Source organism: Coriobacteriia bacterium (assembly GCA_003149935.1).
Lineage (GTDB): Bacteria > Actinomycetota > Coriobacteriia > Coriobacteriales > QAMH01 > QAMH01.
The window spans coordinates 173,015-230,167 of sequence record QAMH01000007.1 but is presented as its reverse complement, the minus strand read 5'-3'; the positions used below and the strand labels follow the sequence as shown (position 1 = coordinate 230,167).

Below are 57,153 nucleotides of genomic sequence, written 5' to 3'. Positions count from 1 at the left end.
TGACCAGGGCCGGGGCCAGACTTGCTACCCGACATGGGATTCTTGTGCTGAGGAGGCATCTATCGATTCGCCTCCTCGTCCGTGATCTGGGAAGCGACGATTTCGTTGTAGACCTCGCTCGCCCCGAGCAGCTCCTCGTGGGTGCCAATCGAGTCGATGCGCCCCTCGTCGAGCACGATGACCATGTCGGCGTCCATGGCAACGGAGACGCGCTGCGCCACGATGAGCACCGTAGCCCCTTCTGTCGCCCGTTTGAGGTTTGCGCGAACCTGGGCGTCCGTCTTGAGGTCCAACGCGGAGAAGGAATCGTCAAAGACGTAGAGTCCCGCCTTCTTGGCAAGGGCACGCGCAATCGCAATGCGCTGCTTTTGCCCACCGGAAAGGCCGCCACCGGCCTGGGTGATTTGCGTTTCGAAGCCATCGGGCTTTTCCATGATGAAGTCATACGCCGCTGCCTCGCGCGCAGCTTCGGCGACCTCCTCATCACTGGCATTCGTGTTGCCATAGCGAATGTTGTCGGCGATCGTTCCCGTGAACAGCGTGGTCTTCTGCGGGGCATAGGATATGAGCGTGCGCAACTGTGTCTGTGGGATGCGCATAATGTCGATGCCGTCGAGCAGGATGCGGCCGTTCGTGGGATCGTAGAAACGCTCGATGAGATCGACGAGTACGCTCTTTCCCGATCCCGTCGCCCCAATGAGCGCATAGGTCTTGCCCGCCTCGAGCTCAAAGCTGATGCCATCGAGCGTGGGCTCTTCGGCCCCCTCGAAACTGAAGCTGACATCCTCGAAGCGCACGGAGTGCGCATGAGCGGATGTGGGAGCCTCCATGAGCTCGGCGGCATCGGGGTCGTGTACGGTCGGCTCGCATTGCAGCACGGCCGTGACGCGTTCGGCGGCAGCCTGAGCGCGCGGCCATATCATAAAGATCATCGAGAGCATCATGACCGACATGAGCAGCATCATGGCGTATTGGATGATCGCCATCAGATCACCCGCCTGGAAACTGCCCAGATCGACGAGGTGGCCACCAACCCAGACGATGACGATGATCACAAGGTCCAGCACGAAGCCGATGAGTGGCATGAGAACGGACATACGACGCGCAACGGAAACGTTGGTATCGGCGAGCACCTTGTTGGCAATCGAGAAGCGCCTCTCCTCGAAATCCTCCTTGTTGTACGCCCTGATGACGCGAATGCCCGTGAGCCCCTCACGAGTGACGCGATTGAGGTCGTCGATACGAGCCTGGAGAGAGCGCAGGAGCGGAACGGTGAACTTCATCACAATCGCCACGATGATGGCCATGACGGGAATGGCCGCAAACACGGCTATCGAGAGCTCGACGCTCTTCTGAAACGCCATAAGAGCCGCGCCGACGAACATGATGGGTGCCATCATGGCTATGGTCATGGTCATCAACGCGAAGCGCTCAAGCTGCTGGATATCGTTGGTCGTGCGCGTGATGAGCGAGGAAGTGCCGAACTCGCCGATCTCGCGCAGGCTAAACGCGGTGACGCGCTTGTAGACGGCGCTGCGCAAGTTGCGCCCGAACCCCATGGATGCGCGCGCGGCGCACAAACCCGCCGCGATATCGGCGACGACGCAGCCGAGGGCCCAGAGCAGCATGACGCCACCCGTCTGGAAGATGTAGGGCACGTCGTTGTTCGCGACGCCCGCGTCGATGACCTCGCTCATGAGATTGGGAATCATGAGGTCACAGCCAACGCGGATGGCCGTAAGAACGAACGCCCCTATAAACAGGGGCGTGAAGCGCATGAAGTATGTCCTGACGAGCCCGAGCATGATGCTTGGATTAGCTCCTGTACCCGTTGGGGTTGGCCTGCTGCCAGCGCCACGAATCCGCGCACATATCCGCAATGTCGTATTGAGCTCGCCAGCCGAGCTCATTAGCCGCCTTGCTGCAATCGGCATAGCAAGCTGCTATATCTCCCGCTCGGCGCGGCTTGATAGCATAGGGAACCTCGACACCGGTCGCATCTTGGAAGGCGTGCACGAGCTCGAGAACGCTCGTGCCGTTGCCCGTCCCCAGATTGTAGATATACAGGCCGCCCTCGGGTTTGATCGCCTTGAGTGCTGCGACGTGCCCGCTTGCAAGGTCCATGACGTGGATGTAATCGCGCACGCCAGTGCCATCGGGCGTGTCGTAGTCATCGCCGAAGACGCCGAGCTTTTCGAGCTTGCCCACGGCAACCTGCGTAATGTAGGGCATGAGGTTGTTGGGGATGCCAGAAGGATCCTCGCCCATGGTGCCCGACGGATGCGCGCCGATGGGGTTGAAGTAGCGCAGCAAGACGACATTCATGTCCGGAATGGCATGCTGCACATCGGCGAGGATGTCCTCGATCATGGACTTGGTGCGCCCGTAAGGATTGGTCGCCTCGCCCTTGGGCATATCCTCGGTCAGGGGCAGCGCCTGCGGCGTGCCATAAACCGTAGCCGAGCTCGAGAAAATGATGTTCTTGCAGCCCGCATCGCGCATGGCTTCGAGCAGCTTGACCGTGCCGCCAACATTGTTGTCGTAGTACTCGATGGGCTTTTCGACCGATTCGCCCACGGCCTTGAGGCCGGCAAAGTGAATCACGCAGTCGATGTCATGCCCGGCGAAGACCTCGCGCAGCTTTGCCTCATCGCGGATATCACCCTCGATAAAGGGGACGTCGACTCCCGTGATGGCCTTGATACGGTCGAAGACAACCGGAGATGCGTTGCACAGGTTGTCGTAGGCAATGGGCTCATGACCAGCTTCGATGAGCTCGATGATTGTATGACTCCCGATGAAGCCCGCTCCACCCGTTACAAGAATCTTCATTGCTCTTCCCATCATTCCACTCTCCAAAAACAGGATTCACGATAGCACAGCGGAAGGGTCGCAAAGGTACATTTGGGTAACGACTTGTGGTTACTTGCGCAGACCCCACGCATAAAGCGCAAGCATGATGATGGAGCAGGCGCCCATGACGATGGCCAGGCCGCCCACATAGCTCGTCCATGGCAAGGTCATGACGACGGTGCCCGCAGCACCAAGCATCGTGTACACGAAATTGGCAAAAGCGCTGGCCGATCCGACTTGGTCAGGAGGTTGGTCGAGCAACACCACGAAGGCATGTGGACGAATGATGCCCTCCATGAGAGCGTAGGGCACGAAACAGCAGAAGAATGCAAAAGGGCCCCAGATGCCAAATACGGCCATGAACGCAGCTGCCACCAAACCGAGCACGGCGCACAGGACCGTGAGCGCGCGGGGGCTCATCATCTTCGAAATGCGCAGGTACACAAAAGGCGCAAGCACGCTCACGCCACAGATTCCCGCATAGACGAGGTTGTATATCACATATCCCGAGTCAAAGTCATCGAGCAGGATATACGAGGCCACGGCTATGTAGCCCATATACGCCAGGCCCGCGACACCCACAATCAGCGCCATGGCGGTAAACGAACGCTTGGAGAGCAGCGAGCGCACGCGCATCATCATGTCGCGCAAGGCTGGAACAACACCGGCGGCAAGGCGATGATCCGCGTGCATGGTCTCGCTAATGACGAGCGCGATAACCAGCCCGATAATGCCCATAACGGCAAGAGCGACGAAAATCTCGCGCCAACCACCTATGGCGAGCAGTAGCGTGCCCAGAAACGGAGCGAGCACCGGTCCGACAATCACGAGCGATTGCAGAAGCGACATCGCGAACTTGAGGTCCTTGTCGGTGTAGGCGTCCTTGATCATCGCGGTCACGTCCGTCTCGACCAAGCCAAAGCCGATAGCCTGACCGACGCGGAAGACCGTGAGCATGAGCACCGAAGTCGAAAGCGCGCAGCCGATGGAGGAAGCGTCAAAGACGGCACAGCTCACAATAAGGATGGGCTTGCGGCCAAACTTGTCCGTAAGCGGCCCCGCGACGAGAATGGCAAATGCCGAGACAAGCATGAACATGAACATCGTAAGGTTAAGAAATGATGCACTGGTATCGAATTCCTCGAGCAAGAGAGGCAATGCCGGCACATACATGTCGATGGCGAGGATGAACGACGCATTGATGACGAGCACGCACGCCAAGAAGGCGCGCGGCCCGAGGTGTTTCTGTGGTGTCGCAAATTGCATGGGCCATAGGATAGCACAATATCCCTCCACCTAGCACTTGCGCACGGTCGGGCAATAGCTCCCGCATGACGGGCAAATCGGGCGTACAATATCTCCTCTCGGACTACTGCACCATGAGGAGGTTCGGCAATGCCCACGAGCCACATCATGACAACCATGCGGAGGATCATCGCAGCCTTCGCTTCCATTGCCCTCATCACCGCATTTATGCCGGTGACAGCCATTGCTGCGCCCACCCAGGACGCTCCGCTCACCGCACAGGCCGCCGACATCGCCCGGGGTACGAGCGGGACATGCTCGTGGGTCATCGACGGCTCGGGCAAGCTCACCATCCGCCCCACGAGCGGTGATAGCGGCACGCTGGGGGAGATGGATGGAACTGCGCCTTGGACTGAGATCTCACCTTGGAGGGCACACGCCGCCAAGATCACCTCTGCCGTCATCGAACCCGGCGTCAAAACCGAGGGTAGGGTTCGGGGGCTATTTGCTGGCTGCTCGGCCATGACGTCCATTGACCTATCGGGACTCGATACGTCTAGTGCGTGGGCGACGGACGGCATGTTTTCAGGCTGCTCATCACTCGAGTCAATCGATCTCTCCACCCATGACCTGCAGAACATCAGCGCCACGAGTGACATGTTCAAAGACTGCACCTCACTTGCGTCACTCGATCTTGGCGGATTCCATGCTCAAAACACAAAGTACATGAACTCGATGTTCGAGGGCTGCGCCGCCCTCGAGTCCCTCGATCTGTCGGGCCTGGCGGGTGCCAACCCCACCAGCATGCGCTCCACCTTCGCTGGCTGTTCCTCGCTCACGACGCTAGACCTTTCCAACCTCGACACGTCCTTCGTCACGTGCATGGCAAATCTCTTTGACGGGTGCGCCTCCCTGGCCACACTCGATATCTCGAACTTCGATACCGCAAAAGTCCTTGAAATGGGTTCGATGTTCAGGGGTTGCGCGAAGCTCACGCAGCTCGACCTCTCGCACTTCGACACGACGCGCGTCTCGGACATGGAAGCCATGTTCGATGGCTGCGCCTCGCTTACCTCGCTCAATATCTCGAATCTCAACACCTCGGGCATATCAAACATGGCGCGCATGTTCGCGGGCTGCGCTTCGCTTCCAAGGCTCGACGTCCGCGGCCTCTCGACCTCGGCTGCCGTATACATGAGCTCGATGTTCGAGGGATGCGCCAAGCTCACGCAGCTCGACCTCTCCGGTTTCGGCGCCTCCCAGCTCACCCTCGTGAACTCCATGTTCAAGGGCTGCTCATCGCTCAGCTCGCTCATGTTGCCCAACTTGAGCACCGCGAACATCATCGACACGAGCTCGATGTTCGAGGGATGCACGGCACTCACTTCGGTCGAGCTGGCAAGTTTCAACATGGCGAGCGTGGGAAACATGGCTCGCATGTTCAAGGATTGCTCCTCGATTGCCACCCTTAGTCTTTCCGGCTTGAACATCCCGGAGGCAACGAGCCTCGAAAGCCTGTGCGAAGGCTGTACCTCGCTCATGTCGCTGAATATTTCGAACCTCAACGTGCCAGCTGCAAAGAGCACAAGCGGCATGCTCAAAGGCTGCACCTCGCTCAGGACCCTGAGTTTTGCAGGAGTCGCCACTTCGGGTGTAACGGACATGAGCTCGATGTTCGAGGGATGCACCTCGCTCTCCGCCGTCGACATCGCGGGCCTTGACACGAGCAGTGCGTCGAACATGAATGCCATGTTCAAGGGATGCACTTCACTCAGCGGGCTTGACCTCTCGCACAACAACCTTGCGCGAGCCATGGACGTAAGCTCGATGTTCGAGGGGTGCAGCGCCTTCGCATCACTCATCTTCGCCAGCGATGCCGACACGACGTATCTCAGGAACATGAACGCCATGTTCAAAGGATGCACGCGTCTGCCCTCGGTTGACGCATCAGGAGTCACGCATATCAATCTTGACGGCGTTTCGGATACGAGCTCAATGTTCGAGGGCTGTGTGAGCCTCCGTGCGTCGTCGCTTTCCGGACTGGACACTTCGAGCTTGTCGAACATGAACTCGATGTTCAAAGGATGCGCAGCGCTGGAATCGGTCGAGTCCCTCGGCTTGGCCGACATCAACACCGTCTACGTCCGTGACATGAGTAGCCTGTTCGAGGAATGTTCGGGGCTGCGTTCTGCCGACCTCACAGGCTTCAAGACTGCCAACGTGACGAACATGGACTCGATGTTCAAAGGATGCAGCTCGCTTCCCTCCATCGACCTTTCCACCATCGACACAGCAAACGTCGAGAGCATGGGCTCCATGTTCGCAGGCTGCTCCGCCCTTGAGTCGGCTACGCTTACTGGCATCGACACGACAAAGCTCACCTCCTTGCATGGCATGTTCTCGGACTGCCTGCAGTTGACCTCAATCGATCTTACCGACGTGGCCACCCCCGGCGTTACGGACATGGGCGCGCTATTCTCCGGCTGCTCCAAGCTCGCGGAACTTGACCTTTCGAGCATCGATAGCTCCAAGGTCACCGTCATGGACAGCATTTTCGAAGGGTGCGAGGCGCTCGACAAGCTGACCCTGGGCGAGAAGTTCGTCTTTGTGGGAACAGCAAGCGAGCTTCCCAAGGCGTTCTGGCAGGCGGCAACCACGCAGAAGATCTATAGCTCGCATCAAATCGCCACCGAATGCAAGGGCATCGCGGACACCTACGCCAAGCGCCACGACATCAAGGACGAAGTCCCCACAATCACAGCTGGCGCGAACGCAAGCTGGCATCGGGGCATGACAAGCGGGGCGGAGTTCCGCTCGAGCGCACCTCTTATCATTTTCACGCATGTAAAAGTCGATGGTAAAGTGATCGAATCGAGCAAGTATGATTTGCGCGAGGGGTCGACCATCGTCACCCTCAAGCGCGACTACCTTGCCTCGCTTCCCAATGGCAAGCACGCGCTCGAGATCGTCTCGGCCACGGGCACTGCAAGCACGACCTTCACGGTTGGTGACGACCCAAGCGTCAACCCGGGACCCGACGACCCGACCCCACCGGGCCCCGATAATCCCGATGATCCCGGTCCAACTCCGCCGGGACCGGATAACCCATCTGGCCCTGATGATCCTTGGCAGCCGCCAAGCAACGTGGGCTATCCGATGTATCGCCTCTATAACCCCAATTCCGGCGAGCATTTCTACACGTCGAGCATCGAGGAACGAGACCACCTCATCTGGTGCGGATGGCGCGGCGAGGACGTGGGCTGGACCGCTCCGGCATGGGGTGATCCCGTCTATCGTCTCTACAACCCGTACGCTGGCGAGCACCACTACACGCTTTCGGTCGAAGAGCGCGACTCCCTCATCTGGGCAGGCTGGAATGACGAGGGCATCGGCTGGTACTCCGATACCGCATATCGCACGCCACTGTATCGCCTATACAATCCCAATGCCTTTTCGAATAACCACCACTACACGACGGATATCGGCGAGCGTGACATCCTGCTATCCATCGGTTGGCAGGACGAGGGCATTGGCTGGCATGGCATCAGTCGATGATGGAGGGTCTCCTTGTCATTTCGAGCGAAGCGAGCAAAGTAAGTAGAGTCGGGAAATCTCGATCTTCGGGTTTCATCGGCAAAAGGAGCAGATGATACGTATGGGCATGTTAAAAAGAATTGGAGCATATGTTCTTGCATTGGCGCTAGCAACGGCCTTCGTGCCGGCGGCGGCATTGGCAACGCCCGGGCAGGCCGTCAGCCAGGACACGCCGCTCATTGCCCAGGAGGCAACCGACGCCCAGGCCTACGGCGACCTTCTCTGGCAAATCGATGACACAGGCAAACTGAAGATTTGGCCTGTCAACGGGGAGAGCGGCACGCTGAGCATCTCCGGCAATGCACCATGGCAAGCGCAGGCTGCTAGCATCACGAGCGTCGAGCTTGCCGATGGCATCTACGCCGGTAGCCTAGGTGGCATGTTCCGCGGATGCTCGTCACTCGTCACCGTCGACCTATCTAATCTCGACACTTCAGAGACATCCAACATGAGCAGCATGTTCTCCGCTTGCAGCTCTCTGCTCATGGTTGACCTCTCATCGTTTGACACCTCAAATCTTATGCGCATGGGCGGCATGTTCGCTGGCTGTACCTCCCTTGTCGCCGTTGACCTGTCAAGTTTTGATACGAGCGCATGTTCGGATATGAGAGGCGTCTTCTCCAACTGCAATTCCCTCGTCCGTGTAAAGCTTGGCGACAAGTTCCGCTTCACGAGCGAGGAGGGCAAGCTCCCGGAAAGCGAATGGCAATCTGCAACAACAGGCGAAACCTACTCCTCGGAGCAGATTTACACCGACCGCCAAGGTATTGCAGACACATATACCAACCTCAAGCCCGCGGTCGAGGCTCCCGTCATCACCGACGAGGTGGCGGTCACCTGGACGAAAGGCTCCAAGGACGGCTTCTCGCTTCGCTCGGATGCAAATATCCTGCTCTTCGAGGGCGTGAGGATTGACGACACCTCCGTTGATGCCGCAAATTACGAGGTTACCGAAGGCTCGACAATCGTCGCACTCAAGCCCTCGTACCTCCAGACGCTGACCGAGGGCGAGCACGCCATTGACATTGTCTCCATCACCGGCTCGGCAAGCGCGAAGTTCACGGTTGCTCCTGACCCCACTGCCGTCAAGCCCGACCCGGAGCCGGAACCCAAGCCCGACCCCAAACCCGATCCCGAGCCGGAACCCAAGCCTGACCCTACGCCAGATCCCGAACCGACTCCCGATCCCGAACCGCAGCCAGGCCCCAATCCAACGGATCAGGGTCAAACCATGTACCGCATGTACAACCCCAATAGTGGCGAGCACTTCTATACGGCGAGCGTCGAAGAGCGCAACGACCTCATGTGGCGCGGCTGGAAGCCCGAAGGCATTGCATGGATCGCTCCCTCATGGGGCACCCCTGTATTCCGCCTCTACAATCCCAATGCGGGCGAGCATCACTACACGACAAGCGAAATCGAACGCGCCGTCCTCATATATGCGGGATGGAACGACGAAGGCGTTGGCTGGTACGCCGACACCGAGCAACGCGTGCCGGTTTATCGCGTATACAATCCCAACGCCTTCTCGAACAATCATCACTACACGACGGATTGGGGCGAGCGCGACGTTCTCATCGACATGGGTTGGCGCGACGAGGGCATCGGCTGGCACGGCATCGATTTCTAGCGCGTCGGCGCTACATCTTGTGGAAGGCAAGGTTTCCGCTCGCCATATCCACGTCAAAGCGCCCCGTGACCTCGGCATTCGCATCACCGTAGACAGTGCTTCCGTTTGAGTCGGGCGGCCCGGCATAGGGCGTGCCCGACCGCACGGAAAAATCACTGTCAACACGACCCGATAGGGCGTCGTAGGAGAGCTCGAAAGCGCTCTGACTTGGGAGCGCAACATTTACCGACCCGCTCGCGATATCCAGCTTTCCGCTCTTGGGACACTGCCCAGTCAAAATGCTGGCATCGCCGCTGGCCATCTTCAAATCAAGCATATCGGTAAGATCACCGGTCAGGGCAACGCGTCCGCTCGCAATGTCGGCCTTGAGATTCTGAACGACCACATCGGTCGCCTCAACGGTGCCGGAAGCGACGCCGAGTTTCACGGTCTGACACGTCAGCCCCTCGACCGTGTAATCACCCGAGGCAACATCGAGCTCGAAACGACCGAGCGTCTGCGCGACGCTACGCGGAATCTTAACCTCAAGCTGCTTGGAGCCAAAGCTCGAACAACCGAAGATGCCGTTTTTCAGGCTGTCGTAACTGATATAGAGCGTACCGTTCTCGCAGGTCCAACGCAGAGGGTGGCTACGTACGGCCGAACCCGTCTCGGTAAAGACCACCTCGCCATTCGTCTCGGCATCGTCGCAAACGGTGACGATCGCAGAGCCAGCTGCCCAGGCGATGGCGACGTTTTGGACATTCGCGCCAGCGACGGAGCCCGCGCCAGTCTCGCGCATGGTGACATCGTCGTAGGAATAGTCGAAGTCGTAGCTTGGCGTGCAACGCGCGGAGCAACTAACGATACCACCGCACAGCACGATGGCCAGGAGCACAAGAAGGCCTATCTTCACATATGAGGCATTGGTCAATCGTGTCATGATCATCAACCCCTCGAAGACGTGTCATCATGGGACGCACGCCAATTGGGGTCATACTCGACAACACGCACTATCCAGTAGTAGATGGGAATGGTGAGAAAGACTACCCAGCCAGGATGCCACCAGCCAAAAACGAAGCCCATGATCAAGTAGATGATTACGCAGGCGATAGGGTACGGAAAGGTCGCCCAGGGGCTGCGTGCAGGGTGTCCGGATGTTTGCGGACCTTCTGGAGCCTGCGGTGCATAGCGCGTCTTTGGGTCGGGCGGTGGCGGCTGTGGCGTATCGGGCGCTTTGGGTTGCGCATCGGCCGCTGCCTGCGCCACAGCGTCTTTCAGTTCATCCTTCAGCTCGTGCACACGTGCAGCTGCCTCGGCACGGGCAGCTGTTGCTGCCGCGCTTTCGGCTGCCGCCGTAATCGTCTCGGCGGTCACTTCGACCGTCGTTTCCTTATCCGCCTCCTCGAAGCGGACATCGTCGGCGATGTCGACATCTACGCGTACGAGCTCATCGAGCGTCACGCCGTAGAGATCGGCCAACGCGATAAGGTTCCCCGTGTCGGGCGATGATTCGGCTCGCTCCCATTTCGAAACGGCCTGGCGCGAGAGCCCGAGTCTGTTGGCAAGCTCCTCTTGGCTATAGCCCTTCTCGCGACGCATGGCTGCAAGACGCTGCGCGATTTCGACGTTCATGCGTGGTTCCCTTCGTTTTGGTGTCATGCGTTTTCCTCTCGCCAAACATACGGTTTACGCCTTGGTTGCACTAGCATCTCTCGTAGTCAATTTGCATTTTATCGGCCGCAACCGCCGGTTGCACCTGTCAATAAGCGGGAATAATCGGCCCCTCCGGTCGAAATGACAAGGAGAATGGAGTATATTTTTTAGAGGCTAATTCACCTCAGAGAGGGGTGCATCATGAATCAGACCGACCTCATGGGCAAGCGCGTCGTCATCGCCTTGGGCGGAAACGCTCTGGGAGACGACCCCAAAGAGCAGCGCAGCCACATCGCCGATAGCGCCAAATTCATCGCCAAGATGATCAAGGAGGGCATCAACGTCGTCATCACCCACGGCAACGGCCCCCAGGTCGGCATCATCAACCAGGCCTTCGAGGTCGCCCATGACGACGATCCAACCCACGTGCCCTTCATGCCCCTGCAGGATTGCAACGCCATGAGCCAGGGATATATCGGCGCCCAGCTCACCTGCGCTCTCATGAACCAGCTGCACGAGTTCGACATCATGCGCTCGGTGGTCGACGTCGTGACTCATGTGGTGGTGGACGATGACGACCCCGCGTTCAAGGACCTGGAAAAGCCCATCGGCGCCTTCATGACCAAGGACGAGGCGGAGAAGCTCTCCAAAGCCGAAGGCGTGCCGGTCAAGGAGGATTCTGGTCGCGGCTGGCGTCGCGTCGTGGCAAGTCCCCGTCCACAGCGCATCGTCGAGATCGACCAGATTCGCGACCTCATGGATGAGGGATACATCGTCGTCGCCTGCGGCGGTGCCGGCATTCCCGTCGTCGAAAACGACGACCTCTACACCGAGGTCGAAGCCGTCATAGACAAGGACCTCACGAGCTCGATCCTGGCCTGGAAGCTCCGGGCGGACTTCCTCGTCATCCTCACGGCGGTGAACAAGGTCTGCCTGAACTTCAATACGCCCGAACAAAAGGAAATCGACACCATGACCGTGCACGAGGCGCACGAGTACATCGAGCAGGGGCAATTCGCGCCCGGCAGCATGCTGCCCAAGGTGCAGGCCTGCGTGGAGTTCGTCGAGGCGCATCCCGGCGGACGTGCCCTCATCGCCTCGCTCGAGCACGCGGCCGAGGCCCTGCGCGGCGAGGACGGCACGCTCATCACGGCATAGGGACCAGCCGCTAATACCCCATCTCGTGGAGGCGCGCGTCATCTAGACCGAAGTAGTGCCCGATTTCGTGGATGACAGTCTTGCGCACTTCCTTGGCAATCGTGTCACGCGAGCCGAAGCAACGCTCGTGCGGTCCCTTGAAGATAGTGATGACATCGGGATACCCGCCCTCAAAATCATCGTAGTAACGCTCGGTGAGGGGCACACCACTGTAGAGGCCCAGTATCTCGCCACCATAGCGAACGCCCGCCGGATGGCCTTCGTCATCGAGACGACTCAGCTCCTCATCTGTCGGTTCGTCGGCGATGACCACGGCAACGTTCTCCAAGTCGTCCATGAACTGCTCGGGCATATCATCGAGCGCTTCTTGGACGAGCTCCTCGAATTCATCGTCCGTCATGTGCACCATACGGGCTTCCTCTCTATTTCGTGCCGAAGATGCGGTCGCCCGCGTCGCCCAAGCCGGGCACGATGTAGGCGTTCTCGTTGAGTCCCTCATCCACAGCGGCAACGTATATGTCGACATCGGGATGCGCTGTGCGCACCGCCTCGATTCCCTGCGGAGCAGCTACCAGATTTACGAGGCGGATGTTATTGCAACCGCGTTTCTTCAGACTGGAAATGGCATCGACCGCGCTTCCGCCGGTAGCAAGCATGGGATCGACCACCATGATGACGGAGTCCTCGTAGCCTTCGGGCATCTTGTAGTAGTACTCCTCCGGCAGATGCGTCTGCTCGTTTCGCACGAGGCCGATATGGCCCACGTGCGCAAAGGGCATGAGCTCAAGCAAGCCATCGACCATGCCCAGACCGGCACGCAAGATGGGCACGATGGTGAAGAAGTCGTCCTTGAGAGCGGGAAAGGAACCGCGGCAAATCGGCGTATCAACCTCACGCAGCTTGGTGGGAAAATCGCGCGTAATCTCATAGCCCATGAGGATTGAGATCTCCTTGAGAAGGATCCTGAACTCGGGCGAAGTCGTATCGCGATCGCGCATGTGCGTGAGCTTTGCCTCGATGAGCGGATGGTCGATGACGTGCACGCTTGCCATAGGGGCGCCTTTCGCGAGAGACGGTGTCGTGAGGGATATTGTAGCCGTTGGCGAGGGCGCTGCGATGTGGATTCCCGAGAGCAGGGGGGCATTCATGATGACCGCCTTTGGCCCACACGAAATACCGACGGCATGTTTAGCGACTATGAGCCATCGTCCGTGCATCAAGCCTTTCGGCAATCCACGTCTTGATCACTGCCTGCCGATTAATCCCAAGACGCATGGCCTCTGCATCGAGACCCGCAACCATCCATTGAGGAAAATCGACATTGACGCGCTTGATCTCACGGTTTGGGTATGCGGGATCATCGAAGTCAAAGAACTCCCCCATATCCTCGCCAGCATCGAATGCCGTCTCGAGCCTATCGTTCGTTTTTGCCCTGCTCATATCGCCTCACCTCTTTTTCTGTTGCCCTACGCGCTGATATCAGACGAATCGCCTCTCCCCGCATTGTGTGCACCACGCTAAATATAGCTGCATATGTCGCGCCAATGGCGAGCTTGCGCTTCTCCCCGCGCTTTCTCGCCGGAAGCACGATCAGATCAGGATCATCCCAGATTTCCTGCGCTTCCTCGAAACTGACTTTGTGCTTCTCTATGTTTGACTCGTTTTTATGCTCATCATATTCGAATAGCATATATACCTCCTGGGTATATATATTATATATCACGTGGTGTATTTGATAAAGGTCTGCGCAAATGTATTAGAAAACCCGCCCAACAAAAAAGCCGCTGATGAGCGGCTTCTCGAAATTGATGCGGGCGCGATTGGCGGGACTCGAGCCCGCGGCCTCTGGCGTTCTGATAGTGACTAATTGCAATAAATACACTGACTATCTTTTTGGCTCCCCTTTTTTCGGACCTAGAGAATATGAGCGTAGAAATGATTCTGGCTTTACCTTGGCTCTCTTTTTTACACGCCAGATTTTGGTCGGTTTAAACAAAGTTTTGAAGTTCGTCCCTTACCGTGTTCCGATTCGTAAGCTTATTCAACATTCACAAATCACCAGCAGGGACAATGCTGAATAAGAATAACGTCATTGTGAGTTCTTATTCGACTCAATTATTTCTCTTGCCTGAGGAATTAGTTCAACCGAAGAAAGCCCACCATCTTTCATCAGGTCATTCACTGCCTTAATATAGATTTCTCCAATCTGATTAGAGGGGTCTTCAATAATCCCTCTCACGATGGCCTTTGTCGCATTGTTAACCGCAACTTCCATCTTCTCAGATTCACTTGCTGAGGCGCTATACGCCTCTTCTTCGTTTATGTTTTGGACAAGATCAAATAATGAGAGAGAGCCATCGTACATATACTTATAAAACAAATACGCGTATGCCTTTACTCCGGACTCTGGCCTCAGAGAAACCTGGAGAATGAAGTTTATATTCCCGTCATAATATGCATCTATAAGCTCAAGGGATTGGGATCTTTTGAGCGATCCTGAGGCATTTGCTGCGCAGCAAGCTATGGCATTTCCAATGGCAACCTCCTCTTTTTCGTCACCGTTCGCAACTTCGTAGGCTTCCTCATACTTTCCTTGCTCAACAAGAGACGCAATAGACGGAAATAAATAAGGCGCAAGGAAGACGCACGCAATAATAACGACAATTATTCCAACGGAAACGCCAGCGACAGCCTTCTTTGAGAGCTTTTTCTTCTGAGAATAGTCATCAATATCTTCTTCAGTCTGAGCTTCTGAAGAAAGGTCATCTTCTTTCACTTCATCATTAAGCATTTTCTTTCCCCATATGAACTAAGCTTAAATATGAACACTGCGGCTATTCAACATCGAGTTGTAACGCAAATTATTTCTTCTCTGGAATTTCCTTTGTAAGCTTCTTCAATGCTTTCGCGCATGCATCGTCCGCATTACTAAAGTTAGTGCTGAAGGTATTCAGCGAGCCAGATGGATCGGCTGCTAAATCAACTAGCTCCTCTACTGAATCCGCAAACTCCTTTGCCGCATCATAAGCATCTTGCAAATCTGGGTCAGGTGGATTCTTAAGCTTGCCTATAAGAGACTCGACCTCACTGGCATTTGCTTTCATATTGGATATTTTCGTCTTCACGGAAGAGTCCGCATACATTTTTGCCAAAGCATCGTTGAAATCAGACGCATGGTACTTTTCTATGTCTGCATCCCACGTTTTATCATCATCCCAAATTGCCGAATACCAAACGCTTTTCGTTGTATTGCATATACTTTCAGCTGTCGAGGCGGCTTGAAGTCCATATGTCGCCAGGCTATCGAGATTATCAACATACTCATTGTATTTAGCAGTTGCTTGTGCCTGCATACTAAGAACAACGGCCACAACGATAATAATTACAAGAACAACAGAGCCCGATATTATTCCAGCCAGTGCACCTTTGCTCAGCTTCTTTTTCTTCTTTTCGTTGCCCGCGTCACTCTCTGAAGGAGGAGTCGGTTTCTCATCAACAGAAACTCTGGGCTTTTCACCTGCTTTAGATTCCTCTCGTTTACTTGGCGAGGGTGCGTTGTCTTCGACAAGCATTTCTCCAGATTCGTCTAGAGGGGGCTCTCCAAGATTCCCATTTGATTTATCCGACACCAGCATTGTATTGGGGACCTCAGTCTCTTGCTTCCCAGGCTCCTCATTCATTCTTTCCTCTCTTTCTCTAATGCCTCAAGCGGCTGAAATCTGCTCAGGCTGTCTAAAGAATCCTTATCGATGTTTCAACCGTATTCGTATATGACTTTTGGATGTTCTCAAAAATGATGGTTATTGCGACATCGCCATCAGTGGAGAAGCAAACCCTTTTCTCAACACTATCCTCCGCGCCCTCCTCGTAAACTTCTGCAGAGGACATATAGTGACCGCCTGGCAAATCTTTCACCTTGATATTCTTGAACTTATATGTTGCTGAAGAAGGTGGCTTATCAAAATAGGTCGAAACGAACTTATCTGCACCAAGAGCAGGGCTTATTGCCTGAGAAATAATAAAGATGCTTGATGAGGCACCACCTTTATCAGGATAAAAAGCTTCGCTATCGCCATTGGATTCAGATGACCGTGATCCATCACTAGACATTCCAACAGGAATATCCATTTCAAATAATCCACCAAGACATTCTGTTTCGACCGCATTAGATACTTTAAATGGCTCTGAAGCTTTCGGCGATGATGTGGAGCAGCCAGACAAAATGATTGCTGAAGCAAATAATGAACAAAACACTTTTAGGAGTACGCGCCTTGGCGACCGTACACTTTTCCCTGCAGGCATTTTGTCCCCACCCCACACTCTGCTGAATACCAAAGCCTCTCTTATGCATTAATAATTAGCCGTAAAAATACTGTACCCCCCCCCCCTGCGCATTTTCTCAAGGTTCAAGTTGTCCGATGATGCAAGTCATCCAACCAGGCGGCAGAACACTCACCCGCGCGAATTTATTTCAGCATCTAAGCAAGCTCTGATTTCAATGCCTCCTCCGTTTAATAAGGAGAAGGTACCTCCCAGACCTATATGTCTGACTGAAAATAAAGTTGCCGCGTCCTCCAAGATGTGCTGCCGAAAATAGCAACAGCGGCTCCGAAATCCATAAATCCCGAGGCCGCGCACGGGAGCATACGTGCGACTAAACATAGGATTTTGCTAGTTAAAGCCGAATGCATGAAAAGTCACGAATATGCTGGTTCTGCTCTATGATTATCCAATGGATCTATAAACAAAAAAGCCACTCGAAAGCGGCTTCTCGAAATTGATGTTGGCGGGATTGACGGGGCTCGAACCCGCGACCTCTGGCGTCTATGCATCAAGCAGATTGAGCACCCATCCTTTGACCCGCGGGTAATCCTCCGTTGCCGTCTTATATACCGTCTCGAATGAGAGCGTGAAATATCCATGCGCATACACATCTCGCGTTCTTGCTGCGAAACGTAATTCGCTCTCCGAATATTCCTCGTTAAATGAATCAGACAAATGTTTCGCAAGCTCTCCGATATTGATTGACGTCATTGCGCATGCACGCTCGAGAGTTTCATCCCTGAGAAACTCCTCTCGAGGCATGTCCGCGAGAATGGCTTCCATGTACTCTATCTCGCTTACGATTTTCTGGAGAATTCGACGGTCAGCATCCTCCATACAGGGGCACCACCTTGCGAATGTCCAGGAGCGAGCCTTCCGGGAGAGGGTTCTGGACCAAGTCAATACTCTTGTCTAGATGCCTTTCCATAACCATGAGCGCCTTGGCGAGCGTGAACAAGCTCACAACTGACGAACGAAACGTCACAAGCAAATCGACATCGGATTTCTCCGTCGCGTTTCCATCGGCATAGCTGCCAAAAAGCACCACTTCATCGATCTGATCAGGTCTACTTGCCATGCCGTTGTATTCGTTAACCGCATCAGCGACGCGCTCTGATAAGGACTGTAACGAAGCCACGCTCATGAGGGCCTCCCTTCACGACGAGATTATACCTACAAAAAGGCCAACTTGCAGCGACCGTCACACCGTCCTTGCTTGCCCAAGAACACAAGAGAAAAGTAGAGCGCAACATTTATGGGAAGCTTGAGGCTATCAGACCCCACCCCATCTCTCACGATACGCGTTAATCGCCTTGTGAGCCGCATCGCCAAAGGCCCGAATCTCATCGGCTTGTATCCACCGACCGTCCTCGCGGTAGCGCAGGGAGCAGTTACGCTTGCGCGGACGCTGCAAGCCACCGATGGTAAGCTGAGCGGTTCCCGGAACCTCCCGCTTGTCGGTCTCGACCCGCACGCTCGAACCGCCAAGCGCCCAGCGCGCCAAAGCGGCATCGGTGAGGCTGCCCGTCTCCTGGAGTACGGCGAGCGCGGCAAGGTCGCCAAAGCCGTCGTCCTCCTCCTCGATGAGGTTCGTGCTACGCTCGGTACGGCCCGGCGTAACCGCGCAGACCACGAAAGAGCGGTCGGTGAAGCGGTATAGTTCGCCGTCCACGCGTATGCCGGCACTCGTCACCTCCCACAGGCCGGTGCCGTCTGTCGCGGTAAAGCTCGCTAGAGTGGGGCTTGTCATGATTCTCCTTGGCAAAAGCCGTTTGTCGCTTGGAAAAACTCCCGGATGAACTCTTTCGGATCATCCAGGCTCAGCCCGATTGCAAGGGGTCTCTTCATCCCCAGAAGAGTCCGCACCTCGACGGGCTCACGCATCACAATCCACACGTTTGCTTGGTAGAAGGTGCCGTAGTTCAGCTTATCGGCCTTGTCGATATCCGCAGGCTCATGGCAGCTCACGCTTGCAATGTTGCTGAGGGATATCGTTCCCTTCATCTGGATGCCGCATTCTATTCGCAGCTCATCTTTCCCCAGAACCACCGGGCGCAGGGCACGCGCCCGTGCATCACCCACAAGCCAGACAGCGGCATAGAGGGAGAGCAGCGTCGCGACTATTGCGACTGTCGCATTCCATTGTGAGAGGAGCATGTGCACGGCAACGATCTCGACCGGAAAGGCCAGCCCAAACCCCAGCATCACGCTCATGTAGCCGCTTGCGTTGTGATAACTGTAGGCCTTGTCATCCGCTTCAACACTCGGCTTCTTGCGCCAGGAAATCAGCGCGTAATACCAAACGCCCAGCTCTGCTGCCATCATGCGCGCAGGAAGCTCCTTGCGCACCAGATAGTGCGTGACCGCGTAGAACCACTCCAGCGGGTCTGCGCTTTGCCTCTTCGCGCCCTTGAACAGGCGCGCAAGACGAATGATCTCCCTGACGGCAATCGCAGCTTCCACCGGGAAGAGAGCCGCGAGCAATACGGGCAGAATGCCGGCAGTTGGCGAGCCGAGCGCAAGCGCACTCAGGCCATACCCCAGCCAAATGACCGGGAGTACTGCCAGTGGTGTCATCTTCTTCGGACGCAAGAAGATGAGATAAAACGCCAGGGGTATCCCGACCATGAAATCGGGCGGAAGCGCCACGGCAACAACCTCCGCGGGAATCTGACCCGCTGAGATAACGCCATAGATATAGAGCGCCAGCACTGCGGCAAGGAAAGCAAGCGAGAGCCACGATCGGCGCGAAAGAGTCACGGAAAGACCTTCCTCTTGGCGACGTTTTGATTATGCCATACCAAGCGTTGGGTTATGAGCCTAAAAGGAGAGGACGGCCCCAGTCTCTCAGGGAGACTGGGGCCGCATAAGACACGAATCACGTATCAGGATTGGCAGAGTTAACTCCTAAGCCTGTGCGCGTCTGAGCTGAAGCGCGCGCCTTCCGCCATACACGAAGAAGAACACGAAGGGCAGCAGGAGCGCGACGGGCAGCTTGCTCCAATCGCTGATGGCGAGCGGACAAACGATGCAAAGAACGAAGAGAAGCACCGCGATAATGCACATGATGATAAAGGGCACCTTTCCGTTCAGGTCGCTGCCGGTCTTCTCCGACTCAAGCTCATCCATGGTCTTGCCGCTCGTGTCGCGTACGAAGCAAAGCGCGCAGATGAATCCAAGCGTAAATGGGATGATGAGCACAAGCACGACCATGGACCAGTTCGTCACTCCGTCGCTGAGCTGGAACAAGGCCATGCTCGCGATGCCGCCAAGAACAATCGAGGAGGCCGAGCCGCCAAAGCGAGCGAACGCCTGGCACCATGAAACGCCCGTATTACGAATCGCCGTCGGGTATTGCTCGGGCATGAGGAGGTTGCACGTTGTAATCGCATAATTGAGCGCAAAACCGAAAAGCAGCATGAGACCGATGCAAAACAGGAACTGATTGGGCGCCACGAAAACCGAGCACAGTATCACGACAAGTATCGCGAAAAGCCACGCGCCCAAGCAATTGCGCTTGCGCCCGACCCTGTCGCCGATGATTCCGCAAAGCGAGTTCGACAAAATGGCGGCAAAGTTATTCCAGGTCTGCAGTGCGACAGCTTGCGAAGGCGTGTATCCGATGTCCTTGAACCATGCAGGCAGCCACGCGTTCATTCCGTATACGCAGAACTGACCGATGAAGTAGATTGACCAGATAGCGCAGGTGCCCAAGATGTATTTATCCGAGAACAAAACCGAAACAGAGGCACTTTGCGGCTTGGGCGGCACGATGAGAAGATTCGGGTCGTATTCGGTTACGGTTCCGACAGACCGTCGCTCGATGATCTCGAGCACCTTGACCGCATCTTTCTTTCGGCCAACATTGCTCAGCCAATGAGGAGATTCCAGCATCGCGAAATGCAGGACAATGCCGTAGATAACCGGAATGCCTCCGATAAGGTAGCACAGACGCCAGTTGGCGAACATCGTCTGCTCGATTACGGCACCTGTGGAACTCGTCGTCATGTAAGCCACTTCGTTGGTGAACTCACCCAGAAGCGGGGTCGTGGCATTGCAAATTGGGTTGGCAATGAGTCCCGCGACGACCCAGCCACCAACCATGCACGCCTGCCCGATACCAATGAAGAGGCCGCGCCTGTTCGAAGGAACCGACTCGGAGAGCATCGTGGTCACGATGGGAATGCACGATCCAACACCGAGACCCGCGATGAGACGAAAGACGGCGAAAAAGACGAGATCGTTGGCAAATGCCTGCGGAAGCGTAAAGGCTCCGTAGAACACAACAGCCAAGATGAGCATCTTCTTGCGTCCAATTCTGTCAGATACGATGCCGCCAATTGCGCCACCAATAACCATGCCGAGCAAGCCCCATGTCGTAAGAGAGCCCATGAGAACGCCCGGATTGGGGTTGTCGGGCCAAAAGGTATGCGCGACGAAAAGGTTCGTCGAATTGACGATCATGAAATCGTATCCGTCCAGAATCATCGCGAAAGCGAGAAGGATGAATACGGTCCACGTGTTCTTTGTGAGGCCAAATGAATCGATGACCTCGGAAATACTGTATTCCTTATTCCCCATAGTTTCCCCCACAATCTGCCAGCGCAGCTTTCGAGCACGCATTGCGCAGCCTGGCATGCCCATCCTGGAAAAATCGCGACGAGTATAGGGAAACCAATCTGAATGAGTCTAATGCGGTAACTTCTCTTTTGAATTCCTCGCCAAACAAAAGCTATTCCATATTGGAATAATTCAAGTAGAAGTACTATAATTAAACATTAGCTACATCGAGGAGGCGTCTATGAACACAGACTATCTTGTCGAATTCGTCGAACTCGCGAAGCGCCTGAGTTTCACTGAAACGTCACGCTATCTAGGCATGAATCAGCCGACATTGAGCAAGCATATTGCTGCGCTGGAACAGGCAGTCAGAATGCCGCTCTTTGATAGAACGGGAACTCATCTTAAGCTCACGAAGAACGGGGCCGCGCTCTTGCCTGGCGCATACAAGGTAATTGATGCCTATAGCGATTTCCAAGATCTCGCTACGGGGCTTCGGAAGAATCCTCCTCCGCGACTCGTATTGTATGGGCTCTCTGATGAATCACCCTCGACAGAGATACTTGGCATCATCGTTTCCGCGCTCAAAGAGAACTATGGCACCCAGTTTCTGGAAGTCAGAAGCGATAGAAAACGCACTCCAGAAGAGATCCTCGAGAGCAAGGATGCCGACATGGTTCTCGACTCAGCCGATATGGAAAACGAGACGGAGGATTGCCACGAAAAAGCGGCTCTCATGAAGACACTGCCTCTTGTGGCATTTGTGGACAAGCAACACCCTCTGAGTATGTACGACGAACTCCCACTTGCGGCCTTCAAGGATGTCGAACTCATCAAATGCGAAGGTGTCTACATTGAGCGGTCATGGTGTCATATCGCACGCGCTTGCCAAAAGCTAGGATTCCAGCCTAGAACGCATACCGTGCGCTGTTCAAACACAGCAGAAATGCTCACCCTATGCGCTGATCTTGGATTGTCCGCGTTGCTTCTTGCCGACAGCTTCGTCGAAAGGATTCCAAGCGGCATCTCGGATTTCTGCAAACCCATCAAGATACCCATCGAGGATGTGAGCATCCCCTTGTTCTTCCGATACAGAGACGATAACGACAATCCGCTTCTTGCTGAGCTTGTCGCATATTTGGCAGAAAAGTAGTTCCTGACCGGCGTCTTTACTGATGCTTCAAAACAAAAGCCGCTTATGAGCGGCTTTTCGAAATCCTGATGTTGGCGGGATTGACGGGGCTCGAACCCGCGACCTCCGGCGTGACAGGCCGGTTTTTTGTCAGATCGGGCGTCATTTTTCCATCGCTTTAACCTGCGGCCATAGCAACCTTATTTTCGATAATTTTAAATAACTCACGGTCAGAGCATTTTCGTCATTTTTCCTGGGCGTTGCTAAAACTACGTGCTAGAACGTATGAGCACGTATAAGGTACAGATAGACTGACCCTATTTTGACCCTATTATTTGAAGCCGCCGACCCTTTTTCGGGACGGCAACGTGAGAACTTTTTGGCGTCTAGGTTAGAGCTATGGAAGAATCGCAAAATGAAACGACCCAACCCTTGGCAACCCTATCTTCTACGATTGATGTTTGCCTCTTTTGACGCTTTCGGACATTTCGGCGGTTGGCTATCGGCGTGGCTCTCCTTTGACTTCGATCCAACTTCATGATCGCGTATTAATAAGAAGACGGCGCAGGCTCATCCCGCGCCGTCTTCCGCAGTCTTCCGTTATCTGCCGATAGCTAATCAGCAACCTCATAGTGACTTATTTCCACTTTGATTTTGGAAGTATCCACATCGCCGTAGCCTTCAAACTTAACCTTTTCGCCTGATTCCCAAGCGTTCACACTAGCATATGCTTCATTAGCCCTGACCCCATCGTTATCATAAAGGGCAAGTATGATGCTAACATCCTTGAAATCATAGTCCGAAGTATTTTCAACTATGGCCGTGTAAGTGTAATGCCCGTACCCCTGAGACTTCTTCTCAAAAGTCGCATTAGCAAATAACGCATTGAGGGCTTCATCGGCAGCGGCGTTCTTTTGTGCAACGCCACCATTTTTTACTAGATCATCAAGCGTGTCTTTGTACTTTGAGCTAACAGTCAAGCCGTATTCATCGACAAACGTTTTAATCAATGCGGTTCGCTTGTTATAGACCTCAGTCCATTTCACAGAATACTCGTAACTTAAATAAGAATAAGAATCGACAACACCCATCGAATCGTTAAGCAAATTCACGTATGAAAGAACAAGTTCTTGGAGCTTAGAGTCTTCGAATTTTGCATCTTTTAGGCTTGCATCTGTGTCGATCTCAGCCTGAATTGCTTTTTTTAAAGAAGAACTATCGTCATCTTTATAGGCTTGCGAATCGGTAATGTCCCAACGCTTTTCAAGCCCCAAGGCTATGGTTTTCATTGCCTGCTCGCTCGTTAAGCCTTTATCTTCATTTGAACTACCACATCCCGCCAGCAAACAAACGCTCAATAAAGCGACGACTACCCCAATTAATATTGCTCTGCCTTTTCCCATCATTCCCTCCATTCGATTGCATGCGCTTTATGAGAGTTCGCCTTCTCCCCTCAAAATCCTAAACCGGCTTGCTCTCCGATAAGTCGAATCACAAAGCAGTGACTTGCCCGGCGACCACGTCTCCTTATCTCTCTCAATCTATAATCCAAGAGCTACCTTTTTCGCCGCATCGAAATCTTCCTGAGTTATAACTCCAGCATCTAGTAGCTCTTTCATCTTCTTCAGACGCTCAAGCGGATCTTCAGCAGAGCTCTGGCTTTGAGCGGGTTGCTGAACCGCGCCCATGGAGCCAGCAACACCCTGCATCCCCATGCCCATAAAGCCCATGCCAAGAGCTCCGCCATCGGGATTCTCGCCAGCCGCTTGTATACCCGCAGCGAACGAGGCTTGCAGATTTGAGTTGCCACGCGAACCCATAAGGGCATCGGCTTGTTGAACCTTGCGAATAAGTTCTTTGGTCTCTTCAACGTAGTCAATCGCGACAAGGGCGGCGGTTACAAGAGATACGCCTCGATGCTCCAGCCACTGATAGTTCTGCTGTATCGCATCTGACAAAGAAAGCGCAAAGCCGACGCTATCGCGCTGGATGTTCGTTATGCGATTCTGCTTGTTCGGGTCATTGGCATATGAGCTGAATGCCGCAGCAAGAGAGCCGACCACTTCCATAAATAACTGGTGCGCGGCGGCGTTATCGAAGTCTGCGAAATCAAAAACCGCACTAGATTCTGTATAGTATTCTGCGGGAACGAAGCGCTTCAAAAACACCAAGGGGTCTTCAATCCGTATGGTGTATGTTCCACGAGCTATAGCACCTGCCTGAGTGTTCAGGTAAGCATCATCCCAATATATTTCAGCCTGAGTACCGAACTTGAGATTTGGAATCTCCTTCAGATTCACGAATATCGCCTTTTGAAAAGCTCCGGGCATCCCGCCAAATTTGAAGCGTTCCCATGATTGTTTAATCAAAGACGTGACAATACCAGAACGAGCAAAGAATGACTGCGAATTCAGTTCGTCAGAGGTCCACTCATACCCACCGCATTCATCAACATAACCCGTAATCGCACCATTCTCCATAGTAATGAGTGCATAGCCCTCGGGAACCACGATAAGCGACCCGTTGGTGATGATGTTGTCAGAGGCTTTGGTGTCAGATCCACGCCCGAAGTTTTGCCCAACTCGAATAGCAGGGCAAAGTCCAACCGTATCGCTCAATCCTGATGGAACAGTGAAATAGTCTTTCCATTGATCGGCGAAAGAGCCCCCTATCGCACCAGCGAAAGCCTTTATAAATGCCATATAAGCTCTCCGCCCTATTCGTCTTTTTCAATCACTACTGCGTTTCCGTTCGCTGTAACGCAAAAGACATACGGGAGATAGACTGTGCGCTCATTTTGCACAGACAGGGCACCATTCGAGGTCTGCGGGTCTAAGGTTATATAATCAAAATCAACGCCGACAACTGCATTGCATCCAAGCGCAAAAGCAGCCTCTTTCAATTCACGAAGAGCATTCCGGCGGATTTGGACGAGTGCGTTGCTTAATGCATCCCCTACTTTGGTAGCGGTGTTAAAAATCGCACCTTTTGTTCCTCGAGGAATCTCCACAACGTCGTCTCCAGAAATATAACCAGAGTATTTGGTTATTGTGTATCCATCAAAATTGAATCCTGAGGTTATCAGCATAGACGCCATTGCCTTTTGCTTCTCGGCCTCAAATTGAGCACGCGCTTCCTGCTCTGCCTTCGCTGCGGCAATTTTCTGATCTTTGTGCTGCTTAAAGCTGGCAACAACCTCATCAACGTTATACGAATCATCTAAATCAAATCCCATTAACCCTGCGCTATGCTTAAGCCCGTTCTCCACGATATAAGATTCAAGCTCTTTCTTGTCTACGTAGTACTGCTGAGCAATCCTGGATGTTTTCATGATGCTTCCTTTCAGTTATAGATACCTAACGGCTTCTTGGTTATGGGGGTCTATTTCAAGCACGAGGGCTGCATAACGCCTTGCATTAGATGGGTCAAATTTGCATTTCATAAGAAGTGCTTGAACATCATCTTGTAGCGAGATGTTGCTCTCTTTGTCCTTCTTGGGAATTTCATACGAGGTTCGGCAGTATATACAGATGCGAACCTTGCCATTCTCTACAAACTCGTTGCTTCCACACTTCTTGCAAACTGCGGCGTCCATTTTCTCTCCCTCAGAGCAAGCCCACTTTTCAACACCGACATCTATAAAAAGCCTACCCCCCCCCCCGCGAGTTTTCACAAGGTTCAAGCCGCTCGGTGATGCGAGACAATCTGTTCAACGGCGGAGATGCTATCAAGTGTTCACGTATAATTCCTCGCATGAAAGAGCGTTGCGGGCAAATCATCATCGAGCCTGGACTTAACGTCTTGGACCATGAGATACACACTGCGAAAGCCCTGCCCAATGCAGGGCTAACCGTTAGATTCATAAAGAAAAACGACGTTCGGTACGAACGATTGGCAGATGTCCTTATCGACGGCCTTCTCTGGGAAATGAAAGCCCCAAAGTCATTCACGTGTCCCCGGACGTCCTGTAATTTATGTTGCGGATAACGCCCGAACGGTATGCATTGTACCCTCCTCGGGCGTTTCTAAATCAGTGGCAGGATTCCCTCTTCGAAACGGTAGCGGAGCAGGCGCTTATGCGACTCGCGTACGGTATCGGTCATGAGCACAATACCGTAGGCTTCTTCCGGAACGGAATCGATGAGCCCGTCAACTGCATCCATATCGATAGCCTGGGCGAAACGGGCTATGGCGGCGCGCAAATCTGGGTTATCCGTCTTTCTCATGTACTCGAAAGGATGAATTGCCTCGCTTGCGCCATCGGGCATTGCAAGTTTGTAGCACGAGACGTTTGTGCCAAAGGCATCCTGCTCGATATCGATTGGGTCATCCAGACGCGCTGCCGTGACGGAGTCGCTACGTTTGCTGAAAAGCGAGCTACCCAAGTCGTATACAGGCGCGAGGCTATATGTCATATCACCATCCATGAGCAAGCCCCAGTTGCCGTTATTTCGGTCGGGATTCTTGAGAAAGGCGTCGATGACGAACATGTCCCAGAAGCGCTCCCTGACACCGACAACATCCCTCAAGACGGGAACCGTCTCGATTGCTGCGAGCACATCGCCCAAATAGACGCTCTCGCCATCCGAAGGCGCCGAAGAGAACCCCTCATCGTCATCCGACAATGAGTTCTTCAGCTCTTTGAACTCGAAGAGGCGCAAGTCGGGATACGTAAAATCCTTGCACAAGCATACGACCTTGCCGTTGCGATATCCGAGTTCCGTCTGCTGCACGGGAATGCCAGCAAGCTCGAAGATATGCGAGCCCAAATACTCGGATATGGGACTGGACGTATACGAGGGGAGATTCTTGCCCACCAAGTCGCGCGTCGTGCGGGGGTACTTTGCAATCCAGGGCTCATCGTCAACGAGAAGGCCTTCCTTACGTCCTGCCCGGCCACCATAGAACAAGCCACTTGTTGGGCAGTCGCGAACGTCTCTTATTGTCACGATTCGCCTCCAGATAGCAAAAACGCCGCTCAGACGAACGGCGATTAGGACTGATGTTGGCGGGATTGACGGGGCTCGAACCCGCGACCTCCGGCGTGACAGGCCGGCGCTCTAACCAGCTGAGCTACAACCCCGCGTCAACAGCGAAAGCAATACTACAGAAACTTGCCCCGTTCGTAAAGAAGGAAGTCGAAAAAACTTCAGCTATGCGTCGGTGGTTGGCGTACTCGCATCACCGGTAGCCTGTGCGTTCGGTTCGCCCGGTGTCGCAGATTGCGGCTTGAGCTCATCAAGTGCCGTATATTCGGGATGATTGGCGTTGTTGACCTGGATGTGCGTGTGATTGCCGTTATCGCCTTCAGCCGTATAGTTTTTGAGCTGCATCGAATCGCCAAGATACTGGAAAACATCGCGGATCTTCGCCATGGGCGTTACGCCCGCCGTCACCTTATCGCCGGCCTTCACCGTCACGTCAGTCAGGTGAATGAGCACGACGTCCAGATCGGGGCGCCCCTCGGGACGGATATGGATGCGATAATCATCGATCTCGTTATAGAGCTTGTACTGCTTGACGAGGATAACCTCTCCCGTGACCGGCGCATACACCGTCGCCCCCACGGGGCCACCGCAGTCAATCGCGCTCATGATGGGACCAGCGTTGCCTTCTCTGAAGCATCGAATGAACTCACCCGTCATCCACTTATCGCCCGTGGGCTGCTCGGAGGCCACGCGTCCCGTTCCGTGCGCCGCGATGATGTCCGTGTTCTTGGCCTCTTTGAGCTGTGTCGTGATTTCGTTTGCATAAGCATAGGAGGCATTGTGAATCAGGACCTCGGTCAGGTCCTCCATCGCAACGGCAGAGTGCATGGTAATGCCCGAGCTCTCGGACATGATGGGCGTAGGCAGAGATGCCTGCTTTGCGACGGAGGATGTAGCACCCTGCGTTTGACCCGCATCTGCATCGCCCTGCTGACCGCAAGAGTTAAAGAGGCTCACGAGTATCACAATGACAAATATCGCAGCGATGACGGCGATGATCTTAGGCGATATGTTTGGCAGCTTCGAGCTGGAGCTCCTGTGGCTGCTCGGCGTGCGGTCGACGTTGGGACGCCGATCGAACATCGACTTCCCCGACTGCCCCGCAGGATTTACCGTGAAGGAGCCTTTCTTGCGGCTCGACCCGTAGCTCTCGCGCGCATAGCGGCTCGTCGCCTCGGGGTCGCCGAAACTCGGTCTATACGCCGACTGCCGTCCTTGCTGCTGTGCCCAGGGCTGAGCCTGCGACTCTGCCTCTTGCAAAACCTGTGGCTCGAATGGGTCGAGTTGATCCTTGGAATGCTGTCCGAGGCCTTGGTCGACTCCCCATTGCGCCTCGTGCGCCTGCTGTGCCTGTCGTGCTTGCGCGTATGCGGATGCGTGCTGCGCCTCCTCCGTCTGGTGCACGCGCGGCATGTGTCGCCCACCGTGCGCAGCGGGCACGACCTGCGCGTCGGGGGCTTCCTGCGGCTCCTGCACACGACCTGCCTGGGGCTGCGTGCGTGGCTGCCACTCGTCATGCTCCTGCACCGCCTGTTCGCGCTGCACCGAGCGCTGCTGGCGCACGTGTTGCTGTGGTTGTTCCTGCGCAGCCTGACGCTGAGCCCGCTGCTGCGCCTGACGCTGCGCGTCAGCCTGCGTCGGCGTCTGACGCAGAGGACGCTGCGCCCGCTCATGCTCGTATGACGATACCTGCGCCCGCGTGCTATGCGTCGAGCGCTGGTAGTCGTATTGCTGGCGTGCCTGCTGGGTGGCTCGTGCACGTTCCAGACGCTCGGGGTTCGGGCGTGGGCTTTGGCGGCCAAAACGTCCCTGCACGTTCGTCTCGGGCTCAAGCGATCTATTGCGACGACGCTCTTCCTCCTGCTGACGGCGCATCCGCTCTTCGGCGGCCTGTTGCTGCGCCATCTGACGACGACGGCGCTGCTCGGCAGCTCGGCGCTCGGCGGCCTCGCGACGTTCGCGCTCCATCTCGGCGGCCTCGAGCTCGACCTGCTCACGCAGCGTCAGCTTGCGAGCAGCCTGCTTGCGCTCCGCCTCGCGCCAATCCTCCTGGCGGCCGAAACGGCCCTGCACGCTCTCGCTATCGTAATCGGGACGTCGGCCCGAACGGGAGTCTCCATATGAACGCGCACTACGCTGATCCATGGCGCTACCCTCAGTTAAACCTGTTCATAGCCGTTGTCGCACCCTCGTCAATCGCGCAAAGCGCGGCATCGGCGGCAAGCGCAACCGCATGCTCGAAGCTCTCCGCCTCGGCCCCCCTGGGCACCTGAAGCACGAAATCCGTCACGGACTTACGTCCTGGCGGATGCCCCGTGCCCACGCGCACGCGCGTGTATGCATCGCTCCCGAGCTTGGCATGAATCGACTTGAGGCCGTTGTGGCCACCGTGGCCACCGCCTACCTTCACGCGTATCGTCCCCGGGTCGAGATCCATCTCGTCGTGGATGACAAGCAACTCGGCGGGAGCGATCTTGTACGCGGCAGCAAGCTTGCTGATGGGGCCACCGCTCGTGTTCATGTACGCCTGCGGCTTGACGAGCAACAGCTCCTCGTCGCCATGCTGCACATGCGCGACGAGTGCACCGCTCTCGTTCTTCCAATATCGCGCCCCCAGCTCATCGGCAAGCAGGTCAAGTGCGAGAAAGCCAGCATTATGCCGCGTGGCCTCGTACTCGGGGCCAGGATTGCCCAAACCTGCTATGAGCCTGTAGTCCATCGTTACAGCGCGAAGTCCGGGTCGAACAGGGTCGAGACCGAGCCGTTATTGAAGACGTTGTTAATCGCCTGCGCGAAGAGCGGAGCGATGCTAATCTGCTTGATTTTGCCGGTAAGGCGCTCCTCGGGGATGGGAATCGTGTTGCACACGACGATCTCGTCGGCGACCGAGTTCTCGAGACGCTCGTAGGCGGGACCGGAGAAAATCGGATGCGTGGCACTGACGCGCACAGACTTGGCACCGCGATCTTTGAGCACTTTCATGCCCGCACAAATGGTACCCGCAGTGTCGATCATGTCATCGTTGAGGATGCAGTTCTTACCCTCGACATCACCGATGATGCTCGTAATCTCGGCCACGTTATGCGAAGGACGGCCCTTGTGCATGATGGCGAGATCGGCGTTGAGCAGATCGCTCATCTTCTTGGCAACCTTGGCGCGACCCACGTCCGGGCTCACGACGCAGAGGTTGTCGAGCCCGAGACCCTCGAAGTAATCGGCGAAGAGGTTGAGCGCCGTCAGGTGATTGACCGGCTTCTCGAAGAAGCCCTGGATCTGGCCCTGGTGCAAGTCGATGGTCGTGATCGAGTCGATACCCGCCGTCTCGAGCATGCGCGCGACGAGCTTGGCGGTAATCGGCTCGCGTGCGGCGGCTTTGCGGTCCTGACGTGCATAACCGTAGTGCGTGACTACGGCATGGATCCTTCCCGCGCTGGCACGCCGGGCAGCATCGGTCATGATGAGCAGTTCCATGAGCGCATCATTGACGTCGCCCGAAATCGACTGGACGAGAAAGACGTCCTCGCCGCGTACGGACTCCATGAAGCGCGCGTAGGTCTCGCCATTGGCGAACTTCTCGAGCGTGATATCACCCAACTCGACATCAAGGTGACCTGCGATCTCATCGGCGAGCTCCGGATACACCGAACCCGAGAAGATATGCAGCTTGCGCTCTGCGGCCCTGCTCCGCCTTTTTCCCATCGTTACAATCCCTTCGTTAGCTCGTGCGCTTGCTTTTGAAATGCCGCGCGGTCCACTCCTCGACGATCTTCTGCTCGTTGCGCTCGACGGCGAGTGCACCATCGGGCACGTCCTTGGTGATGCAACTCGCGGCACCCGTCACGACATTGGAGCCGAGCTTGACGGGAGCGACGAGCATCGTGTTCGATCCGACGAACGTGAAGTCGCCAATAACTGTTTGATGCTTGTTCACGCCATCGTAATTGCAGGTAATCGAGCCAGCGCCGATATTGACGTCGGTTCCGATCGTCGCATCGCCGATGTAGGAAAGGTGCGGCACCTTGCTGTCCGGGCCCACCGTGGACTTCTTGATCTCGACATGCGTACCCACATGCGCGCCCTCGCACAGGTAGGTGCCGGGGCGTAGGTAGGCGCGGGGACCGACCGTAACGCCGGTCTCGGTGGTCGTCTCGATGCCCACGACCTCCTCGAGCACGTTATCGACACCGATAGCGCAGTCGGTGAGACGCGTGTTGGGACCGATGACACAACCGCTCGAGACGCGCGTGCTGCCCCAGAGCATGGTCATCGGCAGCAGCTCCACATCGTTCTCGACAATGCAGTCGGGACCAACCCACACAAGATCGGGATCGAGCATCGTGATGCCACCTGCCATGAGCTGCTCGTTGATGCGGCGCTGCGCAATCTTACTCGCGGCGGCAAGCTGCGAGCGCGAGTTGACGCCAAGGCACTCGTCGTCATCCTCGACGACCATGCTCGACACGGTCAGGCCATCGGCTGCCAGCAGCGCAAGCATGTCCGTGAGGTAATACTCGCCCTGGGCGTTATTGCGATCGAGCTTGTCAAGATGGCTCAGAAGCGTGGGAGCGGAGAAGCAGAAGACGCCGGAGTTACACTCGCGGATGGCGCGCTGCTCGTCCGTGCAGTCCTTCTCCTCGACGATGCCGCACACGTTGCCGCTCTCGTCGCGCACGATGCGCCCGTATCCGAAGGGATTGGCGGGCTCCATCGTAAGCACCGTGGCGGCAGAGCCGGTGGCCTCGTGCGCTGCGATGAGCGCCTCGATGGTGGCCGGCCTGATAAGCGGCGAGTCACCACAGAGCACGACGACGTTGCCCTCGAAGCCCTCGAGCTTGTCCGCCGCGCACATGACCGTATGACCCGTGCCGAGCATTTCGAGCTGGTACGAGATGACGCAATCGCCGAGCAAGGGCTCGACTTGCTCACGACCATGGCCAATGACCACGTGAACGTCTTCGCAACCAGCCTGGCGTGCCGCATCCACAACCCAACGCACAAGCGGCTTGCCCAACATATCGTGGGCGACCTTCGGTTTGTTGGATTTCATGCGGGTTCCAGCGCCTGCTGCAAGAATCAAAGCTTTAGCTTCCACATGCGCTCCCATTGAAGTAATTGAATGGCTGGGGCAGAAGGAATCGAACCCTCATTCGCGGTACCAAAAACCGCTGTCCTACCGTTGAACGATGCCCCAGTAGCCTGCCTGCATGATTCTAGTGAACCGCGGCACGATTCTCAAGCGGCGATGCGGGGAACGCGACATATGCGAACCCAGTCGCACACGGGAGCGATGTCATGCGCGAAACGTTGCGCACCCGCCTCGTCGGCGCAGATGGCAAAACTCGTCGATCCACTTCCCGAGACGAGCGCGTTGAGCACATCGGGATGCCCATGTGCCATATGAAGGCGCTGCTGAATACGCGGGTCGGCCGCACAAGCCGCGGGCCCAAGGTTGTTTGCGCAGAGTGCGGCAATGGCGGCGGTGTCGTCTGTGGCCATACGCAACGCTTGGGCGAGCGCATCGGCATCGGGCGCAGGCACGGGGTCATCGTCGAAGGCGCGGTACACCGCTGCCGTGGAAAGGCCATCGTTGCTTCCCATGAGGACGATGGGAGCTGCAAGCGGTGGCAGCGCACACTCGAACAGGTCACCGCGTCCGCCCATGAGGGCGCATCCGCCGTAGAGGAAGAAGGCGACGTCGGCACCGAGAACACGGGCAACCGCAACAAGGCGCTCATCGTGCACGGGAATGTCCGCGAGTTGCGCGTACGCCTTGAGCGTCGCAGCCGCATCGCTCGAGCCACCGCCGAGCCCGCCACCTGCTGGGATATGCTTCTCGACCTCGATGACGAGCGTGGCATCGGAAGCGACTGCCACAGGCCCGCAAGCTTGCTCGGCTGCGTCGATGGCGCGAAAGACGAGGTTATCAGGCGGATCGAGGCCGTCGACGTCGCATGTCAACAGCACATGCGTTCCCGCCTGCGTTTGCAGCGCCTGCGAAGCAATACCAGGCTCGATATGAACGCGCACGACATCGTGCAAATCGAGCTCCTGGAAGACGGAGCGCAGCGAATGGTAGCCATCGACTGGCGGATAGGATATCGCGAGACACAGATTGACCTTGGCGCGAGCCTCAAGCACCAACGCCTCTGATTGCGGATTGCCCATGTGCGAATAGGCTAGATGGCCTCTTGCTGAAGCGCCGGGAAAAGCGGTTGCTCGTCCTCGGGGTTGGTAAGCTCGACCGTGCCCGTCAGGACATCCACGTACTGATAGGACTGACGCGCCTTGCGACCGCGCTTCTCGTCCGTCTCGACGATGAAGAGCGACTTGTGAGCTTGGGTAAGCACGCCTTCGCGCTCGATGATCTTGGAGCGCCCCATATTGGCGCGAATGCGCAGACGCCTACCCGTAAAACCGACGAGCGTCTCGTGGATGCTGTTAACGTAAGCGACCTGTCTATTGATTATTTCTTCCATGAAGAGTCCTCCTGATACAAAGGAGACATAATAATAACACGCCGCACGAGATTTTGCATGCATTATACTTACCAACACTATTTTTGTCCGCGTCAACGGACAATGCAGGTCGTATCGTACCAAGGAGCACGTATACATGGCATTTATCGATAGTTCTGAGCTGGGGCACTGCCCAACCGCCCAGCTTCTCATCGAGAATGAAGTTCCCTCCCGCATCGCAGCAAAAGATGGCTCTGCCTTCAACTTCTCCGCAGAAGTCGCGGATTATGCGGCAACCCGTCTTGGCTGGACCACATTGGCAAGCAAACCGCCGAGCGATCCGTCAGAGATAGCCATCATCGCGCAGCAGGCGCGAGGCGAAGGTCTCGACGCCGTCGTCCTCATCGGTCAGGGTGGCTCGACGCAAGCCCCGCAGACGGTCACCAAGCTCTACAGCCTCGAGGTCACTGACGAGGTTCCGTTCAAGACGATGGACGCCCTCTCGCCGGTCTACGTCAATCACATCCTCGGATCGTCGGATCCGGCACGCACGCTCTATATCGTGTCGAGCAAGTCGGGAACCACGCTCGAGCCAACCGTGCTCTCGCACGTGTGCTGGAAGTACGTCTGCGCTCACCTGGGTGCCGAGCGCGCCGGCTCGCGCTTTATCGCAATCACCGACCCGGACACCGAGCTCGAGCATGTTGCTCGCAAGAATCATTGGCGTGCCATCATCCACGGCGAACCCGACGTGGGCGGCCGCTATTCCGCGCTCTCGGCTTTTGGCCTGCTCCCCATGGCGGCCATCGGCATCGACATCGAGCGCATGCTCGAGGACGCCGTCCCCATGGAGAAGCTCTGCGCCTCGGATTCGCCCGAAAACCCGGCAATCTGGCTCGCGGCTTTCCTCTACGACAACCTCAAGGCCGGTCGTGACAAGTTCTCGCTGCTCATGCCGCCGAGCAAGCAGGTCTTCGGCCTCTGGGTCGAGCAGCTCGTTGCCGAGTCTCTTGGCAAGGCAGGCGTTGGCATATTGCCCAACGTCGAAGTCGACGCGGGCATCCTTTCCGACCCGCACCACGATCGCTGCGCCATCCTCTGCAACATGGACAGCGATGAGGCATTCGAGCATGCTCGCACCTGCGTGCACCCGGATATCCCGGTCTTCCGTCTGGATATCCCCGATAGCACGGCCATGACGCGTTACTTTCTCATCTGGGAGTATGCCGTCGCCTTCTGTGGCTGGCTCATGCAAATCAACCCCTTCGACCAACCTGACGTCGAGAGCACCAAGGCGGCAACGCGCCAGATCCTCTACAACCAGGGCGGTCACTTCGATGTCCCGGAAGATGTCTGGGGCAAGCCCGCTTACGAAGAGTTCGAACTTGGCTCCTGCAACTACGCCGATCGCGTTTACGTGAGCTCCGCGCTTCTCGATGCATTCGACGGCTCACATGAGAACATCGATGCAAACGCCGCGTTGCGCATGCTGTTCTGCTCGATCAAGGATGATGATTATTTCAGTCTCAACGCGTTTCTGCCCTTCAAGGGTGTCGGGCGCCGCGAGACGCTTGAGAAGGTACGCCACCGCGCAGCCGATCGCCTTGACGTGTGCTCATGCCTCGAAATCGGCCCCCGTTATCTGCACTCCACCGGCCAGATGCACAAAGGCGGCCCCAACACAGGTGTCTTCCTTGTCGTCAGTGCCGACGAGCCCTTCGACATCACGGTACCCCATGAGGACTTTACACTCGGCGACGTGGCAAACGCCGAAGCACTCGGCGATTTCTCGGCACTGGCAAGCCGTGGCCGCCGTGCCATCTACATTCATCTGAAGGATAACGACGACAAGTACCTATCATCGTTTGCCAACGATGCTTGTTCGGCTATCTCAGCTGCCTACGCCCTGCGGACGCGCTAGAAGACGGGGCCGCTCATGATGCTCTACGCATGCGCGAGCTGCATCCTGGGATGGACGGGCATGACGGGCATCGCCCAAGCTTCCCTGCGCACACGTGGATTCGATGCTGCGCTCGGACGTGCTCTTCGCGTGCTCATCACACTCGTGTGCATGAGCGGCGCACTCGGTGCCTGGTTCCTGCTCGACAACGTCATCTGCTGTTTGAGCTTCTCGTTTGCATGCGCGTGCATGGCTGCACTGCTCGTCTGCGATTTGCGTGAGCACGTCCTGCCATCCGAGCTTGTCGCTGCGCTGTTCGCATGCGCTCTTGTCTTTCGCGTGATGGAGGGCGGCGTTACGGAAACAATTGCAATCGTGCTGCCCACGGGAACGATTGCCGCGATCGTGCTGCTGCTCAACTACCTTCGCATGCATCGTGGTGCATGTGAACTCATCGGCTCGGGCGACGTGCGCATGCTCATGCCGCTCGCGCTCTTCTCGGGAACCGAGGGCCTCATGTGCGGTGTCTTTGCCTGCGCGCTGCTCATAGGAGCGTTCGCGCTCGTGCAACTTGCCACGGGCCGTGCGGACCGCCACTCGCATATCGCACTTGCTCCCGGTCTTGCCGCCTGGCTTTTCGCGGGGACGCTGCTTCCGCTGCTATGAGACAAACGTGCCTGGCACGCTGTCTCATATCTTAGTCAAAGAGAGGTTTTTGACTGCCGATGCGACTCGGATCCCGTCGAGTGCGGCCGACATGATGCCGCCGGCGTACCCCGCCCCCTCGCCGCACGGGTACACGCCATGCACATGCGTCGACATGAGCGTATGAGAGTCGCGCACGACGCGCACCGGCGAGGAACTGCGTGCCTCGATGCCCGTGAGCAACGCTCCGGGGTCGGCAAAGCCGCGCAGGTTGCGGTCAAGCACCGGCAGCGCCTCGCGCAGGGCCTCTGCCGCAAAGTCCGGCAGACAGCCCGCAATCGGCGCCTCAACCACGCCGAGCGGATAGCTCGCCTCGGGCAACGTGCGTGGCTTGCCCGCGATACCCGCGAACTGCCCCACGCGTTGCACGGGGGCGTGCCAATCCGCACCACCCGCGGCAAACGCCGCCTGCTCCCAGCGACGCTGGAACGCGATGCCCGAGAGCGGATCGGTCGCATCGGCAAAGTCATCGGGCGTCACGTTGCACAGCAGCGCCGCGTTGGCGTTGGCCCCATCGCGCGCCTGGCGCGACATGCCGTTCACACACAAGCCGCCCTCTTCACTTGAAGCGGCGACCACCTCACCACCAGGACACATGCAGAAGGTATAGACCGATCGAGCGTTCTCAAGATGACACGCAAGCTTGTAATCGGCGGCTCCAAGCGCGGGGTGTCCCGCTGCCTGCCCGTATTGGGCACGATTGATGAACTCCTGCTCGTGCTCGATGCGCACGCCGATGGAAAAGGGCTTGGGTTCGAGCTCGAAACCAAGCTGCTTGAGCAACGCAAAAGTGTCACGCGCCGAATGCCCGCAAGCCAGGACAAGCTGCGAAGCTTCGACTTCGTATCGAGTCCCATCGTCCTCGAGCGTAACGCCATGCAGCATCCCTGCCGCGTCGATATCCATCCCCACAAGCTGCGTGTGAAAGCGCACCTCGCCACCACAGGCGATGATGCGCTCGCGCATGCGCTTGACCACGTCGCTGAGCACATCCGTTCCGATGTGTGGCTTTGCCTGCCAGAGAATCTCACTCGGTGCTCCCGCCGCAACGAAGGTCTCGAGCACATGCGCGATCTGCGGGGAGTTCTTGCCCGTCGTGAGCTTGCCATCAGAGAAGGTGCCGGCTCCGCCCTCGCCAAACTGCACATTGCTCGCCGTGTCGAGCACGCGCGTGCGATGATAACGCTCGACATCCGCCGTGCGTTCCTCGACAGGTGCCCCGCGCTCGATAACGAGCGGACACAAGCCTGCCTCGGCAAGTTCGAGGGCAGCGAACAGTCCGGCAGGACCCGTCCCCACGACCACGGGACGCAAATCCACGGGCCGATGCTCGGGAAGCGGACGCTCCTCGATGGGCCGCACCGCATGCGGAGCTCCCTCGCCCTCGCCGATACCAACAGTCGCGACAAAGTGCACGTCGCTCTTGCGACGCGCATCGATGGAGCGTCGCAGCAAGTAAGCGTGCTGCACGCCGAGGATATCTGCAAGCACTTGCGAGGAACGATCAGGCTGCAGATCGCACACGACCGCAAGACCCTGATCGAGCGTCAATTTGATATTGGGACGTTTCTCCATCGATGATGCTCCTGCCGTCACGACATTGGTCGCGATTCCTGATGCAGCCCATTGTAATACGCCGCTTACCGCATTCTCTTGCCACCGTGCATCCACACGTCACAACGCGCAGACAATCCCGCGCCAGCAAAGCTCACGAGCCTGATATAGTTTACGAGCACACGTGCTTGATAGGGAGAAAACACAGCATGCAGCGGTTTCCAGACACATTCCAACAAGGTTCTGGCCCATATGCTTCGATGCAGCAGGCAAAGCACGCCGATTGGCGCACCTCGCGGACTGTCCTTATTGCAGCTACCCTCATGCTGGCCGCGCTTATCACGATGGTCTCTCTCGCAAGGCCTGCGCATGCTGCAGAAGAACCGTTGGACAGCAATGTCGCTCTCGAAACTCTCGAAGCGAATACATCCCCATCAACTGACATAGACGCGATGCCTGTCACCGATGTCGTCCTCGCGCAGGATGATTCGACACCGGATGATCCCGGGCCAGTCGACATCGTCGTCGACGAGCAACCTGCCCCAGAGCCTGAACCTGCTCCGGATCCTGAACCCGCTCCTGAACCCGAGCCCGAACACCCGCTCACTCAGTCGGAAGAGACCGTGCCGCTGTACCGCATCTACAATGCGCAGACGAGCGAGCACTTCTACACCACGGACCGCGCGGAGCGCGATAGCATCTGCAGCATCGGTTGGGTCTACGAAGGCGTCGGCTGGATGGTGCCGCTCTTCTCTGACCTGCCGGTGTTCCGCCTGTATAACCCCTATGCGGGCGACCATCATTACACGCTCTCCGTCATCGAGCGCGACAATCTTGTCGAACACGAATGGCGCTTTGAGGGCATCAGCCACTATTCGGCCGTTGACGAAGCAATTCCCGTCTATCGCCAGTACAACCCCAACGCATGGACAGGTACGCATAACTTCACCATCTGGCCCGACGAAGACCAGATGCTCACGGGCGCCGGCTGGCATTCCGAAGGCGTGAGCTGGTATGCCGCCGCGCTTCCCGTGCACGAGGACGGGCCGGGCATCAACACCGCGAACCTCCGCTGTCTGGTTGCGGGAAGACCCGACTGGGGCTTTTCGACATATGGTCAAATCAACATGGACCAGCGCGGGACGTGGGAACATCACATGTGGAATGGGGATGTGGCCTTTGTCGCGATTAACCACAACACCGGCGCCTGCATCTCTTACAACGCAGGCAAGGACTACTACAGCGCATCGTCCATCAAGGGTCCCTACATCGCATCGCTTTGCATGAACGACGCACCTAGCGTTTGGGGCGTACGCAACACGATCAACGAGACGATCTACTACTCGAGCAATACAGGCTATAGCTCGCTGTATAACCGTTACGGGCGCTGGTACATGGACAAGATCGCAGGTGACAGCGGCGTCGAGATACGCATGAACCGCGGGCATTACACCGATATCACGCCCCTGGAACTTGCCGAGCTCTGGATCACCATCGACGAGTACCTGCGTTATGGCGGCCCCAATCGCGACCTGTTCGCAGACGCCTTCCGCGATCACTGCTATTACAAGGAAGGCTGGATTTGGGGCGCCAACTACGGCGGCGCCCTTGACGTACTCGGAGGCGTCGAAGGCGACTGCATCTACGCAGTTGCGACGCACTACTCCTACGGCGACGGGCGCCTCTGGGATCTGAGAAACGCGGTGTTGTCAGCCGTGTGCTAGCGGCCCTTCTTGGCTTTGGCGGCAAGCTCCTCGGCAGAGAGCTGCGTCTCCTCGAACACCTTGGCGCCGTCGAGACCGAACGCCGTGTGCAGCAAGCGCACTGCCTCCTCGGCGCTCTCGGCCGGAATGACGACGCTCGTGCGGATGTCAGAGGTCGAAATCATCGTGATGTTGATACCGCCCTCGGCAAGCGTGCGGAACATCTGCGCCGCGACGCCCGAGTTGACCTTCATGCCCGCACCGATGATGGAGACCTTCGCGACTTCCTCGGTAATGAGAAGCTCGCGTGCGCCGAGTTCGCGCACGATGCGATCCATGACCTCGGTCGTCTTCTCGATATCGGCGCGCGGACTTGTGAAGGTGATGTCGGTGTGCCCGTTCTCGGAGAGGTTCTGAATGATCATGTCGACACCGAGATTGGCATCGGCCATGGCCCCAAAGACCCTGGCGGCTACGCCCGTGGTGTCAGGCACGTCACGAATCGTGAACTTGGCTTCCGAAAGGTCGTGTGCGACGCCGCTGACAATAGCCTTTTCCATAGTGGGGTCATACTCCTTCACTATCGTGCCCGGCTCATCGCTGAATGACGAGCGGCAATGTATCACCACGCCAAAATTACGCGCGAACTCGATGCAGCGCTTGTGCAACACGCCCGCGCCGCCCGCGGCCATCTCGAGCATTTCCTCGTAGCTGATCTGGTCAATCTTGCAGGCACGCGGAACGATGCGCGGATCGGCCGTGTAAACGCCGGCAACGTCCGTGTAAATCTCGCAAACGTCTGCCTTGATGCCTGCCGCGATGGCGACCGCCGTGGTGTCCGAGCCACCACGACCGAGCGTCGTGATATCGCCGGCAGCATCGATACCCTGGAAGCCGGCAACGATGACGATGCGGCCTTCGGAAAGTGCCACGCGGATGCGATCGGCGTGAATCTCGCGAATCGATGCCTTGCCGTGCACGCTATCGGTGATAAGGCCAATCTGACGGCCGGAGAGGCTGATGGCCTCCTCGCCAAGCTCGGCGACGGCCATGGCCAAAAGCGACATCGAGACCATCTCGCCCGTGGAGAGCAGCGTGTCCATCTCGCGCGGGTCGGGTGACTCGGAGATGGAGCTGGCAAGCGCCACGAGGTCGTCGGTCGTCTTGCCCATGGCAGACACGACGGCAACAACGCTATCGCCAGCACGCTTGCGGCTGACGATGCGCTGCGCGACGCTCCTGATGCGCTCAGGGTTCGCGACGGAAGTTCCGCCGAATTTTGCAACAACTACAGACATGCTCGGAATGGTAGCAAATAATCCCCGCGTATCAGGCTCGATTTCTCACTTCTGCATACTTTTGGTACTATATTCGCCATGAATACTGCAGAAGAAAAGGCTGCGCTGCGAGAAAGCATGCGCGCCAAACGTGGTTCGATCGCAGCTGATGTTCGCAAAACGTATGAGGCAGCATTAGAAGATAGGCTCTTCAATCTTCCAGCCCTCAGGCATGCGAAATGCATCGCCGTCTACTATCCCACCGGGTCAGAAGCACGATTTGTCTCAAATCGGGAAAAACTGTTCCTGTTTGATCAGCGTCCCGTCATCGCCTTTCCCCTCGTCCGCTCCGAGACGAACATGTCATTCTTCGCCTTTGACATGAACGATGATTGGAGCGTCCTCGAAACGCCGCGAGAGATAGTGACGGAGCTCGACTCCTCCCGGCACGTTCCGCCGGAAAACATCGATCTCATACTCGTGCCAGGCATCGCCTTCGACAAGCACGGCAATCGCCTGGGCCAGGGCGGCGGATTCTACGACCGTTTCCTCCCCTATCTAAGCGCGGAGAGCATGACGATTGGCATCGCATTCGACGAGCAGATTGTCGACGAGGTGCCACGCGAGGCAACCGATTGCCGCGTCGACTACATCGTGACCCCCACGCGCGTCATCACCGCAGAGAAATAACGTCAAGCACAGGCGTACGCCGTCCCATTGTCATCTCGACTGGAGCGGCCGATAGGCCGCGTAATGGAGAGATCTCACTCGAAATGACAACAGGGGCCTAGTACCTGTTGTCGAAGATGCGCGTCGTCTTCTTCTCGCTACGTGGCAAATCCTCGATGTCGACGGGTTTGACCTGCGGTGTGAAGCCGATGCGGTTCTTGAACTCCGTCGCGATGGTCTCTTCCATGTTGTACTTGTTGGCGCTGGGCTCGACCTCGACGAAGAGCGTGGCGATGTCCTTGCCGTTGAGATGGTCGATCATCATCTGGTACTCGCTGCTGGCGCCATCGACTGCGGCGATGACCTCCTCAATCTGCGCCGGGAACATGTTGACGCCGTGCACCTTGACCATGTCATCGGTACGACCCGTGATGATATCGATGCGCGGATGCTCGTTGTGCCCGCAGGCGCAATCGCCCGGCACGATGCGCGAGAGGTCATGCGTGCGGAAGCGGATGAGCGGCGCACCCTCCTTCTGCAGCGTCGTGAGCACGATCTCTCCCGGCTCGCCGTCGGGAACGGGCTCTCCCGTGACGGGGTCGATAATCTCGAGGTAGACGTAGTCGCTCCAGATATGCACGGCGCTATCGGCCTGGCAGTTAATGCCAATGCCGGGGCCGTAGACCTCGGTGAGGCCGTAGATGTCGTAGAGCTCGACACCGAGCTCGTTGGCGATGCGACGACGCATCTTCTCGCCCCAACGCTCCGAGCCGATGATGCCCTTGCGCAGCTTGATTTGGTCGCCGATACCGCGCTTGGCGATTTCCTCGGCAAGGCGCAGCGCATACGAGCTCGTCGCGCACAGCACCGTGCTCTCGAGGTCCATCATCATCTTGAGCTGCTTGTCGGTGTTGCCCGGTCCCATGGGAATCGCCATGGCGCCAAGCAGCTCGCAGCCAAGCTGGAAGCCGATGCCGGCAGTCCACAGGCCGTAACCCGGCGTGATGTGCACACGGTCTTCCCTCGTGACACCTGCATACTCGTAGCAACGTGCAAATTGAATCGCCCAGTCCTCGACGTCCTTCTTGGTGTAGGGAATGATGACAGGCGTGCCCGTCGTACCCGAAGAGCTGTGAATGCGCACGATCTGCTCGGGCGGAACGGCGGCGATTCCGAGCGGATAGGCCTCGCGCAAATCGCCCTTATCGGTAAAGGGGAGCTTCTCGAAATCGCTTTGGTCCTTAATCGCGTCGATGTCGATACCCGCGAATTTCTTTGCATAGAAGCCGTCGGGAATTGCAACGAGCTTCTTGAGCTGGGCCTTGATGATGTCAAATTGCTCTTCGGTCATGTGCATGGTGCGTAAAACCTTTCAATCTAGACGTCGACGCCAAGGAATGTGCGAACAGCGTATCCCAAAACGAAGGACAGCGCCGCGACACCAAGAGAAATCGCACACATCTGCCCAAAGTTTTTGCCAAACGATACATCACGTGCAACGGAGGTGTAGAAATTGAAGCCTGCCAGAATCAGCACCACGAGGACGAGCATGATGCCCATGGCCAGCAGATACATCTTGTCATCGAGGATAAGGTAGGGCAGCAGCAGTATGACAACGGTGATGAAGTACGCCCCACCTGTCATGAGACCCGACTTGGCCGCATCGCCCTTGCCGTCGCTGCGCTCGGCCAGATACTCGCTCGCGGCCATGGAAAGCGTCGCCGCAACGCCGGTGATGAGGCCGGAGAGCGCAATGAGGCGTGTGTTCTGCATGGCGAGCGTGAGACCGGCGAGCGTACCGGTTATCTCGACGATGGCATCGTTCATGCCAAGAATCATCGCACCGACGTAGGAAAGACGCTTCTCGTTGAGCAGCGCAAAGAGCTCGTCATCGCGTTTCTGCTCGTCTGCCTGCATCTTCTCGACCTCGGGCATTTCGCTCAAAAGTCTCTTGGAATGGTTGACGAACTTGATCTTGCGCCGATCCATGAGCTTGGCGGCGAAGGTAAAGCCGAAGATGCGTGCCATACGCGCGTAGCGCTTGACCTTGCGCTCGTCTGCAGCAAGTTGCTTGTTGGTGTAGGTCTCGAGCGCCTTGGCCTGACTTGCGATCTCGTCGGCAACCCTGGTAAGCGCCTCGCGATTATGTTCGTCCTTGATGGCGTCGGCCATCGCATGATAGGCGGCAGCTTCCGTCATCTCGCTCTGCTGGATACGCAGAAGAATCTTCTGGATGTCCGCGCCGTATGCCACGCGATGCTCCTCCCGTCGAGTGCGAATTCATTATAGCCAATCAAGATGGATGAGGGTTCGTCTGAAGCGCTTCCCTCATCGTGCCGGTCAGAGGAAGAGCAAAAGGGAAGGGCCGAGGAAAGAAAAAGACCGCCTGACGAGGCGGTCTGAGTGGTTGATGGTGGCTAGAGAGGGACTTGAACCCCCGGCACAGGGATTTTCAGTCCCCTGCTCTACCGACTGAGCTACCTAGCCACAGGCGCTTTACAGCAGCGGTTAGTTTACCAAAACGAGCGTTGCGGTCAAGCGTCGTCCCTCAAGAGGTCCACGGCCTGGCACGCAAGGTCCCTGATCTCGTCGTCTTCGCTCTCCGACAACTCGAGCAAAGGGTCGAGCGCCGCGAGGTCCTTGAAGTGGGCGAGCGCCTCGATGGCATAGCGCACGACCCATTCGTACTCGTCATCAAGCGCTTCGATGCATGCCTCGGTCGTCTGCTTGTCAGCCGGGAAGTGTCCGAGCGTCCAGATGCAGGCCGCACGCAGCTCGTCTTCCTCGTCACCGAGAGCGCCGAGCAGGGCGACGCGGGCACGCTCGATGAGCGCGGCATCTGTCGTGATGTCGAAACCGGGAAGCGACGAGCGCTCGCCGATAGCCGTCGCGGCGGCGACGCGTATGGAAGGCGCGATTGTTTTATCCGCGACGATCTCGCAGAGCTTGTCGAGGCAGCGCGTGGTGGGAATCTGGCCAAGCGACCAGGCGCAATTCACGGCAACGCGCTCGTTCGGATCATTCAAACACTCGACCAAAGCCTCGAACGCACGGTCGTCGCCGAAAATGCCGAGCGCCGTGGCAGCAGCCGCCCGCACCTCGTCCACCGGGTCAAAGAGGCAGACAAGTACGGGCGCGAAGCCGCGTGCATCAGCAGCCTTGGCCAGGCCCGCAACCGCCATGGCACGAGCGCGGGGATCATCATCGTGCGTAAACTCGATGAGCAGTTCAATGTTCTCAGCGGGCATCGCGCCCCTCCATTCTCCATCTGTACTTTGGAGGATTTTACGATAAAATGCCAAGGCACTGGGCGATTAGCGCAGCGGGAGCGCATCTGCCTTACAAGCAGAGGGCCGCAGGTTCGAACCCTGCATCGCCCACCAGAGATTTCTTCGAGCCGCTCCGTGCGGCTCGTTTCATTGGTACGGCCATTTCGATTGAGAGCATGTGCATATGAGAGTAATTCAAACATCGGAGATTACGAATGCGGTGAGCGAGCTCTGTATCCGGGCCAACTGCGTCATGAACGAAGGACTTTTGAACGCACTGCATGAGGCACGTGACAGCGAAGAGTTGCCCGTGGCCAAGGCGACGCTCGGCTGCATGCTCGAAAACGCCGCCATTGCCGCTGGCGAAATGGTGCCTATTTGCCAAGACACGGGTGCGGCCTGCGTCTTCGTCGAACTGGGCCAGGACGTACATATCGAAGGCGGCTCGCTCGTCGATGCCATCAACGCAGGCGTTGCGCTCGGCTATACCGAGGGTTACCTACGCAAGTCGATGGTGGCAGACCCGCTGCGTCGCGTGAACACGGACGACAATACGCCCGCGCTCATCACCGTCGATATCGTGGATGGCGACGCTCTCAAGATTACGCTTGCGCCCAAAGGCGCTGGCTCGGAGAACATGGGGCAGCTCAAGATGCTCAAGCCGGCTGACGGTATCGATGGAGTGCGAGACTTCGTGCTCGACGCCGTCAGGCACGCCGGCCCCAATCCCTGCCCACCCATCATCGTAGGTGTGGGTGTGGGTGGCAACTTTGACCACGTCGCTTCGCTCGCCAAACGCGCCCTGCTTCGGCCCGTGGGTGTGCACAACCCCGACCCCTTTTACGCGCAGCTCGAGGTCGAATTGCTCGATGCCATCAACGCTTTCGGCACCGGCCCTGCCGGCTTCGGTGGTGCGACGACAGCCCTCGCCGTCAACATCGAGCAGGCTCCCACGCACATCGCCTGCTTACCCGTCGCAGTCAACATCAACTGCCATGTCGCTCGCCACGAAGAGGTGGTGCTGTAATGGGAATGCCTGAAGCACAGCGCATCGACGGAGACATCACCCGCGAGCTTGCACAAACGTTGCATGCAGGGGACCAAGTGCTCTACAGCGGCATCATCTATACCGCGCGCGATGCGGCGCACAAACGCCTCGTCGAGGCGCTCGATGCTGGCGAGGAGCCGCCCATCAGCATTGACGGTGCCATCATCTATTACGCCGGTCCTGCACCCGCCAAGCCTGGCTACCCCATAGGCCCTGTTGGCCCGACTTCAAGCTACCGCATGGATCCGTATGCCCCACGTCTGCTTGACCTTGGCCAGCGCGCGATGATTGGCAAAGGTGCCCGTAGCCAAGAAGTCATCGATGCGGTCATCCGCAACGAAGCAGTCTACTTTGCCGCGATTGGCGGTGCAGCGGCGCTCATCGCCAAGAGCGTCAAGCGTGCCGATGTGGTGGCATACGATGATTTGGGGACGGAGGCAATCAGGCGCCTCGAGGTCGTGGATATGCCGTTGACCGTCGCCATCGATTGCCATGGCGGCAACATTTACGAGACAGGTCCAGCAGAGTACCTGGCAAATTACCGTCATCTCGACTGAGGTGACCGTCAGGACGTCCCCGTACTGTCATTTCGACCGGAGCGACCGTAGGACATCCCCGTACTGTTATTTCGACCGGAGGCGCGTAGCGCCGTAGCGGAGAAATCTCGGAGCGAGAGATTTCTCGACTCCGCTTCGCTTCGCTCGAAATGACAGAGGTGTGACCGTCAGGCCGCGGCCTACTCCAGGAAGTCCTCATTGGGATGCAGCCCATAGCGTGCGCAAACGGCGCGCAGCTGGTCGTCGCTCACCAGGTGTGGCGGTTCTGCTCCCCCGCTTGCGGCACGAGCCTCCAGGTAGATAGCTGCCGATTTCTCGACTGTCTCAATCGCGCCGAACGCCTTCTCGAAACTAGCCGCTCGCGACATGATGCCATGCTGCGTCCAAACGCAAACGGTGTAGTGCGCCATGAGCTCGCAGGTTGCCGTGGCAAGCTCGGGGCTACCCGGCACCATCCACGGCAACACGCCAACGCCTTGGGGAAACACGATGATGCCCTCGGTCATGATGCGCCACAGCGTACGCGTCCACATACGCGCCTGCGGCTCGAGCAACGTCGAGAGCGCGATGACATGCGGGCAGTGCGCATGATAGACCACGCGATCGGCACCGTCACCAGCACGCAGGGCAACATCAAAAGCGGCTAGATGCGTCTCGAGCTCGCTCGAAGGACGGACGCCATCTTCGAAGCCCCAGCGAATGCGCCAGGCGCTGCCATCAGCATCGAGTTCGATGACGCCACATCCACGTGAGCCATCGTTTGCAAGGCTGCTCAAGTATGCACCCGAGGCAGTCATGAGGAAGTGCATGCCGGCAAGCTCGGGGACAGGCTGCTTGAGTGCATGCCACGCATCCTCACGCTTGAATAGGGACGTAAACATGCGCAGGTCTTCCTCGGTCAAACGGTAGCTCAGATTGCCCCCATTGGCTTCATGCCAACCTCGCGTGGACGCCTCGGTGCATAGACGGACGAAGCCCCATAGGCACGGAGGCCACGCGGCATACATGGGTTCATCGTATTGGGCGGTCATTGATGCGATGCGCGAAGCAGGCCGCTAGCCGATGCGCGGCGGCGTGCTGGCAGGCGGAATCGGCGGTACGAGCGGAGAGCCCATTGGAGGTGCTGCGGGTGCAGGGCGTGGTGCGGTAGAAGACTGCGTCTGCGTGGCAGGCTGGGAAGCCTGTGTTGTCTGCTCGGCTTGAGCTTGCTTGGCGCTCTCAAAGAACTCGTTGCGTTGCTCGCGAGCCTCCTTGACAGCGTCGCCTTCCTCTCCAAGCTCGCTTTGCAACGAGGAAATCATCTGCTCGAAATACATGCAGAGCTGGTTTTGCGCGCCCTGGTTGAGCTTGCCAAAGATGATTTCGGGCATCTTTTGATCCGGAAGCTCGACAGCCTTGCCCTTGTCCGTAAGCCAGACAAGCATGACGCGCCTATCGTCTGGAGAAGCGGAGCGCTCGACATAGCCATCCTTCTCCATCTTACCCAGAACCTCGTTGAGGGAGGAAACACGAATGCCCATGACGGTCGCCATTTCCTTTGTGCTTACGCCATCCTTCTGCTTAAGAAGCGCGAGAACACGACCACGACCACGTGTCGTATCGCCAAGAGGGCCCAACTTGCTGGTGTTTTTATTGCGAACAGCTTCCACCATCTGACGAATTAACATGTACTTGTCAAAAAGCTCGCCCTCACGACCCATGGCTTCCTCCGTTTATATATGGTACCTGTAAATAACTACTATAAATTATACGGTGGCTGTACGAAATGTCAAGGAGCGAAGCGGTATCTTTCCCGCTTAGATGCTATATAATCACCAATTGCACGACCCATAGCGCAATTCGCATGGAAGGGAGTTCAAGGTGTACTACTCAAAAGAGATCGAGCTCATGTGCCCGGTCGCGAAGGGAGCCTATCACGGTCCCGCCCCCATCCCCGAAGAGGGCAAATGGGTTCAAGCGAAGGAGATTTCCGACATCAGCGGCTTCACACACGGCGTCGGCTGGTGCGCTCCGCAACAAGGTGCCTGTAAGCTCACCCTCAACGTCAAAGACGGCATCATCGAAGAGGCTCTGGTCGAGACCATCGGCTGCTCGGGCATGACGCATTCCGCTGCCATGGCAAGCGAAATCCTCCCTGGCAAAACGCTGCTTGAAGCCCTCAACACGGACCTCGTCTGTGACGCCATCAATACCGCCATGCGCGAACTCTTCCTGCAGATCGTCTACGGACGAACGCAGACCGCCTTCTCCGATGGTGGCCTTCCCATCGGCGCCGGTCTTGATGACCTCGGCAAGGGCTATCGCTCGATGGTCGGCACCATGTACGGCACCAAGCTCAAAGGTTCGCGCTATCTCGAGCTCACGGAGGGCTATGTCACGCATATTGCACTCGATGAGAATGACGAGATCATCGGCTATGAATACGTCAACTTCGGCAAGATGATGGATGCCGTCAAAAACGGCGTCGACGCCAACCAGGCAATCAAGGACGCAACGGGCAGCTACGGTCGATTTGACGAAGCGGCCAAGGTCATCGATCCGAGGAAGGAGTAGACCATGGCAGAGTTCGAGAACATGGACCATAGGCTCGACAAGATCAACGCAACGCTCAAGGAATACGGCATGGGCACCCTCGACGATGCCGAGAAGGTGTGCAAGGAAGCCGGCATGGATCCGCTCCCCTACGACATCGTCAAGAGCGTACAGCCCATCTGCTTCGAGGATGCAGCCTGGGCATATACGGCTGGTGCCGCCATTGCCATCAAGAAGGGTGTCAAAAGCGCTTCCGAGGCGGCCAGCGCCATCGGTATCGGCCTGCAGGCCTTCACCACGCCTGGCTCCGTCGCCGACGACCGCAAGGTCGGCCTCGGCCATGGCAACCTCGGCGCGATGCTCCTGCGCGACGAGACCGAGTGCTTCGCCTTCCTGGCGGGCCATGAGAGCTTCGCCGCGGCAGAGGGCGCCATCGGCATCGTGAAGAACGCCAACAAGGCACGCAAGAAGCCACTGCGCGTCATCCTCAACGGTCTCGGCAAGGACGCCGCCCAGATCATCAGCCGCATCAACGGTTTCACCTATGTGCAAACGCAGTTCGACTACGCCACGGGCGAGCTCAAGGTCGTCAACGAGACCCGCTACTCCGCAGGCGAGCGTGGCGATGTGCACTGCTATGGCGCCGATGACGTACGTGAAGGCGTCGCCATCATGCACCATGAGGGCGTGGATATTTCCATCACGGGCAACTCCACCAACCCCACGCGCTTCCAGCATCCCGTCGCGGGCACGTACAAGAAGGAGTGCATCGAGCTAGGCAAGGACTATTTCTCGGTCGCAAGCGGCGGCGGCACGGGCCGCACGCTGCATCCGGATAACATGGCTGCCGGCCCTGCCTCCTACGGCATGACCGACACCATGGGTCGCATGCACTCCGATGCGCAATTTGCCGGCTCCTCGAGCGTCCCGGCGCACGTCGAGATGATGGGCTTCATCGGCATGGGCAACAATCCCATGGTCGGCGCAACCGTCGCCGTAGCCGTTGCCACCAACGCAGCCATCAACGGCTAGATCTCTCGCACACATGCAAGGAGGCGGGTCATGTGACCCGCCTCCTTCTTCTTTAATTGATGATTTGCGAAGGCCCCTACGGGAGCAGCTCCTCGGCAATCTGGACGGCGTTGAGCGCCGCGCCCTTGCGAATCTGATCCATGACGAGCCAGAAAGCGAGACCACCCTCGACCGTGGGATCCTGGCGAATACGACCAACGAAGACGTCATCAGTGCCTTGCAGCAGGCCAGGCATGGGGTACACGTTGGCACCCGGATCATCCATGACCGTTACACTCGCGGCAGCCTCAAACGCATCGCGGGCTTCATCAGGCGTGACCGGCTTGTTAAGCTCGACGTTCACGCTTTCCGCATGGCAACGCAGCACGGGGATGCGCACGGCCGTCGGAGCTACTTTGATGCCCGCATCGCCAAAGATTTTGGCGGTCTCGACGACCATCTTCCACTCTTCCTTGGTGTAGGCATCATCCATGAACACGTCAATGTGAGGGATGACGTTAAACGCGATCTGGTCGGAAAACGCCTCGATGGTGAGCTCCTCGTCATCGAGGAACTGACGCGTCTGGTCGTAGAGCTCGTTCATGGCCTTGAGACCGGCACCGCTGGCAGCCTGGTAGGTACTCACGACGACGCGTTTGATGCCACCGGCGAGATCGTAAAGCGGCTTGAGCGCAACAACCATCTCGATCGTCGAGCAATTGGGGTTGGCGATGACGCCCGAGTGCCACTCGAGGTCCTTCGCGTTAACCTCGGGCACGACGAGAGGGACGTCATCGTCGGTACGAAATGCGCTTGAGTTGTCGATCATGACGCAACCCGCATCGACCACGGCCTGACGATACGCCTTGGAAGTGTCACCGCCACAGGCGAAAAGCGCGATGTCGACGCCCTCGAAGCTTGCCGGCGTCATCTCCTCGACCACGAGTTCGCCATCGTTGAACGACACCGTGCTGCCAGCAGAGCGCGCAGATGCGAGCGCCTTGACTTTCGCAGCCGGGAAATTGCGCTGTTCGAGCACCTTGAGCATCTCGCGGCCAACGACGCCCGTTGCGCCAGCCACAGCGACAACAGGCTGTGCGGGCATGGGTTTGTTCCAAGTCATGTTCGTTCCTCTCAGGATTTCATATGAAGTGCAGACAATGATAGCGCAAGAGCACCGCGAAAATGAGACAGTTACCCAGAGCAACTATCTCATTTATAGCGCCATGGCACGAGCGAGCTTGGAGAGAGGCTGCGTTTCGAGCCCGAAGCGCTCTTGCATCCGGGTTGCACATGCGTGAAATGCTTCCTCCGAGCCACTCAGGTGCTCAAGCTCCATCTCGTGAATAGGTGCCGTGCGACCTTGTCGGCGCATTTCTCCTGTGTCGATAGCGAGCGCTGCCGTGAAGTCATCACATGCGAGCACATATTCACGCCGCGTGAAATCGGTCTCGCACGTCGGCTGCGGCTTTGCCGCGAGCAACATCTCGCATACGTCCGCCGGAGCGCCGACATCGGGCAGCATCCCCAACCCCTCGATGATATCGTCGGCAGCAACCTCGAACTCCTGCCGTGCCTTGCACGCACCGCTTGCCTGCGCAGCAAGCTTGAGGCAGCACACGGACTCGTCATTCTCCTGACGTATGCGCAAACCACCACGCATGCGGCGCACGTCCTCGGCTACGGTATCGTAGTAGATCGCACGCATGCGCAACGTGCATGGTTCACCCAGCATCGGGGCAAGCTCATCATCGCCGAGCAGCTCCGCGAGCACGCCCTCGTCAGGCAGCTCCCATTTGTACTCGATTTCCATAAACCCTCCCTCGCGATGAGACACATGGGACAGGTACATCTGTCTCACTGCATGCAGTGAGACAGATGTACCTGTCCCATGTGTCTCATTTCGCAGCTGCGGTGCCGGCCGCGATGCCGCTTGCCCAAGCCCAATGCAAGTTGAAGCCACCGCAGCGACCGTCCACGTCAATGGTCTCGCCTGCGGCGTAAATGCCCGGCTTGAGGCGCGACTCGAGCGTGAGCGAGTCGAACTCCCAGGGCGAAGCACCACCGCGCGTCACCTGCGCCTGATTGGTCTCTGCAAGCCCCGTCACGCGCACGCGAAAGTCCTTTGCCGTCGCCGCAATCTTGGGCAGCGTCTTGGCTGTCGCCGGCTCGGAAGGCTTGAAACCCGCCATGCGCACAACGGCATCGTTTACACGTGTGTGAAAGCATCCGCACATGAGCTCGGTGAAGTTGGGCGTGCGGCCAAAGAGCTCGTTGATGCTCGTGGAAAGCGATGCGTACTTCGCCGTAAAGTAGTTGACACACTGGCTCGGACTCAGCTGTGGCAGGAAATCGAGGCTCAGGATGCCGCCTGCACCGATCTCGCGCGACATGTCGAAGATGACGATGCCAGACAAACCGTAGTCGCGAAACAGCACCTCACCATAGCTCACGATACGCGGCTCGGCTGCCTCCTCGTCCTCGTAGCCGCTCACACGTACGCGAGCCCGCACGCCTGCCAGGCCCTTGAGCGGTTTGGTGTCGGTCTTGAGGGGACAGAGCACCGGGGAAAACGGCTCCACCGTATGCCCCAGGGCCGAGAGCAGGTCCGTGCCGCCACCCGTCGCGATGACGACGGCGTCGGCATCGAACGTGCTCTTGTTTGCACACGTGAGGCGATAGCCAGGCTTCGCCGCGGCGATCTCGGTAACTTCCTGGCCGTTGCGCACGTCAACGTTATTCCACTTGCAGGCATCGCGCAGCACGTCGAGCACGGTGTTGGCGGTGTTCGAAAACGGATAGATGCGGCCCTGATCCTCCTCGGTGACAAGCAGACCAAGTTCGCCGAAGAAGCCGAGCACGCGCGAGCTGGGATATGCCTCGAGCAAGGGCATGACGGCAGCACCATTGTAGTAATCGGTGAGTTGAATATTGGCATTGGTCATGTTGCAGCGGCCGTTGCCCGTCTTGAGGATCTTCTGTCCCACGCGCTTGCCGGCCTCGACGATCGTTACCCGTGCGCCAGCACGGGCAGCGGAAATCGCCGCGACCAAACCGGCGGCTCCGCCTCCGACCACGACGACTCGCTTCTTGTTGCCCATGAAACGCTCCTTTTCGCCTTATCTAGGCGCGTCGCCTTATCCTGTCGGCAGCAATGCACAACAGCAAGCCTACGACGATGAGCAATGCGATGGAGACTTTCCCAACGGGCGTCGAGACAGCCACCGCGAGATAGCCAAGCAGCGGAATGCTGAAGATAACCTTGCCGACCACCTGGCCGTACGAAACGGTAATTGGATCGGATTGCTCGTTGGCATCGCCCTTGGTCACGAGCTCCCACTCGGCCAAGTCGTTCTCGACAACGCGATGGGTCACGGGAACGTTGGAATCTTGCGCGTCAACATAGGTGATGACGTCTCCTGCCACAAGATCTTGCGGATCGACACGCTCGACGCAGACCAGACTACCCACAGGAATCTCGGGTTCCATGGATTGCGTGGCGATGCAGAACATGTTTACGCCAGCAACAGCGGGAATGACCAGAAACGCGCTGAGCGCCAATGCAACCACGATGATAAGCGTACCGACGACAGACAGGATACGTGCCGAAACCGGCCTCTTCTTGCTATGCTTGCCCAATGATCCTCCTATAGCAACGGGCCCGCATCATGCGGACCCGTATAATCATACCTGCTTTCGGCTCGAATCGTCTTAGAAGTCTTCTTTCCTGCGATTGCGCCGCCAGAGCACGAAGGCCACAACCAACAGAACGACAGCGCCGGCAATGAGGGCGATGGATACCCAGTTATTCCAGGCAGACGATGCGGCGTTGGCCTGCGCGATGTCGTCAGCAGAGCTCAACGGCGTCTCATCATCGGTGATGGTCAAGCTCTCGATCGGCGCACTCAAGGGCGTGCCGTCTTCCGTCATGACCTCGGTACCGTCAGGAGCAACGACGCTCTGGGCGCTCTCGGCCGTGCCCGCAGTCACGGCTGCCGCCGGAAGAGACGTTGCCGGGCTCGGGGTGAGCGCCACGCGATCGCCTGTTGGGGTGACCACGTCGATGGTGCCGTCACCGTTCTGCTCGGTCGTATAACCCGTGGCAAGGCGAGCGTACGTGAACGTGATGACGTTCTGGTCGGGATCTCCGGTAAGTGCGAGCGTTGCCGTATATGCATTGGGCACGTAGTTCTCGAAATACGGGGCAGCCGTTGCCGGCGTGTCGCCGATGTCGCCCATGAACTTCTGGGAAGCGGCGAGCTCGTTGCCCGCGGCATCGACATAGCGCACCGTATACTCAACGCGATCGGCCAAGACACCGTACGCGATGACATAATCGGCATCCTCGGTCACCGTAACAGTGCCACTGAGCTTGCCGTTAGCGTCAACGTCTGCGACGTACACAACATCCTTCACGTTATCGAGACCGGCTGGACGTGCGCCCTTCGCATAGTACTTGCCATCGGTAACAGTAATGTTGGCTTGCCCCAAATCGACGGTGTCGCCATAGTGCACGCCAGTCCACTCGACCATGTCCTGGCCGTTGACCGTACCGCGATTTCCGCCATACAGGCGGATGGTGTACGTGGTATCGTCGGGCGCCGCAAAGGCGGCTGCGGGAAGTCCCATGCACAACGCAAGCAAAAGCGTCAGGACGACGCCAAACAGAGCAGCGCCAAGATGTCGCATCGTATGTTTTGCAGCAGTCATTACTTGCCACCTTCTTTCCTTGTGCTCGAACGCCTACGAATGGCAACCCATGCCACGAGGGCGATAATCACTACGGCAACCGGAAGACCGAACTTCACCATATCGCCAGTGCTGGGAAGCCTGGAGCCGCCGGTGGCCTTATTCGCGGGGGTGCTGGATTTGTCCTGGGTCACCATCTTGCCGCCGGGAACCTCCGCGGCGAACTCGAGTCGGAGCTTTGCCTCGGTATCGAAATAGCTGTTGCCATGAGACTCGGGGTCAAGCGCCACGTAGAGCGTGACCAAACCCTGGCCATGCGCCGGAAGATTGTCGAGGAAGAACCATTCGCCCGTTGCCGTGGTCGCGTCAAACAGGCCCTCGGAATCGGCGCCTTCGCCGGAAACGGTCTCGTTGCCGATGATTGTCTCGGTCTTGCCACCAGGCCCCGTATAGCTGAGCCTATAGGTGTAGGAGCCGCCCTTTGCGAGCTCGGTCTCCATGGACTCGAGAACCGAGTTCTTCATGTACCAGCTTGCCTCCTCATTGCAATCGTTGAGGAGTTTCACGTCGAAGGTCGCGGAATCACCCGGCTGCATGCCGGAAAGCGTCTTGTTGATGTCCGCCGTGCCGTCAGATGTCATGGAGCTGCCCGTGAAGGTCACGGTCCAGCCATCCGTCACCGCCCATGCCGTGGAGGGAAGTCCCGCAAACGCCGCGCACCCGATGATGACGGCAAACGCCACTGCGGCAGCGGCGCACGTCACGCGCGCAACGAAACCTGTCCCGTTGGTCATGTCTCGCGCGGCACTCACTCGCTAGCTCCCTCGTTCCAGCCAAGGCCCAGGGCCTTGACGTCAACACCCCAGGCGCTCTTGGCGGCATCGACGGCATAGCTGGTCTGTACCGAATCGACTTGCGCCGAAAGCGCGACGCGCACGCTCGCATCGTCGCCCAGCAGGTCGATTACGCTGGGATCGATCATGATGGCACTCACCGCGGGGCTGGCGGCGCTCGCATTCGGATCAAGCACATCCTTGTAATAGAAAACGAGGCGTTCGTCCGTGCATTCATCCTCGTTCAAGACCCAATCCTCGCTCGCAGAGACGAGTTCGATGAGTGCGGGATCTATTGCAGGCGCCTTGGAGCCGTCTGCCGTCTCCCAGTACTTGCGCACCGTAAGGCGCACGTACTCGCCCATATCGGTATCGTTCTTGACCGAGAGGGCCTCGGCGTATTCCTTACCCGGAACCAATTGGTCATCACCGGCGAGCAGCTGGCCAAGCAGGGCGTCCTCGCCCTCGACGACGGCGCCGTTTTCGGTCAGGTTCACACCCAGATGCGTCTGCGCGATGCCCGCGACGTATTGCTCGCTAAAATACGCAAGCTGCGCGCGCGAGGATTGGACGACTCCGACAACGCCCAGACCAAACAGAATCAGTGCGCCGATCACCATGAATGCGAGGGTGCGGGAAGAGATCTTCTTAGCGTTTTCCATGATTATCCTCCCGTCCTAGAGATTGCTCGCGGCGCCGACGGGGGCGAAGGTGCCCTCTGCAAGCGAGATCACGCTATCGCCAAACTTCGCGCAAAGCGCGCCGTCCTCGTAATAGGCGACACCGTGTTGCTGGAATACGGTGATGTCAAAGCTGCTGGGCGCGTCATCGCTTGGCTTGACGTTGACGTCCAGGCGCTCCGTCGTGGCACCCGCCATGAGCGGCTGCGCGTAGTAAATCCATCCATCGTCCGAATTCAGGACGACCCAGTTGCTCGAAGTCGACCCTACCGACACCGAGGCGAACTCCTCCGAAGGATAGACAGCCTTGAAACGAACCACCACGGGAACATCCCCCGTGTTCTTGATGGCGATGTCCTTGTTCATGCCATCGAACTCCTCCTCGATCTCCGTGCCGGGAGAAGTCGCGAAGGGCACCGATCCCGAAGCGTTCGACGTATCCGTGTAATACGCAAGGGAGATGCCGACCGTCGTCAAGGCAAACAGGCAGATTGCCAGACCGGCGACTGCAATGCGCTTGGTAAGGTAACTGCTTTTCATGAGGAACCTCCTTTCGTCCCCGTGGGTTAGTCGGTCACCGGCTCGCCGTCTTTGTAGCGCTGCCAGGTAATCTTTCCATCCTTGTCAATTACCTTCTTGTAGGAATTGACGATGGCGTTCTCGTAGGTGTTCTGGTCGTCGAACGTATTGCTAAAGCTCACGGTGAACTCTCCGCCAACGCCAGCGGTGACATGCACGTGCTTGCGCGCGATATCGACGACCTTCATGTTCGTAGCCGAAAGCTCCTCGATGGCGTAGTAACCCTCATCCAGACCGGTGAGCTCGGTGCTCTGCACGCCATTGGCGGTCAGATGCATCGCAAGCGTGCCTTTCCAGGTGGCGTTCTGCGCATTGCCGTTCCTCACAAACGCCACGCAGTCCGCCTCGGTATCGAACCTGTACACGTTGAAGGCGACGTTTGCCTCGTCGTACTTGCCAAAGTCGAAGCCCTCGAGATTCTTGGTCACGGTGAGCTTGCTACCCGCAGGCGCGTTGGTAAACGTCACGCCAAACTCACCATTGCCAGACTCGTCTAGGACAAGCTCGCCATAGACGCCCGTGGCGGTCTTATCCGTTGCACCGCTGGGCGCAAGCAGGCTGGAAACGGACGTGT

The 57,153-nt window shown here is 57.4% G+C and carries 56 protein-coding genes, 4 tRNA genes and 3 pseudogenes (2 of these 63 only partly in view); 14 read left to right on the top strand and 49 right to left on the bottom strand.

What is annotated here, in order from left to right:
- The 4 genes from DBY20_06990 to DBY20_06975 form a co-directional block, all read right to left on the bottom strand.
- Positions 1–35 carry the 5' portion of an ABC transporter gene (locus tag DBY20_06990; GenBank protein ID PWL78601.1) on the bottom strand. It extends 1,834 nt beyond the left edge of the window, so 35 of the gene's 1,869 nt are visible here — the first part of the coding sequence; it begins with the start codon at positions 33–35; its stop codon lies beyond the left edge, outside the window.
- 24 nt (positions 36–59) lie between these two features.
- The gene (locus DBY20_06985; GenBank protein ID PWL78586.1) at positions 60–1,910 is read right to left on the bottom strand and encodes a multidrug ABC transporter ATP-binding protein; all 1,851 of its coding nucleotides are present in this window, start codon (positions 1,908–1,910) and stop codon (positions 60–62) included.
- Positions 1,816–2,832, bottom strand: a complete 1,017-nt coding sequence (galE, locus tag DBY20_06980) for a UDP-glucose 4-epimerase GalE (protein ID PWL78585.1) — start codon at positions 2,830–2,832, stop codon at positions 1,816–1,818. Before galE ends, DBY20_06985 begins: the two co-directional genes overlap by 95 nt.
- 90 nt (positions 2,833–2,922) lie before the next feature.
- Positions 2,923–4,119 (bottom strand): hypothetical protein, encoded by a 1,197-nt coding sequence (locus DBY20_06975; GenBank protein PWL78584.1) that lies wholly within the window; start codon positions 4,117–4,119, stop codon positions 2,923–2,925.
- Positions 4,120–4,248: 129 nt separating this feature from the next.
- On the opposite strand from DBY20_06975, the gene DBY20_06970 reads away from it, so the two are divergent.
- Positions 4,249–7,653 (top strand): hypothetical protein, encoded by a 3,405-nt coding sequence (locus DBY20_06970; protein ID PWL78583.1) that lies wholly within the window; start codon positions 4,249–4,251, stop codon positions 7,651–7,653.
- Positions 7,654–7,744: 91 nt separating this feature from the next.
- Positions 7,745–8,329: pseudogene (locus DBY20_06965) on the top strand (hypothetical protein).
- Between the two features lie 449 nt (positions 8,330–8,778).
- On the opposite strand, the pseudogene DBY20_06960 reads toward DBY20_06965, so the two are convergent.
- Positions 8,779–8,901 (bottom strand): annotated as a pseudogene (locus tag DBY20_06960) (endoglucanase).
- A gap of 22 nt (positions 8,902–8,923) precedes the next feature.
- Between DBY20_06960 and DBY20_06955 the strand changes: the two are divergent.
- Positions 8,924–9,322: a hypothetical protein gene (locus DBY20_06955; GenBank protein PWL78600.1), complete on the top strand. Its 399-nt coding sequence runs from the start codon at positions 8,924–8,926 to the stop codon at positions 9,320–9,322.
- Positions 9,323–9,332: 10 nt separating this feature from the next.
- Here the strand turns inward: DBY20_06955 and DBY20_06950 are convergent, their stop codons facing one another.
- Positions 9,333–10,250: a hypothetical protein gene (locus DBY20_06950; GenBank protein ID PWL78582.1), complete on the bottom strand. Its 918-nt coding sequence runs from the start codon at positions 10,248–10,250 to the stop codon at positions 9,333–9,335.
- The gene (locus DBY20_06945; GenBank protein PWL78581.1) at positions 10,250–10,936 is read right to left on the bottom strand and encodes an XRE family transcriptional regulator; all 687 of its coding nucleotides are present in this window, start codon (positions 10,934–10,936) and stop codon (positions 10,250–10,252) included. The genes DBY20_06950 and DBY20_06945 overlap by 1 nt, the downstream gene beginning before the upstream one ends.
- A gap of 222 nt (positions 10,937–11,158) precedes the next feature.
- Here DBY20_06945 and DBY20_06940 point away from each other — a divergent pair, with 222 nt between their 5' ends.
- Entirely contained in the window at positions 11,159–12,115 is a 957-nt protein-coding gene (locus DBY20_06940) for a carbamate kinase (GenBank protein PWL78580.1), read from the top strand.
- A gap of 10 nt (positions 12,116–12,125) precedes the next feature.
- Here the strand turns inward: DBY20_06940 and DBY20_06935 are convergent, their stop codons facing one another.
- The 11 genes from DBY20_06935 to DBY20_06885 form a co-directional block, all read right to left on the bottom strand.
- A complete protein-coding gene (locus tag DBY20_06935; GenBank protein ID PWL78579.1) occupies positions 12,126–12,524 on the bottom strand; it encodes a Zn-dependent protease in 399 nt (132 codons plus the stop codon).
- A gap of 13 nt (positions 12,525–12,537) precedes the next feature.
- A complete protein-coding gene (locus DBY20_06930; GenBank protein ID PWL78578.1) occupies positions 12,538–13,167 on the bottom strand; it encodes a uracil phosphoribosyltransferase in 630 nt (209 codons plus the stop codon).
- A gap of 136 nt (positions 13,168–13,303) precedes the next feature.
- A complete protein-coding gene (locus DBY20_06925) occupies positions 13,304–13,555 on the bottom strand; it encodes a CopG family transcriptional regulator (GenBank protein PWL78577.1) in 252 nt (83 codons plus the stop codon).
- Positions 13,530–13,805, bottom strand: coding sequence for a toxin (locus DBY20_06920; protein ID PWL78576.1), 276 nt, complete (start codon positions 13,803–13,805; stop codon positions 13,530–13,532). The genes DBY20_06925 and DBY20_06920 overlap by 26 nt, the downstream gene beginning before the upstream one ends.
- Before the next feature lie 399 nt (positions 13,806–14,204).
- On the bottom strand, positions 14,205–14,906 hold the full coding sequence (locus DBY20_06915) for a hypothetical protein (protein ID PWL78575.1): 702 nt from the start codon (positions 14,904–14,906) through the stop codon (positions 14,205–14,207).
- A 70-nt stretch (positions 14,907–14,976) separates the two neighbouring features.
- Positions 14,977–15,795 (bottom strand): hypothetical protein, encoded by an 819-nt coding sequence (locus DBY20_06910; GenBank protein ID PWL78574.1) that lies wholly within the window; start codon positions 15,793–15,795, stop codon positions 14,977–14,979.
- Between the two features lie 1,144 nt (positions 15,796–16,939).
- A complete protein-coding gene (locus DBY20_06905; GenBank protein PWL78573.1) occupies positions 16,940–17,275 on the bottom strand; it encodes an antitoxin in 336 nt (111 codons plus the stop codon).
- Entirely contained in the window at positions 17,262–17,516 is a 255-nt protein-coding gene (locus DBY20_06900) for a hypothetical protein (GenBank protein PWL78599.1), read from the bottom strand. Before DBY20_06900 ends, DBY20_06905 begins: the two co-directional genes overlap by 14 nt.
- A 195-nt stretch (positions 17,517–17,711) precedes the next feature.
- On the bottom strand, positions 17,712–18,188 hold the full coding sequence (locus tag DBY20_06895) for a hypothetical protein (protein ID PWL78572.1): 477 nt from the start codon (positions 18,186–18,188) through the stop codon (positions 17,712–17,714).
- On the bottom strand, positions 18,185–19,198 hold the full coding sequence (locus DBY20_06890) for a hypothetical protein (GenBank protein PWL78571.1): 1,014 nt from the start codon (positions 19,196–19,198) through the stop codon (positions 18,185–18,187). The genes DBY20_06895 and DBY20_06890 overlap by 4 nt, the downstream gene beginning before the upstream one ends.
- Before the next feature lie 147 nt (positions 19,199–19,345).
- Complete coding sequence (locus tag DBY20_06885; protein ID PWL78570.1) at positions 19,346–21,019, bottom strand: MFS transporter; 1,674 nt, start codon at positions 21,017–21,019, stop codon at positions 19,346–19,348.
- A gap of 220 nt (positions 21,020–21,239) precedes the next feature.
- Here DBY20_06885 and DBY20_06880 point away from each other — a divergent pair, with 220 nt between their 5' ends.
- On the top strand, positions 21,240–22,151 hold the full coding sequence (locus DBY20_06880; protein PWL78569.1) for a hypothetical protein: 912 nt from the start codon (positions 21,240–21,242) through the stop codon (positions 22,149–22,151).
- A gap of 593 nt (positions 22,152–22,744) precedes the next feature.
- Here DBY20_06880 and DBY20_06875 read toward each other — a convergent pair.
- From DBY20_06875 to DBY20_06815, 13 genes are all read right to left on the bottom strand, one after another.
- Positions 22,745–23,545, bottom strand: coding sequence for a hypothetical protein (locus DBY20_06875; protein ID PWL78568.1), 801 nt, complete (start codon positions 23,543–23,545; stop codon positions 22,745–22,747).
- A gap of 126 nt (positions 23,546–23,671) precedes the next feature.
- Positions 23,672–24,832, bottom strand: a complete 1,161-nt coding sequence (locus tag DBY20_06870; protein ID PWL78567.1) for a virion core protein (lumpy skin disease virus) — start codon at positions 24,830–24,832, stop codon at positions 23,672–23,674.
- A gap of 14 nt (positions 24,833–24,846) precedes the next feature.
- Positions 24,847–25,461 (bottom strand): hypothetical protein, encoded by a 615-nt coding sequence (locus DBY20_06865; GenBank protein ID PWL78566.1) that lies wholly within the window; start codon positions 25,459–25,461, stop codon positions 24,847–24,849.
- 15 nt (positions 25,462–25,476) lie between these two features.
- Positions 25,477–25,725 (bottom strand): hypothetical protein, encoded by a 249-nt coding sequence (locus DBY20_06860; protein ID PWL78565.1) that lies wholly within the window; start codon positions 25,723–25,725, stop codon positions 25,477–25,479.
- Between the two features lie 430 nt (positions 25,726–26,155).
- Positions 26,156–27,079, bottom strand: a complete 924-nt coding sequence (locus tag DBY20_06855) for a HipA domain-containing protein (protein ID PWL78564.1) — start codon at positions 27,077–27,079, stop codon at positions 26,156–26,158.
- Positions 27,080–27,136: 57 nt separating this feature from the next.
- Positions 27,137–27,213, bottom strand: a tRNA-Asp gene (locus DBY20_06850).
- 70 nt (positions 27,214–27,283) lie between these two features.
- Positions 27,284–29,263, bottom strand: a complete 1,980-nt coding sequence (locus tag DBY20_06845) for a hypothetical protein (GenBank protein PWL78563.1) — start codon at positions 29,261–29,263, stop codon at positions 27,284–27,286.
- Positions 29,264–29,273: 10 nt separating this feature from the next.
- On the bottom strand, positions 29,274–29,837 hold the full coding sequence (locus DBY20_06840; GenBank protein PWL78562.1) for an aminoacyl-tRNA hydrolase: 564 nt from the start codon (positions 29,835–29,837) through the stop codon (positions 29,274–29,276).
- A 2-nt stretch (positions 29,838–29,839) separates the two neighbouring features.
- Positions 29,840–30,817, bottom strand: coding sequence for a ribose-phosphate diphosphokinase (locus DBY20_06835; GenBank protein PWL78561.1), 978 nt, complete (start codon positions 30,815–30,817; stop codon positions 29,840–29,842).
- A gap of 16 nt (positions 30,818–30,833) precedes the next feature.
- A complete protein-coding gene (glmU, locus tag DBY20_06830; GenBank protein PWL78560.1) occupies positions 30,834–32,210 on the bottom strand; it encodes a UDP-N-acetylglucosamine diphosphorylase/glucosamine-1-phosphate N-acetyltransferase in 1,377 nt (458 codons plus the stop codon).
- Positions 32,211–32,235: 25 nt separating this feature from the next.
- Positions 32,236–32,309, bottom strand: a tRNA-Gln gene (locus DBY20_06825).
- Positions 32,310–32,350: 41 nt separating this feature from the next.
- Positions 32,351–33,283 carry a 4-(cytidine 5'-diphospho)-2-C-methyl-D-erythritol kinase gene (locus DBY20_06820; protein ID PWL78559.1) on the bottom strand — a complete coding sequence of 311 codons (933 nt, stop codon included), beginning with the start codon at positions 33,281–33,283 and terminating at the stop codon, positions 32,351–32,353.
- 11 nt (positions 33,284–33,294) lie between these two features.
- Positions 33,295–33,594: a hypothetical protein gene (locus DBY20_06815; GenBank protein PWL78558.1), complete on the bottom strand. Its 300-nt coding sequence runs from the start codon at positions 33,592–33,594 to the stop codon at positions 33,295–33,297.
- 136 nt (positions 33,595–33,730) lie between these two features.
- Between DBY20_06815 and DBY20_06810 the strand changes: the two genes are divergently transcribed.
- Positions 33,731–35,494, top strand: coding sequence for a glucose-6-phosphate isomerase (locus DBY20_06810; GenBank protein ID PWL78557.1), 1,764 nt, complete (start codon positions 33,731–33,733; stop codon positions 35,492–35,494).
- Positions 35,495–35,509: 15 nt separating this feature from the next.
- Positions 35,510–36,139, top strand: a complete 630-nt coding sequence (locus DBY20_06805) for a hypothetical protein (protein ID PWL78556.1) — start codon at positions 35,510–35,512, stop codon at positions 36,137–36,139.
- Between the two features lie 24 nt (positions 36,140–36,163).
- On the opposite strand, the gene DBY20_06800 is transcribed toward DBY20_06805, so the two are convergent.
- Both DBY20_06800 and DBY20_06795 read right to left on the bottom strand, forming a co-directional pair.
- Complete coding sequence (locus DBY20_06800; protein PWL78555.1) at positions 36,164–37,753, bottom strand: hypothetical protein; 1,590 nt, start codon at positions 37,751–37,753, stop codon at positions 36,164–36,166.
- A gap of 505 nt (positions 37,754–38,258) precedes the next feature.
- Positions 38,259–38,327 (bottom strand): annotated as a pseudogene (locus tag DBY20_06795) (endoglucanase).
- Positions 38,328–38,355: 28 nt separating this feature from the next.
- On the opposite strand from DBY20_06795, the gene DBY20_06790 reads away from it, so the two are divergent.
- Positions 38,356–39,456: a hypothetical protein gene (locus tag DBY20_06790; GenBank protein PWL78554.1), complete on the top strand. Its 1,101-nt coding sequence runs from the start codon at positions 38,356–38,358 to the stop codon at positions 39,454–39,456.
- Here DBY20_06790 and DBY20_06785 read toward each other — a convergent pair.
- Entirely contained in the window at positions 39,453–40,733 is a 1,281-nt protein-coding gene (locus DBY20_06785) for an aspartate kinase (protein ID PWL78553.1), read from the bottom strand. The genes DBY20_06790 and DBY20_06785 overlap by 4 nt on opposite strands.
- Positions 40,734–40,811: 78 nt before the next feature.
- Here DBY20_06785 and DBY20_06780 point away from each other — a divergent pair, with 78 nt between their 5' ends.
- Entirely contained in the window at positions 40,812–41,402 is a 591-nt protein-coding gene (locus DBY20_06780) for a 5-formyltetrahydrofolate cyclo-ligase (GenBank protein PWL78552.1), read from the top strand.
- Positions 41,403–41,499: 97 nt separating this feature from the next.
- Here the strand turns inward: DBY20_06780 and DBY20_06775 are convergent, their stop codons facing one another.
- The 4 genes from DBY20_06775 to DBY20_06760 all read right to left on the bottom strand — a co-directional run bounded on the left by DBY20_06775 (position 41,500) and on the right by DBY20_06760 (position 44,629).
- Positions 41,500–42,738 carry a phenylacetate--CoA ligase gene (locus tag DBY20_06775; GenBank protein PWL78551.1) on the bottom strand — a complete coding sequence of 413 codons (1,239 nt, stop codon included), beginning with the start codon at positions 42,736–42,738 and terminating at the stop codon, positions 41,500–41,502.
- A gap of 20 nt (positions 42,739–42,758) precedes the next feature.
- Positions 42,759–43,580, bottom strand: a complete 822-nt coding sequence (locus DBY20_06770; protein PWL78598.1) for a rubrerythrin family protein — start codon at positions 43,578–43,580, stop codon at positions 42,759–42,761.
- 212 nt (positions 43,581–43,792) lie between these two features.
- A tRNA-Phe gene (locus DBY20_06765) sits at positions 43,793–43,868 on the bottom strand.
- 47 nt (positions 43,869–43,915) lie between these two features.
- Positions 43,916–44,629: a hypothetical protein gene (locus DBY20_06760; protein PWL78550.1), complete on the bottom strand. Its 714-nt coding sequence runs from the start codon at positions 44,627–44,629 to the stop codon at positions 43,916–43,918.
- Between the two features lie 60 nt (positions 44,630–44,689).
- On the opposite strand from DBY20_06760, the gene DBY20_06755 reads away from it, so the two are divergent.
- The 3 genes from DBY20_06755 to DBY20_06745 all read left to right on the top strand — a co-directional run bounded on the left by DBY20_06755 (position 44,690) and on the right by DBY20_06745 (position 46,255).
- Positions 44,690–44,764, top strand: a tRNA-Val gene (locus DBY20_06755).
- Between the two features lie 70 nt (positions 44,765–44,834).
- Positions 44,835–45,677 (top strand): fumarate hydratase, encoded by an 843-nt coding sequence (locus DBY20_06750; protein PWL78549.1) that lies wholly within the window; start codon positions 44,835–44,837, stop codon positions 45,675–45,677.
- Between the two features lie 5 nt (positions 45,678–45,682).
- Entirely contained in the window at positions 45,683–46,255 is a 573-nt protein-coding gene (locus DBY20_06745) for a Fe-S-containing hydro-lyase (protein PWL78597.1), read from the top strand.
- A gap of 179 nt (positions 46,256–46,434) precedes the next feature.
- Here the strand turns inward: DBY20_06745 and DBY20_06740 are convergent, their stop codons facing one another.
- Together DBY20_06740 and DBY20_06735 are read right to left on the bottom strand one after the other, a co-directional pair.
- Positions 46,435–47,286 carry a rhamnulose-1-phosphate aldolase gene (locus DBY20_06740; protein ID PWL78548.1) on the bottom strand — a complete coding sequence of 284 codons (852 nt, stop codon included), beginning with the start codon at positions 47,284–47,286 and terminating at the stop codon, positions 46,435–46,437.
- Between the two features lie 24 nt (positions 47,287–47,310).
- On the bottom strand, positions 47,311–47,955 hold the full coding sequence (locus DBY20_06735) for a hypothetical protein (protein PWL78547.1): 645 nt from the start codon (positions 47,953–47,955) through the stop codon (positions 47,311–47,313).
- 160 nt (positions 47,956–48,115) lie between these two features.
- Between DBY20_06735 and DBY20_06730 the strand changes: the two genes are divergently transcribed.
- Together DBY20_06730 and DBY20_06725 are read left to right on the top strand one after the other, a co-directional pair.
- The gene (locus DBY20_06730; GenBank protein PWL78546.1) at positions 48,116–48,808 is read left to right on the top strand and encodes a hypothetical protein; all 693 of its coding nucleotides are present in this window, start codon (positions 48,116–48,118) and stop codon (positions 48,806–48,808) included.
- 3 nt (positions 48,809–48,811) lie between these two features.
- Positions 48,812–49,819 carry a GGGtGRT protein gene (locus DBY20_06725; GenBank protein PWL78545.1) on the top strand — a complete coding sequence of 336 codons (1,008 nt, stop codon included), beginning with the start codon at positions 48,812–48,814 and terminating at the stop codon, positions 49,817–49,819.
- Between the two features lie 76 nt (positions 49,820–49,895).
- Here DBY20_06725 and DBY20_06720 read toward each other — a convergent pair whose 3' ends face one another.
- The 9 genes from DBY20_06720 to DBY20_06680 form a co-directional block, all read right to left on the bottom strand.
- Positions 49,896–50,921, bottom strand: coding sequence for an aspartate-semialdehyde dehydrogenase (locus tag DBY20_06720; GenBank protein PWL78544.1), 1,026 nt, complete (start codon positions 50,919–50,921; stop codon positions 49,896–49,898).
- 93 nt (positions 50,922–51,014) lie between these two features.
- On the bottom strand, positions 51,015–51,650 hold the full coding sequence (locus DBY20_06715) for a hypothetical protein (GenBank protein ID PWL78543.1): 636 nt from the start codon (positions 51,648–51,650) through the stop codon (positions 51,015–51,017).
- Between the two features lie 46 nt (positions 51,651–51,696).
- Positions 51,697–52,899, bottom strand: coding sequence for an aminoacetone oxidase family FAD-binding enzyme (locus tag DBY20_06710; GenBank protein PWL78542.1), 1,203 nt, complete (start codon positions 52,897–52,899; stop codon positions 51,697–51,699).
- A gap of 22 nt (positions 52,900–52,921) precedes the next feature.
- Positions 52,922–53,449: a signal peptidase I gene (locus DBY20_06705; protein PWL78541.1), complete on the bottom strand. Its 528-nt coding sequence runs from the start codon at positions 53,447–53,449 to the stop codon at positions 52,922–52,924.
- A 60-nt stretch (positions 53,450–53,509) separates the two neighbouring features.
- Entirely contained in the window at positions 53,510–54,508 is a 999-nt protein-coding gene (locus tag DBY20_06700) for a hypothetical protein (protein ID PWL78540.1), read from the bottom strand.
- Positions 54,508–55,281: a hypothetical protein gene (locus DBY20_06695; protein PWL78539.1), complete on the bottom strand. Its 774-nt coding sequence runs from the start codon at positions 55,279–55,281 to the stop codon at positions 54,508–54,510. Before DBY20_06695 ends, DBY20_06700 begins: the two co-directional genes overlap by 1 nt.
- Positions 55,282–55,295: 14 nt before the next feature.
- Positions 55,296–55,982: a hypothetical protein gene (locus DBY20_06690; protein PWL78538.1), complete on the bottom strand. Its 687-nt coding sequence runs from the start codon at positions 55,980–55,982 to the stop codon at positions 55,296–55,298.
- A 15-nt stretch (positions 55,983–55,997) separates the two neighbouring features.
- Positions 55,998–56,540, bottom strand: a complete 543-nt coding sequence (locus tag DBY20_06685; GenBank protein PWL78537.1) for a hypothetical protein — start codon at positions 56,538–56,540, stop codon at positions 55,998–56,000.
- Between the two features lie 26 nt (positions 56,541–56,566).
- A protein-coding gene (locus DBY20_06680; GenBank protein ID PWL78536.1) for a hypothetical protein crosses the window boundary here: on the bottom strand, positions 56,567–57,153 show its 3' portion. The gene runs 2,152 nt beyond the window's last position; only the last 587 of its 2,739 coding nucleotides appear in the window; the start codon falls outside the window, past its right edge; its stop codon occupies positions 56,567–56,569.

What these genes read in the sequence shown, in the direction of transcription:
- DBY20_06845 (PWL78563.1), bottom strand. Translation starts at nt 29,263, where the DNA reads ATGGATCAGCGTAGTGCGCGTTCATATGGAGACTCCCGTTCGGGCCGA.
- DBY20_06885 (PWL78570.1), bottom strand. Translation starts at nt 21,019, where the DNA reads ATGGGGAATAAGGAATACAGTATTTCCGAGGTCATCGATTCATTTGGC.
- DBY20_06925 (PWL78577.1), bottom strand. Translation starts at nt 13,555, where the DNA reads ATGAGCAGGGCAAAAACGAACGATAGGCTCGAGACGGCATTCGATGCT.
- DBY20_06835 (PWL78561.1), bottom strand. Translation starts at nt 30,817, where the DNA reads ATGGGAAAAAGGCGGAGCAGGGCCGCAGAGCGCAAGCTGCATATCTTC.
- DBY20_06750 (PWL78549.1), top strand. Translation starts at nt 44,835, where the DNA reads ATGAGAGTAATTCAAACATCGGAGATTACGAATGCGGTGAGCGAGCTC.
- DBY20_06860 (PWL78565.1), bottom strand. Translation starts at nt 25,725, where the DNA reads ATGGACGCCGCAGTTTGCAAGAAGTGTGGAAGCAACGAGTTTGTAGAG.
- DBY20_06700 (PWL78540.1), bottom strand. Translation starts at nt 54,508, where the DNA reads ATGACTGCTGCAAAACATACGATGCGACATCTTGGCGCTGCTCTGTTT.
- DBY20_06915 (PWL78575.1), bottom strand. Translation starts at nt 14,906, where the DNA reads ATGCTTAATGATGAAGTGAAAGAAGATGACCTTTCTTCAGAAGCTCAG.
- DBY20_06770 (PWL78598.1), bottom strand. Translation starts at nt 43,580, where the DNA reads ATGACGGAAGCTGCCGCCTATCATGCGATGGCCGACGCCATCAAGGAC.
- DBY20_06940 (PWL78580.1), top strand. Translation starts at nt 11,159, where the DNA reads ATGAATCAGACCGACCTCATGGGCAAGCGCGTCGTCATCGCCTTGGGC.
- DBY20_06880 (PWL78569.1), top strand. Translation starts at nt 21,240, where the DNA reads ATGAACACAGACTATCTTGTCGAATTCGTCGAACTCGCGAAGCGCCTG.
- DBY20_06865 (PWL78566.1), bottom strand. Translation starts at nt 25,461, where the DNA reads ATGAAAACATCCAGGATTGCTCAGCAGTACTACGTAGACAAGAAAGAG.
- DBY20_06870 (PWL78567.1), bottom strand. Translation starts at nt 24,832, where the DNA reads ATGGCATTTATAAAGGCTTTCGCTGGTGCGATAGGGGGCTCTTTCGCC.
- DBY20_06775 (PWL78551.1), bottom strand. Translation starts at nt 42,738, where the DNA reads ATGCACATGACCGAAGAGCAATTTGACATCATCAAGGCCCAGCTCAAG.
- DBY20_06875 (PWL78568.1), bottom strand. Translation starts at nt 23,545, where the DNA reads ATGGAGGGAATGATGGGAAAAGGCAGAGCAATATTAATTGGGGTAGTC.
- DBY20_06975 (PWL78584.1), bottom strand. Translation starts at nt 4,119, where the DNA reads ATGCAATTTGCGACACCACAGAAACACCTCGGGCCGCGCGCCTTCTTG.
- DBY20_06945 (PWL78581.1), bottom strand. Translation starts at nt 10,936, where the DNA reads ATGAACGTCGAAATCGCGCAGCGTCTTGCAGCCATGCGTCGCGAGAAG.
- DBY20_06740 (PWL78548.1), bottom strand. Translation starts at nt 47,286, where the DNA reads ATGACCGCCCAATACGATGAACCCATGTATGCCGCGTGGCCTCCGTGC.
- galE (PWL78585.1), bottom strand. Translation starts at nt 2,832, where the DNA reads ATGAAGATTCTTGTAACGGGTGGAGCGGGCTTCATCGGGAGTCATACA.
- DBY20_06745 (PWL78597.1), top strand. Translation starts at nt 45,683, where the DNA reads ATGCCTGAAGCACAGCGCATCGACGGAGACATCACCCGCGAGCTTGCA.
- DBY20_06695 (PWL78539.1), bottom strand. Translation starts at nt 55,281, where the DNA reads ATGACCAACGGGACAGGTTTCGTTGCGCGCGTGACGTGCGCCGCTGCC.
- DBY20_06955 (PWL78600.1), top strand. Translation starts at nt 8,924, where the DNA reads ATGTACCGCATGTACAACCCCAATAGTGGCGAGCACTTCTATACGGCG.
- DBY20_06950 (PWL78582.1), bottom strand. Translation starts at nt 10,250, where the DNA reads ATGATCATGACACGATTGACCAATGCCTCATATGTGAAGATAGGCCTT.
- DBY20_06840 (PWL78562.1), bottom strand. Translation starts at nt 29,837, where the DNA reads ATGGACTACAGGCTCATAGCAGGTTTGGGCAATCCTGGCCCCGAGTAC.
- DBY20_06930 (PWL78578.1), bottom strand. Translation starts at nt 13,167, where the DNA reads ATGGCAAGCGTGCACGTCATCGACCATCCGCTCATCGAGGCAAAGCTC.
- DBY20_06760 (PWL78550.1), bottom strand. Translation starts at nt 44,629, where the DNA reads ATGCCCGCTGAGAACATTGAACTGCTCATCGAGTTTACGCACGATGAT.
- DBY20_06985 (PWL78586.1), bottom strand. Translation starts at nt 1,910, where the DNA reads ATGAGCTCGGCTGGCGAGCTCAATACGACATTGCGGATATGTGCGCGG.
- DBY20_06810 (PWL78557.1), top strand. Translation starts at nt 33,731, where the DNA reads ATGGCATTTATCGATAGTTCTGAGCTGGGGCACTGCCCAACCGCCCAG.
- DBY20_06805 (PWL78556.1), top strand. Translation starts at nt 35,510, where the DNA reads ATGATGCTCTACGCATGCGCGAGCTGCATCCTGGGATGGACGGGCATG.
- DBY20_06725 (PWL78545.1), top strand. Translation starts at nt 48,812, where the DNA reads ATGGCAGAGTTCGAGAACATGGACCATAGGCTCGACAAGATCAACGCA.
- DBY20_06895 (PWL78572.1), bottom strand. Translation starts at nt 18,188, where the DNA reads ATGACAAGCCCCACTCTAGCGAGCTTTACCGCGACAGACGGCACCGGC.
- DBY20_06935 (PWL78579.1), bottom strand. Translation starts at nt 12,524, where the DNA reads ATGGTGCACATGACGGACGATGAATTCGAGGAGCTCGTCCAAGAAGCG.
- DBY20_06905 (PWL78573.1), bottom strand. Translation starts at nt 17,275, where the DNA reads ATGGAGGATGCTGACCGTCGAATTCTCCAGAAAATCGTAAGCGAGATA.
- DBY20_06920 (PWL78576.1), bottom strand. Translation starts at nt 13,805, where the DNA reads ATGCTATTCGAATATGATGAGCATAAAAACGAGTCAAACATAGAGAAG.
- DBY20_06800 (PWL78555.1), bottom strand. Translation starts at nt 37,753, where the DNA reads ATGGAGAAACGTCCCAATATCAAATTGACGCTCGATCAGGGTCTTGCG.
- DBY20_06970 (PWL78583.1), top strand. Translation starts at nt 4,249, where the DNA reads ATGCCCACGAGCCACATCATGACAACCATGCGGAGGATCATCGCAGCC.
- DBY20_06815 (PWL78558.1), bottom strand. Translation starts at nt 33,594, where the DNA reads ATGGAAGAAATAATCAATAGACAGGTCGCTTACGTTAACAGCATCCAC.
- DBY20_06715 (PWL78543.1), bottom strand. Translation starts at nt 51,650, where the DNA reads ATGTACCTGTCCCATGTGTCTCATCGCGAGGGAGGGTTTATGGAAATC.
- DBY20_06900 (PWL78599.1), bottom strand. Translation starts at nt 17,516, where the DNA reads ATGGCAAGTAGACCTGATCAGATCGATGAAGTGGTGCTTTTTGGCAGC.
- DBY20_06735 (PWL78547.1), bottom strand. Translation starts at nt 47,955, where the DNA reads ATGGGTCGTGAGGGCGAGCTTTTTGACAAGTACATGTTAATTCGTCAG.
- DBY20_06710 (PWL78542.1), bottom strand. Translation starts at nt 52,899, where the DNA reads ATGGGCAACAAGAAGCGAGTCGTCGTGGTCGGAGGCGGAGCCGCCGGT.
- DBY20_06685 (PWL78537.1), bottom strand. Translation starts at nt 56,540, where the DNA reads ATGAAAAGCAGTTACCTTACCAAGCGCATTGCAGTCGCCGGTCTGGCA.
- DBY20_06720 (PWL78544.1), bottom strand. Translation starts at nt 50,921, where the DNA reads ATGACTTGGAACAAACCCATGCCCGCACAGCCTGTTGTCGCTGTGGCT.
- DBY20_06785 (PWL78553.1), bottom strand. Translation starts at nt 40,733, where the DNA reads ATGTCTGTAGTTGTTGCAAAATTCGGCGGAACTTCCGTCGCGAACCCT.
- DBY20_06820 (PWL78559.1), bottom strand. Translation starts at nt 33,283, where the DNA reads ATGGGCAATCCGCAATCAGAGGCGTTGGTGCTTGAGGCTCGCGCCAAG.
- DBY20_06780 (PWL78552.1), top strand. Translation starts at nt 40,812, where the DNA reads ATGAATACTGCAGAAGAAAAGGCTGCGCTGCGAGAAAGCATGCGCGCC.
- DBY20_06690 (PWL78538.1), bottom strand. Translation starts at nt 55,982, where the DNA reads ATGGAAAACGCTAAGAAGATCTCTTCCCGCACCCTCGCATTCATGGTG.
- DBY20_06910 (PWL78574.1), bottom strand. Translation starts at nt 15,795, where the DNA reads ATGAATGAGGAGCCTGGGAAGCAAGAGACTGAGGTCCCCAATACAATG.